Origin of the sequence: Paenibacillus sp. JZ16, from assembly GCF_015326965.1 — a bacterium.
Lineage (GTDB): Bacteria > Bacillota > Bacilli > Paenibacillales > Paenibacillaceae > Paenibacillus_AQ.
In genome coordinates this window covers 5,806,028-5,863,698 of record NZ_CP017659.1, presented here as the reverse complement: position 1 = coordinate 5,863,698, position 57,671 = coordinate 5,806,028, and the positions used below count along the sequence as shown (strand labels likewise).

Below are 57,671 nucleotides of genomic sequence, written 5' to 3'. Positions count from 1 at the left end.
TCTCGTCAAGCGGCGTTTCCGGGTCATGTCGATGGCAATAGAAAATATCCACGTAATCATGGTTAAGCCGCTTCAAGCTGGCATGCGCCTGCTCCATAATATGCTTACGGGACAAGCCGCGATCGTTCGGGCCATCGCCCATGGGCCAAAATGCCTTGGTCGCCAGCACGTAAGACTCGCGCGGATACGCTTTCAGGGTTTCGCCAACCAACACTTCGGCTGCACCTTTTTCATATACATTCGCCGTATCAAAAAAGTTAATGCCCAGATCATAAGCCGTTTTAATTGCGTTTACCGCGTTCTCGCGTTCCACATAACCACCGTATGTAAGCCAGCTTCCCAAGCTGATCTCACTAACCTTGAGACCTGTGCGTCCTAATCTTCTGTATTTCATGGCAATTCCTCCTTCAATCGAATAACTTGGATGCTGCATTTTCTATTCTAAAGTAGTTCCTACTCTCAGGGAAGAAGTGAAATGTTCTTCACTATATTATAGAGAGGATAGTTGATATACTTGAGTATAGTTAATAGAATACTGGAAGGAGCCTACCCATATGGGAAATAAATCGAGCAGTTACATACCGAAAACACCAGAACATATCGAATGTAATATCGAAAAAACACTGTTGGTCTTAGGCGGAAAATGGGCATTTCTCGTCATCCGCGAGCTCTTTGGCGGCACGAAGCGTTTTGGCGAGCTGCAGCGGCAAATCCCGAATGTCAGCCCGCGGGCACTGACCACGACGCTCCGCCATCTGGAAGAGCAGGGCGTTCTTGAACGCGAAGTATTCCCTACCGTTCCGGTTACGGTGGAATACACGCTGACGCCGAAAGGCATGGACCTGCATGTCATCTGCAAGGAAATGAAGCTGTGGGCGGCGCGGTGGACTTGACTTCAAGTTGGCTTGATGTATCTTTGCAACCGTGCTTGGAACCAGCGATCAGCACAAAAATAAAGCAGCGACGGATTCCGTTTAACCGGAACCGCCGCTGCTTTTTTAAGCTTGCTATTTTTTGATTTGTAGATTACATTTAATCGTTATTGTTTTGATTGCCGCGGGATTCTCCGCCCTTGCGGCCAATTTCCTCATAGAATTCCTTATCATGGGACTCTGATGTGGCTTCGCCGCCTTTACGGCCGATTTCCTGATAAAACTCCTTGTCGTGATTCTTGGCCGTTGCTTCGCCGCCTTTGCGTCCCGCTTCTTCTCTGCTCATTTTGTTGCCGTTGTTGTTAGCCATTGTTCATCACTCCTAAGTTGTTTTTTGTTGCTGCTATGTCATGTATTTAACCCATCCGTAAACAATTAAACATTACTTTTCAAATCCTTCATTCACCACATATGGACCTGTGCCAAGCGTAGAATGCTGGTGTTTTGCCGGAGGATTTAATACGGGTGCGTCGCCGTAGGCTGTCGGATTAGCCACATATTCGAAATCGCCGGTACCGTCCGGCAGCGGTCCGTTCGCCCAGCGTCCCGCACTGCTCTCCTCCCCAACCGAGAAATTCATGAATTGGCGTGTAGCTTCTTCTACGCTGCGTTCGCGCGGAAACGAAGCAGGAGCAATTGGACCTTCAATGGCCTCGATCTCTTCAATCGCGGCCAGCCACTGGTTCTGGTGCATGATATCACGGGCTATCATGAAGGACAGCATGTCCCGAACGCCAGGATCCGTCGTCTGCTCATACAAACGGACGACCTGAAGCAGACCTTGCGATTCGGCATTCAGATTTGCACGGAAGTCAGCCAGCAGATTCCCGCTCGCTATGATGTACTTACTGTTCCATGGATATCCGTTGCTGTCCGTCGGGGTTGCCCCGAGTCCCGATACGATTGCATGCTGAGGATTCATGCCTCCGAGTGCGGCGGCAATCATCGGGTCCTTCGCCGCTTCATCGACTTGATCCGCAGGAGCGCCGTCAAGAAGCTGGGCTATCATCGTGCTCAACATCTCGACATGGCCAATCTCCTCGGTCCCGATATCCAGCAGCATATCCCGATACTTCCGGTCTGCCCGGCAGTTAAATCCTTGGAAGAGATACTGCATCATGACGGACATTTCACCATACTGGCCACCCAGCACCTCTTGAAGCTTTCTCGCGTATACCGGATCCGGCTTCTCAGGTTTGGCACGGAACTGAAGTTCTTTCATGTGAATAAACATCCATATCGTCCTCCTCGTATGCGTCATGGTAAGTCCGATTATTTTTTACCCGGTCCGATCGATATTAAACAGCGGTAACTCATAATGTTCCCAGCTTCTATGTACCGTTAACATGATAACAGCCGCGACCCGCGCGGCTGAATCATCAATCTATACTGCTATATCAATTGATCCGGACCCCTTCAAACCGGGTAGCGAATCCGCTGAGAATTGTGCCGTTTTCTCCGGTTGCCCTTGCAAATACCTCCACTCGATCGCGAGCCATTAATGGTATCAGTCCGGCGGCATCAATTTTCCCTGTTCTCGGCTCAAAGTTTTCTTCCTCCGATATTCTCGGGACGCCGTTAACCCGAATCTCCAAATCCATTCGAACAGGCGTAAGCGTGATCGTTGTAAAAGAAACGCTGGCCAATAGGGAGTAGATACCTCTTTGCTTAGGAGTGAAGGTCGATGTTGATGAATTGTATTCATTCTTAAGATCCAGTTCTTCAACTTGATATTGGACTTTGCTGAATACGCCGTCATTGATTTCTTGGTCGATGCCGGAGACTGCTCTAAACGCGGATTTTCTTATTTTGCCGACACGCTTCTTCTTGGATGCGGTATGCTTACTGAGCGTTTTCTTGTAGACAAGCTTTCTGGACCCTGATCGTTTGAATGCCATTTCACTCTCCTCCTGTCGTTCTATCCATATTCTCTACGAAACTAGTTTCATAGTAGTATATCGATTCATAGATTCGGCAGAAACGGTATATACCCAAACGACATAAAAAAGGCACGATCCAGTACTCCGACATGACAGAACGACAGGGCGGCGGTTTGAGGCGCATATCACTTGAAGCGGAGCTTCTCCTCCAGCAATTGCTTGTTGTATAGGATGTCCGGATCATCCGGAGCGTAAGAAAGGGCCCTTTCATTATGTTCATAAGCCTGCTCCAGCTGACCTAGTTTTCCGTAACAATACGTCAGCTGCAAATGGGGAAACCATGTCCAGGCCGCTTGATTAACGCCGTATAATCGACCCTCTGGCATCTCCAGCTTGAGCGCCAATTCGTACCAGTGAACCGCTTTTTCATAATCGTTGAGCTCTTGGAAATAGTACGCGATCCGGCATACATAATCGGCCCGCGGCACGTCATAATTAAACGTCTTTAACAGGGATTGCAGTTCTTGTTCTTTTTGTCCCAGCTCGTGGTAACAATGCGCCATGCGATCACATGCATCCAGTTTTTCCTCAAAATAGCTGACCGGATCATGAATAATCGTTTCATATATTTCAATGGCCTTGTCATAATAGGCGCTCGCAGACAATTCCATTGCATAATGCAGCAACTGGCGCTTGGAGAGGGTGCCTCCCTTCGCAAGATGGGCCTCATAAATACGCAAATTCCGTCCGGAGTCCGTGTGTACGCGTCCATGACTAACGGCAATGTCGGATAACATGATATTTCCCTCAACCTCTAAATGCTCATGCACCGGATCACGCCATTGAAAATGCCTAGAACGCTTCACCAGCCGGTTTCTTTTAACAACCGCCGTGGGCTTCCCCAACGGATCGAAGGCAAGGTAGTAATCCATGCATACGGAGTCCACCGCCGGGTCCAAATTTTGTTTGAGTGCCTTGAACCTTTCCAGATCGGCCGGCTGCAGCCAATCATCCGCATCCAGCCATAAGATATACTCCTTCGTCGCATGAGAGAACGAATAGTTCCTTGCAGCGGAAAAATCGTCGATCCAATCAAAATGAAAGATTCGAGCCCCATATTTGGCTGCAATTCCGAGCGTATGGTCCGATGACCCCGTATCTACGACGACAATTTCGTCAACGACATCCTTAACGGAGTTTAAGCACCGATCCAACACTTGCTCCTCGTTCTTTACAATCAGGCACAAACTAATCGTGATCATGTCCAGCCCCCATAAACTTGTCTCCCAGACATCATATGGAATGCCATCTCGCGAGGTTTGGACAATAAATCATAGACATAGCAAAAAAGACCGCGATTTCGGCGGTCTTGATCGATGGAGAACGGTCTGTATTATGTCTGTTGTGCGTACGCCTCCGCAGCCGCATGCAGATAATAAGCCAGCCCCGTCTGCTGCTCTTCCAGCATCCGGAGATGAAAGTCGTCATTCAGGAAAAACTTCGTTTGACCCGCAAAATCCGCAGCCGTAAAGGCGTGACCCTGCTCATTCATAAACTGCAGATGATCGCGAATCGAATCTCTTACTCGCGCATCATCGTGCTTGATCCCCGTTTTCAATGCGTTTGCCATGCCTGCCATAAAGGCAGCCGCTTCCCTTGCCTGCTCGTTCATGCTTGGAACATCGACGGGCTCACCCTCGAGCAAATCCATATCATACTGCTCTTTCAGGTGTTCATTCTGCTCCGTTAAAGCTGCCTCCCATTCTTCTTCGCTCTCAAAACCTTTGAACAATTCCTGAGGCTCCATGCGCTTGCCCTCCTCCGTACTGGTTATGGATATTCTTAAGGTTTTCAGAATCGCATTCAATCGATCCGCGCGGTCCATCAGCAACTTCTCCTGTTGTAACAGCATCTGCCGCCGTTCAGGAGTTTCCTCCATCAGCACCTTGATTTGTTCCAGCGGAAAATCCATTTCCCTGTAAAACAGAATGTGCTGCAATCGCTCCAGTTCGGCTGCACCGTACAAGCGATAACCCGCTTCGCTGATCTCGGCCGGCAGAAGCAAACCGATTTTATGATAATGATGCAGCGATTTAATGGTCACCCCGGACAGCTCCGAAACCTCTTTTACCGTGTATAACATTATGCTTCCCTCCTTCGACTTCCAGTCTAAGGCCTCCCCTTGGAGGAGAGTCAAACACGTTATTTATCTAAGGTTTGTTGCCACTTGAGAATCGTTTCCTGCGGGAAAATATGATTTTTGCTCATTATTTTGCTAGAATGGTCCATTATGCAGTAGTAAACAGAAAGGATGTATAGGAACTATGAAAAGGAAATGGTTAAAATACACCATGCTCTTAGTATCTGTTGGAATCTTGGGGATTATCTCGTACTATACCTACGCTATCATTCAGTTCTCAAATCAAATTTCGACCGCTTCGAATCCGGCGAAGCCAGTGGAAGCTTCGGGTGCCGCAACGGAAGAAATCATTGAAATACCCAAGTGGGAGGGTAAAGAACGCATCAATATTCTTCTGATTGGAGGAGACTCCCGGGGAGACGATGCCGGCAGATCCGACACCATGCTGGTGGCTTCCATCGATCCTGTGACGAAAAGAGCCCATTTATTCTCGATTTTGCGGGACACCTATGTGGACATCCCCGGCCATGGCAAAGGACGACTGAATTCGGCATTTGCTTACGGCGGAATCGAGCTGACGAGACAAACCATCAGCAATCTGCTGGACCTGCCCATACATAAATATGTTTACACCGATTTTGTCGGCTTCATAGCCCTGGTCGACGCCATTGACGGAGTCGACATCGAGGTGGAGAAAGACATGTATTACACAAGTAAAGCCGACAAGCATATGTACGACATCGATTTAAAACAAGGACTGCAGCATCTCGACGGCAAGATGGCGCTGCAATACGTCCGGTTTCGGCACGATGCGAGGTCCGATTTTGCCCGTACGGAACGGCAGCGGATTCTCATGACGGAAGTCGCCAAGAAGATGCAGACCACGGGCTCATTAATTAAGCTTCCCGGCATCCTGGATTCAATTGCACCCTACATCGAAACCGATCTAAGCCCTAAAGAAATGCTGAAGCTGATGGCTCTGGGTTTTGATGTGAATCTGGATAAAATCGACCAGCAGCAGCTCCCCCCATTCTCGCTGCTGACCAACGAGAAGGTCGGTCGGGCACAGGTGCTCGGCGTAGATAAAAACAAATTGCAGCAGTATGTGAAGCAGTTATTCGAAAATGACGCCGGAATAAAATAGCGATCATCGAAAGAGGGCATAGATAGCCCTCTTTTTTTGCGTTAAATCTCCTATATCGTTCGTGGACGCTCATGCAATAAATCTGATGGAGCGGTGCCCGTGACTCGTTTATAGATTCTATAGAAGTAGGAGAGGTCCTGATATCCGAGAAATACGGCAATCTCCTGTACCGTCAGCTGCGATTCCGTTAACAAATACACTGCCCGTTTGATCCGCTGAGCGTGCACGTACTGGCTGATGGTCTGCCCTGTAACGCTTTTAAAGAGTACCGCTGCGTAATTGGGGGTTTTGCCGATGACATCGCCCAGCTCCTCTTTCGTTATTTTCTCACGGTAATGCCGCTCGATATAAGACTTCATCCGGTCCACGTGCAAGTGCTTCTCCGGCGTGATGACGCCCTTGTCCAGCTCACGGCTGATATAAATCAACACTTCTGTCAATAATGCTTCGATCATCAAGACATAATAAGATGGGCGTTCCTGCCACTGCTGATGGATCACCTTCAACCGTTCGCGGATTAACTCATAAACACCCGGTTTAAACTTCAAGGCTTCTTTCCGATCCAGCACGGATAAGTCCGTCGAGGCGCCTTCCGTCCATTGTACGACGATTTGCGTGTGCGTCACGGTAGGGATGCTTTTGCCATAATACGAAACGCCGGCTGGAATAAGCAGCAATTCCCCTTTCTCCATAATTTGCTTATCGCCATTCACCCAATATACACATTTTCCATATGTCACAAGGCTTAAGCGCCATGCTCTTTGCTCATGATCAGCTTCTTCATACCAATCGACACCGCTAATTTGCCTTATTTCTATCGGAGTGACCATAACTCACCTCAACTGCGATACTATAATCCATCCATTGTACTATAGTTCATATCATGATTCGACAAGACAGGCTACAATGTGATCATTAGGGAAGTTTGAATGAAGTCGAAATGCTGTATAAAAGCAGAAGAGAACAAATACAAAGGAGGAACAAACAGCCATGCTAAAAACTAAAATCATTTGTACGATGGGACCCGCGTGCGATTCCATTGAGCTGTTGAAGAACATGATTCAGGAGGGAATGACCGTTGCCCGTTTGAATATGGCTCATGGTGAGCTGGAGGATCACGTCACCCGGATCCGGAATGTTCGCCGGGCCGCAGCCGAATTAAACACGTATGTTCCGATCATGATGGACATTAAAGGACCTGAAGTACGGATCGGCAAGCTGAAGGAGGCTTCCTGCCTTCTGAAACCAGGTGAGGAGCTGATCCTGACTACCGAAGAAATTCTTGGCGATGCCCAGCGCATCTCGGTCAATTATGCCGAGCTGAATCTAGTGGTTAAACCGGGAGACCGCATCCTGATCGATGACGGCCTCGTGGACCTGAACGTTCTCCGCGTCGACGGACCGGACATTCTTTGCAAAATCATCAGCGGCGGGGTGCTCAAACCACGTAAAGGCGTCAACCTCCCTGGGATCAAAACGACGCTTCCCGGCGTCACCGAGCGTGACGTCATGCATATCGGCTTCGGCCTGGAGAACGACATTGAGATCATTGCCGCTTCTTTCGTGCGTCATGGCGACAACATCCGCGAAATCCGCAGCATCCTGAAAGAACGCGGCGCGGAGCATGTACAGATCATCTCCAAGATTGAAAACGGAGAGGGCATGGAGAACCTGGACGACATCATTGAAGCATCCGACGGAATCATGGTTGCCCGCGGAGACCTTGGCGTCGAAGTACCAATCGAAGAAGTGCCTATGATGCAAAAAGAAATGATCGATAAATGCAACCTGGCAGGCAAACCGGTTATCGTGGCAACGCACATGCTGGAATCGATGCAGGTCAATCCCCGTCCAACCCGCTCCGAGGTGAGCGACGTGGCTAACGCGGTGATCCAGGGCGCTGACGTGGTCATGCTCTCGGGCGAATCCGCTGCCGGCAAATATCCGGTAGAATCCGTGCGCACGATGGCGGCAGTCGCCCGCCGCGCCGAGACGATGATCGATTATAAAGACCAATTCGCTTTCAAATCCAGACAGCAGGTAGCCGATATTACCGAGGTTATTAGCCAGGGTGCGGTTAGCTCCTCCCTCGTGCTGAATGCCAAAGCGATCATTACGGCAACGGAGAGCGGATTTACGGCGCGGATGATTTCGAAATACCGTCCGAAGGCACCGATTATCGCGGTCACGCAGCATGAAGAAGTGCTGGCCAAGATCTGCTTGCTCTCCGGTGTCATTCCGGTAAAAGGCGACAAAGTCACAACGACGGACGAAATGTTCGAATCCGCGACCCGTAATGCCATCAAGACAGGCTACATCGAAAAAGGCGACATTATCGTATTGTCTGCCGGCGTGCCGATCGGTCAATCCGGTAACACGAATCTGATTAAGATTCTGCAAGTGTAACTTGTATTTTCCTAAAAAGACCTCCCGGTGATTTAATCGGCGCCAATCCATCCCTCTGGGCATATAACTAACTTAGAGGAATAAGCGCGAAAGATGATCTGCACTGCCTATGGGAGGTCTTGAAATGGTTGTACCGCATCATTCAATGGAGGGCCAGTGGCAGCAGCCTACTGTCCCTCATTGTAAACAGACCCATAGCTATACAAGTCCGTACCAGATGCTCTTTCACTGGAGCCGCCTGGACTGGAACTTCCCGACTCTCGCGATGAAGCAGCGATTCGAGGAGCGCCAGGATTGGAAGCACTGCATGCCTGCAGGCGTCAAGGTAGACCGGCAGGGACGCTTCTATGTATCGGTTCCGCGCTGGGCTGAAGGGGTTCCCGCTACGCTGAATACCATTGCGATGGTGGACGGCAAGCCCGTACTGGAGGCTTTTCCAAGCTGGGAGTGGAATACGCCGGGGGATGTTCGGGTGCTGCAATCCGTCCTTGGCTACGAGATTGATGAACATCATCGGATGTGGATTCTGGATCAAGGAAAAATCGCATACGATACCTCGCCCGTAGGCTCGCAAAAGCTGCTCATCTGGGATCTGAGCGCGAACCGCCTGCTCGACTCTATTGTCATTCCGGACGATATTGCCCCGCCCCGAACATCGTTCCTGAACGACATCGTGGTGGATAACCGCAACGGTTATGCCTATATTACCGATTCGGGCTCCGGCTGGCCGGACCATCCGCTGTATGGCGGAATCATCGTCTACAATATGAGAACGAAGAAATTTCGGCGCGTCCTCGACAGTCATTACAGCACGCAGGACGTCCCCCGTTTCCGGTTTGAGATCGATACCGAGCCGGTATACCGCAACAAGCCGATTCGGATCGGCGCCGATGGCATAGCTCTGTCCGCGGATCGCGGAACTCTATTCTACTGCCAGGTAACGGGGCGCAATCTGTACGCTGTCGATACGCGGCTTCTGCGAAATTTCGATATTCCCGATTCGATCATCCGGGATTCCGTTCAGACCCTGGGCAGCAAGGGAACGACAACCGACGGCATGCATGCCGACAATCAAGGCCGTGTATTCTACACCATGCTCGAAGGCAAGGGAATCGGTTACTATTCACCGTACACACGCTCGTTCAACAAGCTGCTGTCCGACGACAGAATGCTGTGGGTAGACGGGGTGGCTTTTGATCAGCGCGGCTCGATCATCTTCAACAACAACCGCCTGCACCGCATGTTCGAGGAGCCGCAGAACATCGACTGGGATGATCCTTACAATCTGATTGTATGGAGAGCCTACATCGGGCGGGACGTAAAGTCGTACTTATATGGTGGATGAGGGTTGTGAAAAAAGGGTTAGGCAGATCGGGCATTCATGCCCTCTGCCTAACCCTTTTGTTATACGAATTTTAAACTTCTGCATGAGCAGATTTAGTCATTCAACTATTTTTTAGGCACCCGGCAAATATTAGGATCGGTAAAAATATCATATTCATCACGACTCGTGCTGGAGAACTCCGATATGACCGCACCTTCCTCTCCTGCCTGAAACCAATGCAGTGTGTCTGGCGGAATGGTGTATTGCTGCCCAGGTGTCAGTTCGATTTCCTGAAATACGGAATAGTAATCCTTACTCTTTGGCGGTACTAGCGCTTGGATCGGAGCAGAGGGTTCCCCCTCGACGTAAAGATATACCCTTCCTGCTCTGCAGCGGAACGTTTCCATCTTACCTGGGTCTTCTCCCACTGGAGGATGCTTATGCTCGGGACAGGTTTGGCTTGGGAATAACACAAGCTCTTTCGCGCAGTATCGATCGGTATTAATGTAAGTAATGAGCTCTAAACCCTGCGTCTCAAGATCATTCAATCCGAAGGAAGCCACCTCAATCTCGTTCATCTCGTCTGGCGACAGGATGATTCCGGCGTTATGAAGAATTTCCGCCGTACGTTTCTGCGCGGCCTTCACTTGACTGTGAGTCAGCATTAACATTTCGCCTCCTTTGACGTCAATCATTCACGCGTATTGTGTCTCCATTCCCATGAAACACTGACGCCGCTCCATGCACTTTGGGATGGTATCCCGAACGTGCTATCTTTGATACATGCTGCTGCCAGCCTGAGTCAATTCGGGATGCAACTTCCTCCCATGTCGGGATTCCACTTGTCGCATCCGGTCGTTCGACATTACACGCCCCCGTGCCGACAGCCATAATCAGCGACTCTTCCGGCGTCATTCCCTGCATGAATGCGGACAAAAAGCCTGCAATCGTACAGTCTCCAGCTCCCGTTGTCCCCGCTGTCTCTACTATGAAGCAAGGAACCAGAAGTTCCCTCCCTAACCAATCTGTTAAACGTTCAGGGCGATAACGCCCCATGTTCTCCAGCCGGGCTGATTCAGCCGTACTGCGCATATATAGACCATGCTCGCCAAGCTTAAGCACGACTACTGCGGCCCCCATGCCAAGTAATTCAGCGGAAAGCTCCTGCAGCAGATCGGGACCGATCCGGTCCATGATATGCTCGCTTCCGTATTTTTCGACCATTTCCTCATAGCGCTTTTTGTGAAGCATATATAGGATTTCTTCCACGCTTGGCAAAAATAAATCCACGGAGGGAAGCACATTTCGCAACACTTCCCTCCAATCAACATGTCCGGCCAATGAGTTCGCATCGGGTTTCGCCATATCCAGCGATGTCGTGATACCTGCTGCTTTCGCCCGCTGCATCAAGGCTGCCAGCTCGCAGCCCCCTTGCTCATACATGCGCCTCATCAGGGGGGGATAACCGAAATGGAATAAACCCGCTTCTTCTAATGTACGCTTACTGACATCTTCAGCTCCGAATGTATCGTTGGCGCCTGTACAGTGAAGGAACATTCGATCTACCTTCAGTGGACTCAAAACGATTGTATAGGAGCTCGATTCTCCCTCTGATACGATCATGCCTTCTGCTAACGATTCATGCTCTCTGCGAATCAAGGAGAGGATCACTTCGCCGAAAATATCGGTACCCACCTTGCCCATGAGCCGTACGGGCATACCAAGCCGATGAAGCGCAATACCTGTATTGGCAACCGCTCCACCGGTAGCCAGCATCGCCTCTCCGACGTTTAATAACTTCCCCGGCACCATATGAAATGGTCCGTCCTGAATGGAGGGGATAATATCAAGGCAAATATGACCACCAACAATGACATGATAAGGAAGAGTATGTTTTTCAATCAATTTTACGCCCTCCACGGGATCGGAATGGTGTTACCGGATCGATTCGATTCCAATGCAGCCGTAAACACCCGATGGCTCCCTTCCGCTTCCTCAGGCGTTGCGCATCGGAAAGGTTGGAGCATGCCGTCCGATCCGTTAACCAGTTCATCGCAGAAAGCCGCCCACATCTGGAGGATGGAATCCGAGAACCCAAACTCAAATATCCCTCCTGTGATGGTCGAGTAAGCGGATTTGTAAGGCGCATCCATGACATGCCATGCCTGGCTTCCGCCTGGCTCATACGGAAGCCAGGATACCTGCTTCGGATTTTTCGTCGTGAATTCAGCGGACATCGCCGTCCCTTGGATACGGATAAACCATGTGTTCGCATGACCGGGAGCTATTCGTTTAGTCGAAAGCAGCATAGGAAAGCGTTGAAGCGATGTTTGTACGTCGCAGGCCAGAATCGCATTGTCCCATGTCTCGCAAGGCTCCATCCCCCCCTTACCATCTGGCCGCTCTTCTATCACGTTCCTCAACAACGCTCTTACATTCTGCGGATACCAGCCGAATCTCATGGGCAGGTGCAGTACATGCATTCCAAGATCACCCATACATCCATATTCGCCATTAGCGGAGATTCTTCGCTTCCAATTCATCGGTTTATTAGGATCGAGATCGCTCGAATGCCAAAAGCCTGCTTCAACTTCAATGATCTTTCCAAATTTCTCTTCTTGCACCCACTGGGAGATTTGCAGGGCACCCGGAAAAAAAGGGAATTCCGAAGAACAACGCACGAGGACAGACGGGTTCTCATCTAATGCTGTACGGATCGCGAGATTCGCTTCCCGGTCGATTCCAAACGGTTTCTCTCCAAGGAGATGTTTTCCCGCTCGGATAATATCGGTATATATTTGTGCATGCAAATGATGCGGTACGGCACAATAAACGGCGTCTACCTGCGGGTCTGTTAACAGTTCTTTGTAATCGGTATACGAATGTTTAACGCTGGGGATCTCTTGTTCAAACCAGGCCGTGGCTGCTCGGTTTGCATCACAAACGGCGGTAATGGACGGTATAAAATCGACATCGGTCAGATGGCACCATCTGGCAGCAGCACTGGCAAACTCTTTTCCCATGAGGCCGCATCCGATGACACCGAAACGAATGGTTTTTTTATGCCTCATCCGCCATGTCCTCCCCGTTTAAGATCGCAAGGGCCATCTCTGCGCTGCAGCCTCTGTGCACAATTTCCATTAAGGCCTGCGTCATACGTGCTGGATGGGGATGCTGGATCACGTTCCTCCCATATACAATGCCGGATGCTCCTTGATCCATCAAACTCACGGTACGGTTCACAATCTCTTCATCGGAGGCTCGGCCGCCTCCCCGAACAAGCACGGGTACTCCAGAGGCAGTCTCTATAACCCGATGGTACTCCAGGATGTTATCGCATGGATCCGCTTTGATTACATCGCCCCCAAGCTCAACGGCCTGTCTGACAAGGGGAATGATTTTCTCAATATCACCGTCTACCATGTAGCCTCCTTTCGCTTCATTAGGCAGCATCACAAGCGGCTCCACCATGAGGACCATACCGTAGCGTTCACAATCCGTTTTTAACTTCATGACATTTTTCACACATTGGTAATGCAGCTCTGGTTGATTCGGTAGAAGAAGCAAATTCACACATACAGCTACAGCATCCATTCGAACCGCATGCTCGACGGCATGATCTATTACTTGGCTAAATAAATAATGAGGTAATTCTGGACCATAGATATTTGCTGCATCGGTACGCAGAACCAAGCCAGGTTTGCATTTACCAGGAATATGCTGCAGCAGCTTGGATTGGCCAAGGCTAAGCTGAATACAATCCGGGTTGGCTTTTACGACGGTTTCGACCGCTTGTTTCATGTTTTCTATGGATTGCAAAAAGGAATACTCATTAAAAAAACCGTGATCGATGGCTACGTCAAAACACTTACCCGCCTCACTGAACATTCTTCGTAACCTTGCATCTGCCCTCATGGTCACCCATCTCCAATTCATTTATTTCTTCACAACCTTAAACAGGTCTAGTTCTTTTTCATAAAGTGCTTTAAGTGCTGTCATTTCTGGATGGAGCTTTCGTTTCTCCCATTTCCGTTGCTTGAATAGATTCTCTAGACGCCAGGGAGGTTCTATGAACCAAAATTCAGCGTATTCCGATCAGGTTCAGTACGCGGATGATGCCCCTTAAAAGACAGGACGTATTCCGAATTCCACTCTGGTCGGTTGACGACGATCAATTCTAACCTCATTCTGCCGGTTTCCGAACGAGGGAGTTTGATTCTGGCTGTTGGTCCGCGCCGATTCTCATTAGATGCCAGATCGGCATAATCCCATGCCAACACGAATTGTCGTTCACTCGATCCAACGGTCAACCAGGCTTCGATCCGGCCTGCCGGGACCTGCTCCGCGCTGTCATTCAACATCCATAGTTCAGGCTCAAACCATTCGCCTTCTTTCCAAGTAAACCTTGGAATGCGTGCGCTTGCGAGGACAGGTCTGCATGAAGCTTGCACTGCATAATAAGCCGGCTTCGGCTTGGCCGGATACATGATGATGCTGTTATTGGCTGCAGTCGGCCAAGGCTCGTTATAACACCAATTCAGGGCCATGGAGCATATCGGCTTTTGACGGCGGGCTTCTTCATAGATACATTTGTACCCTTCCGACTGCAGCAGCTGACCGTACTCCACCAGCTGTTCCAGCGTCTCCCAGGGACCGAGATAATGCTCAATCTGGTCGGCCATCAGCCACATATTATCTGACAACGCATGGAATGCGTGATGACTTTCCCAAGCCGTCCCGGGTCGTGGCGGATACAGTTCATCAGCGGGAATAAAGCTCTTTAACTGCTCTACGGACGACGGGGAAGGAACACCAAATTCGGTATATGCGGTGTTCCTGGCCTTAGGCATGGACTGGAGCACATCCTCGCCGTTCCGGTATTGGAACATATAATGTCCATGCCCCATGCCCTCGATCGGCGATGTCATCAAAAAAGGGGTACGGGGATCCAGCATGTAACAGTTCGCATTTAAAAGCCTGAGCGGCAACGATTGATCCGTCATTTTGGACCAAGAATTGAACAGCTCATTGCCGCCGCACCACAGCACCACCGACGCATGCCTCCGAAGACGCTCGATGATCGAGCGCGATTCCTGATCCAGCACCCGGAGATAAGCAGGGGTGTCCGGATATTGGTTGCATGCCAGCGGGAACTCCTGCCAGACCATTAGCCCGATTTCGTCGCATCGCTCGAAAAAGGATTCCTTGTTGACAATCCCTCCTCCCCACACCCGGAGCATGTTCATATGGGCTGCCTTGGCCAAGTCCAGCAGGATTCCGTAATCCTCTGCGCGAATTCGCCCCGGGAAAATGTCCGGGTTTACCCAGTTCGTGCCTTTGCAAAATATCTGCCGGCCGTTGATCTCCATCGTGATCGGCGGATTGCTTCGACTCTTGGGAAACTGGGAGGGCTCCTTCCATGCCCCTTCGTGCATCACCAGCCTTGCGCGTCGGAAGCCGATCCTCTGATGCCTGCTGGATGTCGATGTGCCCGAACTATCCGCCGGCTTGAAACTCACCTCCGAGCGGTACAGGGGCTGTTCACCATGATCATGCGGCCACCATAGCCGAGGCTTCGAAAGCCTCTTCTGTATCGCATGGACCGGGCTTTCACCGTTTACAGCCCATGCTTCTTCAAATACCGTCTCCCCCTCGGGACCGATCAGCCTCCATTGCAGCTCCCCCGCTGCAGGTTGGCTAAGACGCACTTGCAGCTCCAATGCCGCTTCATCCAGCGTTTCTGTTAATTCATAACGCACCTCAGAAGACGCAAGATGTGCTTCCGGCCTGACGACAAGGTACGTATCGTCCCAGATTCCGAGCGGGATCAGGCGAGGATGCCAATCCCACCCGTAGCTCACCGCCGGCTTGCAGGAGTGATCCGCCTGATCCCGGCTTCTAGGCGCTCCAAGACGCTTAGGGACAGGATCGATCACGATCTCCAGCAGACCGCCCTCCCCGCGTAAGCGCTCCGTCAGGTCCAGTTCCACTGGCGTGAACATTCCCTCTTGCTGCAGCAGCTCGGTGCCGTCAAGGCGAATATGAAAGCTGTAATCGATTCCTTTCGATATGAAATAGAGCCGCTCGCCTGGTGAACTTGCCGGGGGGCGCAGCCAAGCCCGATACGTCCAGGTTTTATCCTCCATCCATTCATATTGACGCCAATTCTCACCATAGGTGTGATCCCCCCATCCTTCAGCTCGAGCCCAATCCAATTGGACTGCGCCGGGTACGGTGGCAGGGACCCAGCGATCCGGAGCTTGCCCCGCATGATCACTCCAGCCTACTTCCCATTCCATTGTCTGTCTGGTGACCATATCCAACCTCCATTATCTAATCATTGCACGATCATAGATTCAGATTCAGTGTGTGCCCAGATGCTTTTTCCGTGCTCTCGCCGTTCTTGAATAACAAAATATACTCGGAATCCCACTCTGGCCTGTCAGTCACGACCAATTCGAGTTTCATTCTGCCGGAGGCCATGTCAGGCAGCAACCATCTTGCAGTCGGGCCGATCTGGTTCATACCAGGCGGGATAGAAGGAAAATCCCACTCCTGCAATAACAATTTCTCACCCGCACCGAACGTTACATACACTCCTATTCGTCCAGGCTTGATGTTGTCGGGACTATCGCTCAGCAGCCATAGCTCTGGCTCAAACCATTCCCCTGGCCTCCACACAAACTTTGGTATGCGAGCGCTTGCAAGGACAGGCCTGCATGAAGCTTGCACTGCGTAATATGCCGGCTTCGGCCTGGCCGGATACATGATGATGCTGTTATTGGCTGCGGTCGGCCAAGGCTCGTTATAACACCAGTTCAGGGCCATGGAGCATACCGGCTTTTGACGGCGGGCTTCCTCGTAGATACATTTGTACCCTTCCGACTGCAGCAGCTGACCGCGGTCCACCAATTGCTCCAAGGTCTCGCTTGGCCCGAAGTAATGCTGGATGAGCTCCGGCATCAGCCAAGTATCCCCCTGCCAAGCGCCGAATCCGTGATGAGACTCCCATGTCGTGCCAGGTCTAGGCGGGAACAGCTCTTTGGCTGGGATAAAGCTCTCTAATTGTTCAACAGATGCAGGTGAGGGTATGCCGAACTCGGTGTAAGCCGTATTCCTCGCCTTAGGCATGGACTGCAGGACATCCTCGCCGGATTCATAACGAAACACGTAATTCCCGTGAGCCATGCCCTCGATCGGTGATGTCATCAAAAAAGGGGTATGGGGATCCAGCATGTAACAGTTCGCATTTAAAAGCCTGAGCGGCAACGATTGATCCGTCATTTTGGACCAAGAATTGAACAGCTCATTGCCGCCGCACCACAGCACCACCGACGCATGCCTCCGAAGACGCTCGATGATCGAGCGCGATTCCTGATCCAGCACCCGGAGATAAGCAGGGGTGTCCGGATATTGGTTGCATGCCAGCGGGAACTCCTGCCAGACCATTAGCCCGATTTCGTCGCATCGCTCGAAAAAGGATTCCTTGTTGACAATCCCTCCTCCCCACACCCGGAGCATGTTCATATGGGCTGCCTTGGCCAAGTCCAGCAGGATTCCGTAATCCTCTGCGCGAATTCGCCCCGGGAAAATGTCCGGGTTTACCCAGTTCGTGCCTTTGCAAAATATCTGCCGGCCGTTGATCTCCATCGTGATCGGCGGATTGCTTCGACTCTTGGGAAATTGGGAGGGCTCCTTCCATGCCCCTTCGTGCATCACCAGCCTTGCGCGTCGGAAGCCGATCCTCTGATGCCTGCTGGATGTCGATGAGCCCGAACTATCCACCGGCTTGAAACTCACCTCCGAGCGGTACAGGGGCTGTTCACCATGATCATGCGGCCACCATAGCCGAGGCTTCAAAAGCCTCTTCTGTATCGCATGGACCGGGCTTTCATCGTTTACAACCCATGCTTCCTCAAATACCGTCTCTCCCTCGGGACCGATCAGCCTCCATTGCAGCTCCCCCGCTGCAGGTTGGCTAAGACGCACTTGCAGCTCCAATGCCGCTTCATCCAGCGCTTCTGTTAATTCATAACGCACCTCAGAAGACGCAAGATGCGCTTCCGGCCTGACGACAAGGTACGTATCGTCCCAGATTCCGAGCGGGATCAGGCGTGGATGCCAATCCCACCCGTAGCTCACCGCCGGCTTGCAGGAGTGGTCCGCCTGTGAACGACCTCTGCCGGGAGGTGCGCCAGGACGCTTGGGGACAGGATCGATCACGATTTCAAGCAGACCGTCCTCCCCGCGTAAGTACTCGGTCAGATCCAGTTCTACCGGCGTGAACATCCCCTCTTGCTGCAGCAGCTCGGTGCCGTCCAGGCGAATATGAAAGCTGTAATCGATTCCTTTCGATATGAAATAGAGCCGCTCGCCTGGTGAACTTGCCGGGGGGCGCAGCCAAGCCCGATACGTCCAGGTTTTATCCTCCATCCATTCATATTGACGCCAATTCTCACCATAGGTGTGATCTCCCCATCCTTCAGCCCGGGCCCAATCCAATTGGACTGCGCCGGGTACGGTGGCAGGGACCCAGCGATCCGGAAATTGCCCCGCATGATCACTCCAGCCCACCTCCCAGTTCAACGCCGTGATCTTCTTCATGCTGCACCCACCTCTACTCCAGGATTTGGAGTTAATCATGTGCATACAGGCTGCGATTCAGCCCCCTCTTCCCGAATATGCCCTCAATTAGATATTCAATTGTGCAGTCAATGTCACCGTATGTGTTCACGATCGTATCGATGGAAGTCTCGTATTCTTTATGCACATAGGAATGAAAATGAGACACAAAGATGATCGGCGTACCCAACTTGCTCCACCCGGCCATCATATTTCTGGCAACCTCATCGTGCAGACGAACGACGTTCAGTCCGTAACTAAGCTTGCTTCCAATCGAACATATAACAAGATCATAGGCCTGTTCGCACATCGCACGGTATAGATTGTCGGGTCCCGGGTCAACCCACTGAGTCAGCTGGTCTGTATGTTTTCCGAGTTCATCTTTCATTTTGTCGTAGAGCTCCGCATATCGATCAGCATGGTTCATGATCACTACATGAAGAACTCGGGTCTGTCTGGTGATCGGATACGGTATCAACTGCTTTCGGTCTCTTACGACAGTGATACTCTTAGCTACGACTTCCTTAGCTGCTTCAAGATTACGAATCGGATTGGATGCTTCGACGACTCGGTGCGTTCCATCCATCAGTCCCAACTGAAACTTGAGTGACACAATTCGAAGAGCCCGCTTTTTCAACGTGTCGATCGACAGCATACCGGTCTCAAGACGCTGTTCCATCTCCCTGTAGAATATGTCATCCATTCTTGTGAAGAGCAGGATGTCGCAGCCATTCTCTAATGCCAGAGCACAGGCGTCAAAATAATTTATGTACCCTACAAGTCCCCCCATCTCCACCGCATCGGTAACGATCAGCCCATCAAACCCAAGCTCGCCGCGGAGCAGGTCAACCAGAAGCTTCCTGGATATCGTGGCAGGCGGATAGGTTCCCGTCGCCTCATCGATCTCATCAAAAGCCGGCAAAGATATATGACCTGGCATGATCGCCATCGCGCCATCGTCAATGAGATCCTTGAACACTTTGCCAGGTCCAGCTCTCCATTCTTCCCTCGATAATGGATTCACTGGGGTCGTCAAATGTTGATCATATGTTCCAAATCCATCCCCTGGAAAATGCTTGATCGTTGCCATCATGCCATGGTCCTGAAGACCCCGCATATAAGCCGACACCATTTTTACCGTATGTTCCGGATCCTTACCCGCGCTTCGTATGCCGACGACAGGGCTGTCCGGGTCGTATGCCAGATCCGCGACCGGCGAGAACGTCCAGTTATATCCGAGCTCACCGGCTTCCTTGGCAGCAATGGCTCCAACCTCATAAGCCAGTTCTTCTGAATTGGTTTGGCTGATCGACATCATCGACGGGAATTTCGTTGCACCAAGCACCATATTACCTGCACCGCATTCAAGATCACTGACAATAAACGGGGGGATCTTGCATCTGGATTGGAATCGTTCGATTTGCTGCTCAAGCTCCTCCCGCTCCGTAGGATGGAAAAACATCGCTCCAAAGGTTTCCGTCCGGTCCGGGCCCACTCTCGTATACGTCGGGCAGCATACTTGGTCCAGCAACTCCCGGTTTGTTAAAGAATCCACGACTTCCGCTGCTGCTTGTGAGAGTTTAATTGTAAATTTCATATCGCTTCTATTCCCTCCTTAATCTGCATCATTACTAAGGCACAATCGCAGCGTGCGCCAGCAGCACATCTCTTACTTCCTCCAGGTTCACCTGCCGGACCGATATATCATCCCGAGCAGCAATTGCAGCGGCGGCGCCAGCTGCCTGCCCCATAGCCATGCAGCTGGCTTGAACCCGGTAGGCCGAATGAGCAACCCGGTCACCGGAAGCACATCGCCCAGCTGCAAGCAAATGATCGCTTCCGCGAGGTACCAATGCCCCATAAGGAATGGTTGGTACCACACCTTCGGCCAGAGGCCGAACATCCGTCGTATTGGAATCGTGCTGATGGATATCGATCGGATAGTAGCTGTAGCAAACCGCATCCGGCCATCGATAGCCACTGATATAACGGTCCGCGTCTACCCATTCTTCTCCGGCAATACGCCACGTTTCCCGAATCCCGCATTCATTGGCAAAATACTCAACATACAGCTGTTCGCAGCCGGGAATGCCCCTGAGCAAACTGTAAATGCGCATTAGCGCCTTTCTTGCTTCAATTTCAGCATGGGACTTCGTCAACGAAGTTGAACCATCAATATCGGTAATATGCAGCGAACTGCTTCCCCTGCTTTGGAGCTCCCTGTACAACGGGATTTCTCCTGGCAGATGATCGGTCCTCCTGATATTTCCAGCTTGCAAGGCGGTGGAGTAAGCCTCTTTCAATGCGGTGACATCGACCTGTTCCATCTGATATCCGCCAAGCTTATAGACCAGTGTTCCCGGCTGCAGCACTTCCCCCTTTACCCGCTCATATCCCATCAGTCCTGCCATATTGGCATCGCCGGTTCCATCCACCATCTTCTTGAATCCAATAGCTGAAAGTCCTGATTTTCCTGCTGTCATCAGCCGGCGCTCCTGACCCTGCACATAGACAGCTGCCGGCATTTCATGGTAACGAAGCACGACACCGGCTTCCAGGCACATTTCTTCAAGGATGGTACTATATACAAATCGATTGACCCTTATTTGGTGTTCCCAATGCCTATTCCCCACCGATTTGGTGAAATCCGGCAGGGTCGCTCCTCCTTTGGCCACTGTACGCTCAATGGCTTCCCAACCTATGCCTCCAATGACCTGCTTCCCACATGCGTGAAATAGACCGGGGAAATCGACCGCTGCCACCACCGTTGTGCCGCCAAGGATACTATTCTTCTCAATAAGGGTGGTCTTTGCCCCTGCACGTGCTGCTTGAATCGCAGCCGTAAAACCTGCAGACCCTCCACCGACAACAACAACATCATAGGAATCCGCTAACGGATACTCTTTCATCCACATCCTTACTACACCTCTTTCATCCTGTTATTCCAGCAGACCGCATGATGATTTCATGTTACCGACTCCAATTTGAATTCGACATGATGAAATCGTTGTTTTTATTGAAAATATTCATGACCTCGCAACGTGAATATTGAACTATTTTTAGATTTTGTTGAAAAAGTAATGGTGGTGGGCTTCGCGTCCGCATTTCACCAAAGAACAAAAGAAGAGACTGTCGCCTCCATAGATCATATCTATGAAAGGGACAGCCTCTGATGTAAGACTTTAGAGAAACTTATATTGCGTCATCAGGGAGATGGAACGATATCGATGTGCGCCACGTCGATGTTATTGAAAGCTACGGCACTGTTGTTATGAATTTGAATCGTATGTGTGCCTGCCGACAGCGTTCCCAGGCTTCCTTGATAGTTTGACCAGCTGCTGCCCGGTGTGAACGCGCCATTCGATACATTCTGCCCATTCAATTTCACCTGGAAGGACGGAGCTTCCCCTTCACCGTAAGCTTTAATCGTAAAGTCATATTTGCCTGCGGCGGGGATATTCACCGTCCATCCTGCGGTACCCGTCCGCCAGATTTTCCCCCATCCATCAGGAGTTTGGGCAGCGCTTCCCGGCCAATCGCCTGCTCCCTTGATTTCGTTCATGCCATTAGCCTCGACTCCCAGGTAACGAGAGGGAGCAGCCGGCCCAGCCGGTGTAATGAAACTAAACACATCTGCGGACGGTGTGGAACCGCTGGCATTATTCGCAATAACCTTCCAATAATACGTCGTGTTACTTTGCAGATTGTTGACTTGATGCGTAGTTCCCGTAACCGTTGTATTGACGATCGGATTCGTTAACGCTGCATGGCTCGAAACAATGACCGTGTAATGATCCGAACCGAAAGGTGCATAAGATTTGCCATCGATAACCTGCGTCCAATCCAGAGTAACGCTGGTGCCTTCCACGGATGCGTTGTTCGCCGGTGATTTAAGCGTAAACGGACCCGGTGCTGCACCCTCGATATCCATATGCGCTACATCGATGTTGCTCTGCGCAACCGGGCTGTTGTTGTATATCTGAATGGTATGTGTACCGGCTGTGACCGTTCCGAGACTTCCTTGGTAATCGGCCCAGCTGCTGCCAGGGCTGAATGCCGCATTCGGAACGTTCTGTCCATCCAGCTTCACCTGGAAGGCAGGCCCGCCTCCTTCGCCATAAGCTTTAATCGTGAAATCATAATTTCCTGTGGTCGGAAAATGCACGGACCATTGCGCAGACCCCGTCCGCCAGATTTTGCCCCAGCCTTGCGGAGTTGCTGCTTGGGTGCCGGGGTAGTCGGATGCGGTCTTTCTCTCATTCATGCCGACTGCATACTGGCCAAGATAACGGGATAGGGCCTCTGGTGTTTCTTCTGTTCCCGTTAGTTCCACCATCGTAATCGAATGAGCTGGGAATGTTCTTGTAAAGCTATTGGATACACCCGTGATCGTATTGCCGGGTATTGTTGGCAGCGTACCGTTCGAGGCAACCTGGATACCGTTAATGTTGGCTCCGGATTGAGAGTTGATGGCCGGTGCGTTTAACACCCAAGAGGAAGCCATTGACTCGGGTATGAAATTGGACAGATTAATGGTTGCGCTCAGGTCTTGGGTCTGATTTTTATTGATTACCATGAGATAGAGCTTGTTATTGACGCCTGTGCGTTTACTGCCCCATATGGTTAAATTCTGGTTGTCGCTGGAGCTTGTCGCTACCATCTGATCACCAAAGTAACGATTTAGCATCGGGTACAGGTAATAGGCTGGCCGCACGTTCTTATTGATGTCCATCAAGCCGTATGCTTGATTGCCCTGCAGGAGAAACTGGGTAACAAAATCCATTTGGTGGTAGGCCAGCCTGCCCAGAACATCGCCCAGCCATAGCGCTCCGGCCATCGTGTCACCAATCCCTGCACCTTCCTCACCTCCAGTCACTTGACCAAGTTCAGTGATGCCCAGTAAAGCTCCTGGTGCGTACTGGTCACGATAACTGACGAGATTATCCGTCGGTGTCGTGTCGGTAAATTGATTCGCCCAATTGATGTAGGAATTTGGATAATCCGTCCCTTCGTAGGTCAATAAATTGTCGATCGTAGGAAAAGAGGACGAATTGGGATTGGTCTGACCGCCCCACAGCGGATACCAATGGATCGATATAGCATCCAGCGGCTTGTTAAGGTCAGCCAAAGTAGAGAGAACCGGCTTTGTCCAGCTGGTCATCTGCATAGGCTGCGCATTTGCGGGACCCATGATCGTAATGGTGGGATCCACAGCCTTCATAGCATCCGAATATTCCCGGATTCTGGCTGCATACTCAAGTGGTGTAACTGCATAGGCATCGCGGAAAAACTCTGGCTCATTTCCGATTTCCCAATATTTGATATTATAGCCCTTCTCAATATTCGCGTACCTCACCATATCGGCGGCCATATCTTTGTCATTCACTTTGGCATTAACCGTGATAAGTGGCTCGGCTCCAACTTCCTGCACCAAACTCATAAAGCTGTCCAAGACATCCGCCGCGATCGTTCTCGTGTACGGATTGGGACCCGTATGCCATTCGTATGAGTTCGTGCGATCCCAATAGGCCATATCAGCCTCGACGCCAGCAGGGAATCGTATCATTTTAATGCCTGCTTCTTTAATCAAATTTACATACTGTTCCGATCGAGTGCTCACCGGATGGAACTCATTTCTTGTCCACAGACCAATATTCGTTCCTCGGATCTCATCTTTCATCGGCGCCACTACCGTATCGGCATCAACCATCAGCGTAGCATCAGCAGCGTATGCCTTGGACGTATGCTCCATCAGCGGCAAGCCTCCTCCATAGACCATGCACATTACACACAACCATGCAGCGAGAAATTTGATTCCAGTTCGCTTTAACACCACCATATCCCTCCTAATGAATGCTTAATAGAAATACGGATTTCACCTCCATCAAAAATGGTTTGGACATGTTGAGAATCATAAAATGACTTTTTCATGTTACATCTTTAAAATTCAGGTCAACATGATCTATTCGTTGTTTTTATTGAAGAATCTTAGGGACTTCGGCACATATTGAAATATCTTCAGGTGAAGTTGAAAAAAAGATCATTTTCCCCTCCGATGCCTGTGGGGAAAACGATCCTAAAGAGATTTATTCCAACACCGTTTCCAATAGCAAAACCCAATCGTTGCCTCTTCCGCTGGTAGGTGGCTGGAAGACCTGTATTCGGGAGTTGGGGAACCTTCCAGCTTCTATAAACTGGCCATTTCGCGGATCATACCATGCAGCTCTCACCTGATCACCCGCAATTTTTCCCATTACAACGCTTGCCGCCACCCCATTGGGACTGTATATCATCACGAAATCCCTTCCTCTGGTTGCCGCCATGTAGTTGGCGCCGGAATGGTTGCTTTCGAGAAGGCTTTGATCTGGCACTCGATCGAGGTCGGGGTAAGCTTCCATCAATGACCGCAGATGCTGCATTTGTGCTGCACCCGGTCGCGATAACGCATCACGCCAATGCATAAGGTAATGATCACCAGGCTTTAATGTCATGGACCAAATACTGTGATGTCCGTACGTGTGTCCGAAAGCGCCTGAAAATACCGCATAGTAGGCAGCTGTTCGAACATCGGAAGCATCAAAATAACCGTTTTCCGGTCGAAAGCCGATGGGTATATCCTCATAACAAGGCTCTGCATCTAGCGTCGGTTTTGTAGGTGTCTTATGATAATCCTCCGTCACCATTCTATGGCTACTGGTAAGACGCTCGCCGTGTCCCGACTGAATCATGTTAAAATCAAGCCAGGTTTCATGATGCAGCTGGTGTGAGGACGACTGACATCCTGCCGGGTGATATGTCATTAAGTGTCGACCTTGATCTCCCTCCCTCAGGCCTTGCGCCATGGCACGTATGATCGCAAAATGATCAAACGTTACCAAGGGGCGATCCCCACCCAGCACCCATATAACGTTCGGCCGATCCTTATACCGTTCCCCGACCCAACGCCCATAAATTGCTGCGTTCTGTTCATTGAAGATCTCCGGTCCCGTTCCATGCTTAAGATGAAACTTATCCCCCCAAGTCGGCAGTAAAGCAACATATAAACCCAGTGACGCAGCGCGATCAATCACATAATCCACGTGATGCCAATAATGGTTCGTTCCGTCTGTATCTGGTAACCCCGGGTCATAAAAACCACCCGCGTTCTGTTTAAGCGGCAACTTTCCGTAAGCATTGCCTGTACACAAGCCATTCGACTCGGCCAATATGACAGTTTGGATAACATTAAATTTCAAGTCCGCGCGATGCAATAAATACTCATCCACTTCTTCGCGATTCAGCTTGTGAATCAGTTCCCAAGCGGTATCTCCCAGCCAGAAGAAGGACGCCCCGTCTTCATAAGACAAAAATCGTTGATTCTCGCTAATCCTTAGTGTTTTCATTGTCGTGGATTGCCCCCTAAACGTTCTAATAAAGTTACCCAACAATTCCTGTACGCTCCACACTTTCTACAAAATAGCGCTGCACAAATAAATACAGAATGATCAACGGCATAATAGAGAGCATCAGCCCGGTATCCACCAGCATCGAAGCATAGAATGGATCAATGCTGGTGGCGGTCTCCAAGCTTGCTCCGGGTACGCTGAACAATAGATAGTTATTCACGTTGGCCGGCAGAGCAACAAGCTCATTGGATAATACCTTCACGCCGCTCAAGAAATTCCCCGTAAAGAAGGTGTCATTCCACTGCCATACGAAGGAAAACAGGGAAACGGTTATAATCGAAGGTATCGCACTCGGTATGATAATGTGGGTGAATGTCTTCAACATGCCCGCCCCATCCACGAATGCCGCTTCTTCCAGGTCCTTGGGCATATTCAGGAAAAATTGCCTGAATATATAGATATATAGGCCGGACTTTAACGCATTCCCAGTCAGTGCCGTCAGGATGAACGGCCAGTAAGTATTCAGTAGATTCAGTCCATCTCTCCCCGTTATCCACTGGTATGATCCGAAGAAATCAAAATTTTGAAAAGTTAAATATAGCGGCACCATAATCGTTTGCGGCGGAACCAGAATGGTAGCTATAACTCCTGCAAATAACAGCTTCGCCCACTTGGACTGCCATTTGGCAAATCCATATCCGGCTAGTGCGCAGGATACTAACTGGAGAATCATCATCACCGTCGATAAGGTGAATGTATTTAACAACGTCGGCCAGTAATTCATAATCTCATATACGATTTTGATATTGCTAAAGGTGAAGTTTTCAGGAATCCACACGACCACAGGATTATAAATATCGGCTTTATCCTTGATCATGGTCACAATTTTAACCAGAATCGGGTAAAGCACTACAAAGACCAATCCAATGAGAAGTATCGCCCTGATCACTACCCAAACTGCGGTTTTCAGCTTCGTCCATGTCGCCGGTGTCATATCTTTTTGCCCCCTTTAGTTATTATAAAATACTCTTTTAGAGACGAGCGCCATGCTGACGGCAAGAATGACAGCGACCATCAAGAAGTATATCCAGGACATCGCCGAGCTGATCCCAAAATCAATATTGCTGAATGCGATATTATGAATTAAGGTTGTCACTTTGTTATCAATAAAGGAGTCGATAATGGAATAGACAACAATGATGGGTATCAACGAGCTGACCATGGGAAACGTAATCTTCCAGAATGTCTCATAACCCGTAGCGCCTTCCATCTTCGAAGCTTCATACAATGATGACGGAATGGATTGAAGGCCTGCCAGGAATATAAGGATCTGCACGCCTGATTTGCTGATGATGGAATAGATGCGATCTACCGCGCCAGTCAGATATTCCACGAAAGTGGGGGGAAATCCGCTTTCGAGCATCATGTTCTCCAAATTCAAACTCTGAAGGAGCTGCATACTGCCTGCATTTTTGCTCCCCGCCATTAGCTCAGACATGAAGCTAGCATCCTCAATGCTTGTCATGACCCCGGAAGCAAGGATAACGGGCAGGAAAAAGACGGCACGGGCGGCTGCTCTGCCGCGGAACTTCTGATTCAAGATGGTGGCAAGAAATAAACTGAAAACGATGATTAACGGCACATTGATGATCATGTCAATTGAAGCCTCTGTGAGCAATCGATTAAAGTCTTGATGCACACCGAGGGCAAAGGTATAGTTTTTAAACCCTATGCCGTTTAATTCATAGCCGCTGCTCGTCATGTTCAACTCGCTAAAGCTAAACCGCAATGAGGTGAACAGCGGGGTCGCAAAGAAGAATAAGAACCCCAGAAACCATGGCGTGATAAATAACATCGCCATAATCCTCTTCTTCTTCTCAAAGCTAAGCGGTCCTGTACGTTTCAAGCCCCCTCACCTCCAACATAATAATCCCGGGCTTTAATCGTAATCCCCTCTATGGTCACGTCATACGGGTTGTAGTTCACCATGACTACTTTGCCGCCGTCATATTCGGTTCTGCGTACATCATGCGCAAGGATCTCATGCGATACAATTCTGCTGTCCGATACATCTCTTAACACCTCATTGACTTCCAGGTAAGCTGCGGCAGCCTCCTCAATCCATGTCTTATAATGAACAGAATTGAGGTGGTTATATGAAGTATCTTTCACGAGCGAGTTTTTTTGATAGATCCAAGTAAAATATACATTCGAGCCGTACTCCAGACATTGCAGTACATATTCGCGAAGTTCCACCTCTTGAGCCAAGTTGTAAGGCATTCCTGCGTAATCTACGTATCCATGGAGTACAATCTGATAAAAGGGGACCGATTCATCCGTGATATGAAACCCGCTGTCTGACATCGGTGCTTGGACAATGTGTCGCGCATAGGGGAACAAGTAGGCATTCCCTCCACTCACCATGAGCTCGGCTTCCGGCAGCCGAGTATGAATCTCGCTTGTCTGTTCCGCAAAGATCGTCTCCGTTTGCGTACGATCGATAAATTGCCCTCTGCGAAAGTTCGAATACAGCTTGTCGCCCAGTCCCCCCAGACTTATACCCTTCAATTCATATGGGCTGTAGCTTTGCAGCAATCGGTTCATCATGCCGGGTAAGAGCTGGGGGGCAAGCATATATTGCGGGTCCCCTTCCCGATCGTAATCCCCTGTGGCAGGATCATAAGGATATAACCCGGCAACATTCCGGTTTAAATGTCGGACGGCAGCCTTGGTCGGAGTATAGGTTAGCGAATGAAACGGATAAAGCGCTGTCATTGAAACATGCGGGTATAAGGCCACTCCGTTTTCCTGGCTGAAGTCATTTAATTCTCTTAATCCACGTTTGCCTCCAAGCACCTTCTCGGGAGACACTTGTGTAGGAACGGTATGATTCACCCCGCCATTAAACCATCCGGTATACTGCACTTTGATATTGTCCAATGATCGCTCCTGCAATTGTTTGATCACGGATTGAGCCTGCTCAAATGTCGTTAGGGCTTGCATCGACTCATACGGTATGCCAAGAAAATGATTCCGTTTGGGTATCGCTCCGATCAGTTGCAAATAGAAGGGCAAATCAGCCTCCGGTTCACGCTTGATCAGCATATTCCGTTCCACTAGATATTCCTGATACGCCAGGGCCATTCCCGTATAATTTGCAGCCTCATCTTCAAGGAACACATAACGGATCACATAATCCGCAGCCGTAGGGCGCTCTTGGTAGGTTGGAATTTCGCGAGACGTCTCTCCCGCCTCTATGCGAATCACCTCTCGGGCAAGCACTTCAAATTCCGCGAATACATGATTATAGGAATTCAGCTGTCCGTTCGTCATTGCCTTCACGGAAGCCACCGAAGCACCATGTTCGATAATCGCTAGAAGCGCCTTATGATTCTTTTGGATTCCGAATACGGGCAAACGGATCGTCTCTGTTACGGATTGCTGGTTTTGATCATACACAGCGGGATCTTCTCCATAGATTCTTTGCTCATATGGAAAAGGAACTGGCTCTTTGTTCATATGAATCAGGCTTCCCGAACCATCAGGCACGAACAAGTAGCCTTGGTCTTTGGGCCCGCCGGCACCGAAGTACTCCAGAACCGAAATATGCCGAATCGGCGTGGCTGCTGAATATTCCACTTCATTTACCGGGACTCTTACTAGAAAATCCGCCCCATCAAGCACATATTCAATTGAAACTTTGAATTTTTCACTATCGTCCGCAGCAAGCGCAATTTGATGCTCCTCATGGTCACGAGCCAGATCCTCTTCCGTATAATGGGCCAGCTCAAACGCTTCAATCGTTCTCCGCAATATCGTTCCTTTAAGCGCATCGTCATAGCGCTCATAGACCTCGGAGTTGTCCCTGATAACATAGGCATGGGTCAAGTGGCGCCTGAAGGAATCGCCTGCTTGTTCCATAATCTTCTCATAACGTTCTTTACTGATTTTCTGCGGCAGCCTATCCAGATTCGATACGGGTTCTCCAAATAGGTAGGTTACCTTCAGTCCGCCATTGATCGGTTCAGCCTTGGCTTGACCATGTGCCACGCTGTCTTCAAACGAAGTCATCCGTACTTGCTGTCTCGACAGATTATCGTAAGTCAGGGATAGGGGCGAATCCATGGCGTATGTAGCTCCCGAATCTTCTGCGCGGCCTGGCGGATTTGAATACCACACTGTTCCCGTCAGATTGTTCCGTACGGCAATTCCCGTATCGGATGCATCATAGTACAGCGACAACAAGCCGTTGGAAGTCACGCCCTCCATCCCCTTAAGTTCAACCTGAGGTTTAGAAAAAACCTGCGCAGTTGCTCCTTCTATATTTACTTCTGTATATGCCGGGACATCCGCAATCTCCGGTTGAAGACCCCAAACGAATATGGCAGCACTACCGAGGAGTAACACAGTTAAGCTAAACATTAATATTTTCTTCATCTGCTGCACTCCCTCAGTTCCGAAATTGTATCTCTTGATAGATGGTAAACACGAATGAGTACATTTGCTGGATCAGGCTAAAAAAAAGTAACCCAAGGAATAAGAGAAAAGCCATTCCTACCAATGTAAGAAAGATGGTAACCAGCGTTTTGGTAACGGTGTATTGATGAACCGTCATGGTACCGACGAAGAGCAAGAAGAGAAACCATACAGCCGCAACCCCGTTGAAGAAATAGTAAAACACACTTTCTTCCTGGGTAATTACATTGCTTAAGATTGTATTAGGTATGAGTATCACTGCAATGGGCAGCAAGGCATAGGCAGTGACCATGCAAATTTCCGAAAAGTTCCCTTCGCCGTCCATCAATGTGGTTAAGGACCAGTTCGCGATACACCACAGAAAATAAGGAAGCAGCACATTACGCATTTGTACTAGACTGTTAAATTCATCAGCATTCAGATTATTGAAGATGTAGCCCCCATACTGATGTTGAATGACGACGCTCATAAAAACTAAAAACACAATAGCGCCCGCGATCCTCAAGTTCCCCATATCATCATATTTGAGATCCCAAAAGCCGGAGAAGGGTCTGACCATAACATGGAATGGGAACAGCAGCAGTTCTTTACGCATGATAGGTCTTCCTCCTCTTTCTTTTGATGGTTCTTTGGATGATGATTCCGGCGATAACGGCGATGGACAGGGACAAGATGCTGCCGAGATGCTCTCTTAGAACATCCTTCCGGTGCCGCTTGAATACCTTGGAATAATTGCCTTTGTCCATGCCAAGCTTGGCATACTCCGTTGCTTCTTTATTCAATCCTTTTCTGAGCAGCGCCTTGCTGATCCCGATATATGCAATTTCATAATTCGCATCGTATTCCACAACCCGGTTCCACAGCTCTGCTGACAACTCATCGTCTCCCTTGAAATGTCCCTTCACAGCTTGATTAATCAACCTACCGATCGGTGTCTCATGAAATACCGTTATATGGTTTAACGCACGGTCAAGCACAAGAATCGAATCCCCTAAATAATCGATGGCCGAAGGCGTTTGAAATGTACCGACCTGCTCTCCCATTTTGCCGAAGATATACAGCAAATTCCCGTCCCAGTCGTATGTGAATATTTTCCCGCGCTTCACATCCAAAGCGCTGTACATCCCGCTGTTTCCGACCGCGATATCCGTAAACAGGGAGGGCCCGCTGTGTTCACCGACAGGAAGGAATTTTAGATCGCCCGACGGGACCCAATACCCTTCTCTGCGCAGCACGTCGATCCCGGTGGGATTCAATCTCTTGATCGGTACCGCCGTATTTGCGTCGGAGTTTGTTGTATAGATAAACCCGTTCTCATCCAGATCCAGATTCGTATATTCTGTCGGGATGAACAGCCGCATCCGGTCACGCTGCGCCTGGGTCGCAATCATCTTCCAGAAGTAGTCTGCCATATTGAAGCGGACCCGGTTCGTGCCGGTAAACCCGGTAAATTTGCCATCCCCATCAAATTCCATGATTCCGTCAAATGTCCCCTGCGCCACGACATATACGCGCTTTGCCTTATCTACAGCCACCTTTAGGGGAAGAAACACAAAGTTATCGATCAAAATTTCCGATTCAGGCGATTCTATGATCTGAACCAGCTTTCCTGCGTCGTCCAAATGAACAACCCGATGGTTCTCCGTATCCGCAACATACATGTCCTTGTTCTCCGTTACATAGATCCCGCTCGGCGCTTGAAACGTATCCGTTCTCCCGGAATGGTCGAATTCGGATACCTCCCGAATGTATTCAAATCGTTCATTCAACACCACAATCCGCGAATTTCCAGTATCCGCAATATAGATTTGCCTGTCCTGAGACACGAATATATCTTTAGGCTGATTGAAACTTCCGGTTCCAGCCGCGGTGCCGCTTATGACACGATCCGGTTTATAGGCGACAGGGGCAGGGATCGTTTCTCCCTTGGAGGAATAATTGTACCCCACGTACGGGGCTTGGGCATATGAGACCGCCCCTGTCGATGTCACCATAGATAGGATCAATAACAGCGCGGCGGATAACCTGACCTTGGGGAAATATCCTTTCACGCTCTCACTCCTTCATTCCTGAGCTGGCCATCGTCTCAATAATGTTGCTCTGGGAAATCACAAAGATGGTGATGGGCACAGACATCATCAGCAAAGCGACAAAAGCACCCGGACCCGCCCGCACAATACCGCCAGCCAGTATTTGACTTAAGGCATAATTCATCGTTTTTAACTCTTCGCTGTAAATAAAATTACCGCCGTCGGTTCCCCATAATACCTGAAACAGCAATATGACAAGCGTCAGCCATGCCGGCTTTACTAAGGGCATCACGATCTGCCAAAAAATACGGTACTCGCTGGCACCGTCGATCTTCGCTGCTTCAAGCAGGGCATCAGGAATTTGTTCCATGAATTGTTTCATCAGATACAGTCCGAGGGAAGCTGCGAGCGCCGGCGCGATAATAGCAATGTAGCTGTCTATCCAGCCTAACCAGGACATAATGACATAGTTAGGAACCGCGGTAACATGCTGTGAGAACATTAGAGACAGGACTACAATGGTGAACAGCACCTTGGACCCTGGAAATCTGTGTTTAGCCAGCGGATAAGCCGCTGCGGAAGCCAGTACGACGTGCCCCACTGTTCCTGCTGCTGTGATAAGCACCGTATTAAACACATAACGTGTGAACGGCACCCAGGAATCGGCCATCAGATGAAATAAATCGAAAAAATTATCCAGCGTGGGGTTGCGCACCAAAAATTTCGGCGGGAACAAGAACAACTCATCCAAAGGTTTGAAGGCATTGTTAATCGTGTATACAAGGGGCAGTGCCATAAAAGCCCCGAACATGCCGAGAAAAATAAAAATGGTAACGTCACCGACCAGCGAGCGGCTCAACCTTTTTTTGGAACTAGCTGCCATTGCGCTCATTTAGGACCTACTCCCCCACTTTCCTAAGAAGTTTCTGAACGATTACATTGGTGCCTACCATGATGACAAACAAAACTGTTGCAATCGCTGATGCATAGCCCATTTCAAACCGAATGGAGCCATAGTCCATTAAATGGGTCACAACGGTATGAGCTGCATAGTTAACACTAGGGAAACCAGCTAATGCAATAGACACCTCAGCAATGGCAAAAGAGGATGAAATCTGGATCACCGCGCCGAACAGAAGTTGTGGACGCATGGATGGCAGGGTAATATACCACAGTTCCTGCCAACGATTGCGGATACCGTCCACCGAGCCCGCTTCGAATAATGTCCGGTCGATCGACTGCAGGCCGGCGATGAAAGCGAGGAAACTTACCCCCAAGCTGAGCCACAGCTGAACGAGCATGACAATCCACAGTACATAACGCTCATCCTGCAGCCATTGAATAGGCTCGAGAATAACACCCAGCTTCATTAAAAACCCGTTCACGTAGCCGTAGCCGTCTCCTGAGAACATAATCAGCCAAATAAAGAAAACGTTACCTGAAATAGACGGAGCATAAAAAATCAAGGTCATTAGGGCACGAAGCTTGGTTGGCAATTCATTAATTAACCACGCAAACAGGAAACAGGCGATATAACTTACGGGGCCCGTAATAAACGCGAACAAAAAGGTATTCTTGATCGCAATCAGAAAGACCTCATCATCGAGAAATAAACGCGTATAGTTGCTCCAGCCGACCCACTTGGGGAATTCAAGCAGGTTAAAACTGGTGAAACTTACCGCCAGCGAGAGCGTTACAGGCAGAACCGTAAACAGAAAGAATAGCAGCATATAAGGTCCCATTAATATATAGGAGTGCCGCATCGCCCACATACGATTCAGCAAGGATGGAGCATCCGGCCTACGGCTGATCCGTCCTTTTGGTTCGACTTCCTGATTCGTCGTTGGTTGCATTGGTAGGCCCTCCTGTTCCTTCACTCAATCCGAATTCCAAACGTTTGATTGCGATTTCATTATTAATAACTGACACGTGATCATAAAGCGCTTCGCGTGGGTTCTCCCCAAGATTGACCACTTTACGGAAGGCATTATCCAGATGCCGTCCGGTAAAGTATCCTCCAGGCACTTCAGGAATGGCCCGGACCCATTGCCATTGTTTCTCCAGATTCCTGTAATCCTTAACCGGCCACGGCAGCTCCTCGAGCGCCTCGATATTCGCAGTCGGATACCTGGCAGCGGCCCCCATAAGGCTCTCCATTTCGCGGCCGAACCTGATTTGCGTATCTTTCTCCGTCCACCATTTCATAAACGCCCAGGAAGCTTCCTTATTCTTGGCCTGTTCCAGCATCATAACCGATGTTCCGCTGCTAGCGACCTCCCGGCGGATTTCTCCATGCTCTCCCGGAGTGCCAGGAACTACGGTAAAGTCCCATAGTCCGCGGATTTCAGGACCAGCCACCGTCAGTAAGTTATACATATTATAGGGGGCAATGCCGATCGGCATTTCGCCAAGACGAAAACGATTCATGAAATCATACTGAAGCGGAAACTTATAGCTGGTGTAAAAATCGGTCCATCGACTAAAGGCTTGCATGGAGTTTTCATGATCCAAGGCGCTTCTTTCGCCTTCCCCCTCGTAGTAGTTTCCGTCTGTTTGGAACAAAAGCATGGAGAACGTCTCATTTGGCGTCATCGTGGCCATCTGTTCCTGAATAGGCAGGCCAAAATTCATATTCCGCTTCTGCAGCTCGGGAATCATGGCGTATACATCATCCCATGTATCCGGTATGTTCAAATTAAGTTCGGCCAGAATATCCTTGCGGTAAAATAACATACTGAACAACTGCTGTTCGGGCAGCGCATAGACACCCCCATTAAACTGAAATGGCTCGAGCGCACTTGGTCGGAACCGCTCGCTAACTTCCTTAAAGTCCGGGAATCGGCTGATATCGTAAGCTGCATTGCGCATCGCATAATTCACCGGATCTGCAATGCCGATTTCCATAGCGACATCCGGTCCCTGTCCGGCCAGAGTAGCCGATAGAAGCGATTTGATATCAACCAGCTTTAAATCCACATGGATGCCCGTCTTTGAAGTAAATCGATCATCGATCATTTCCTTCATTACCTGGGCCTGATCACGTCCAGTTCCAATCCAGACTGTAATGCTTTGCTGGCCTTCTTCACCCGCGTTACCGATTGTGTTGTAATCTTCAATAAAGGAGTACCAGAACGAACCCAACTCATGGCCGATCTTGGCGTGTAGCGGGCGATTCGCAGCGGGCAGCTTCGCATCCTTGGATGCAACGATCATATAATCCATCTGCAGCGGCATTTCACGGATCGTCAGCAGCCAGGTTCCCAGAGAGCCGATATTAATCTTGAATTGATCTAACCGCTGCGCAACCGTATGAGGGTTTTGTGCCATCTCATCCAATTGCCTGGACAGTGTGTAGAGGATTGCGGTCTTATCACTTTTTTCCCCTGTTATATCGCGTAACGTCTCTGCAACGGTATATAAAATATCGCGCTGCTTCTTAAAATCCTCGATCATGCCGGGGATTCTTCGCTCGAGCTGATAATCTCGGTAAGGGTCGGGATTCTCCGAAGTAATCATGAGGATTTTCCGGTAGATGGCATTGAGTTCAAGGACACTGGATTCCGTGGTACGAATTAAAGAGGCTACGTCTCCCAGGTTCACTTCCAGCTTGATGGTATGCAGCCCTTTGGTCAGATGAAACAGGTAGGGCTCCTTTTCGTCACCCAGGGTAATGGTTTGATAGTCCGCATCATAATAAAAAGGGATGCTGTTCACTTCCTGAAACGGCACTTCTCCATCTATATAAAGCTTCCGGTTTGAATACATCCCTCTCACCAAGTTTTGCTTAACCTTGAAAGCGATCTGGTATAAACCATCTTTCGGGATGTCTACCTGCCATTCCATCCATTGACCTGGCATTCGCCAGTTTTGACCCCCGATTACATTCATACGGGTCTTGGAGACGCTGTAGGGTTCCGAGGATGGTGAGGTACGATCAGGAAACGGATACAGCGTCGGGGAAGATTTATACAGAGCATGTTCCCCCTGCACTTTAATCAGCACCTCATCTGCGGGGGAATTGCTCTTCATATCCTCATAGGTGCTCTGGACTTCAGCATAAGTCGGTGCTTCTTCCTCTTGGTAAATCTTGATATAATCAATCACCATCGGTTCGCGCAGCGATACCAAGGTTAGCGTGTTTTCTCCTTTTGGAAAATAAAACAAAAACGGCTTCTCGTATAAGCCATTCGGATCTTTGAAGGATGATTCTTGCCAGGTTGGAAATTCGATCTGGCTTGGACGTAATTCGTTATCCCGGTTATCCCGCTCAAACTCCATTTGTTCGTTCATCCAAACACGATCAAAAATGAAAGATTCCGCTCCCTGAAAAGGCAGCTGGCCGTTGATCCGTAGTTCCCGTTCAATTGCAGAGCTCTTCCCCTCCACGGTATAATAACGAATCCCTATGTTATACAAGCCTTCCTCTTCCACATGAAATGTCCATGTTACCTCCCCGGTCTCTTCTGACATTAACGCCTTCCCGTTCATATCCATAAGATTTGAAACGATTGAAGATCCGTCTGGTGCATGGCTGTAATGTTCGCCCTCAATTTGTATGCTCGTATTAGGCCGCGCGTTACGGCGATGTAAATTCATATAGTTTTGATAGCTGTTTTCTGCAAAGGTCTGCAATCCTTCTAACTCGATCCGCTGACCTGGGTGGCTATCGGCTGTACTATCCCTGAGAAACCACCAACCCACCCCGAGGAGGATTACGAGGAATATAAGAAGACCTCGAAATCTAGATAAGTAACCGAGCATAAGTGCATCCACCCTCTTCACCATTTCGTCATGTCGTTCACGCAAGGTTAGCCGGCAACGAAAGGAAGCGGTTGTTGCCGGCTATTCCATTCCTCAATACCACCAAAACAAGTTACAGAGCATCATCCAGAACCGCCTGCAGCACTTGGCGATGTGTTTCTACAATGGTCGCGGGCGCTAATTTTTCGGTGTAAAGCTCGGTAAGCATTTGGTACACATTCCAGTCCGGGAACAGATCATGATTCATCACCGTATACTGAGGCGATTCCATCATCATTTTTGCAGCCTCAATGTCCTTCTCGTCGGCGAAATATTTTTCCAGCCGATCCTGGCCTTTGTACTCCTCCGTTGGGGTGATATCCCAAATCTTAGACATAATATAAAAAATCTCCTCCGGATTTTGGGTGCCCTTCAGAATGGTCCAGTAGTTCGGCGGATTCGAGACTGATTTGTATCCGTCCCCTTAGGGCCTACCGGAAATTGAACAAACCCCAGGTCTTCGCCCAAATCATTGATGAAGCCCTCCCCTTCCCATTGAAAACCTACATACATTAGGATTTTGCCTTGTGTAAACAAGGTTTTTATTGCGGCTTGATCGTTTGTGATCATGGATTTGCCGGCGAGCTCCTGGGCGAATGTCAATGCCTCAACCGTGCGCGGATCGGACAACATTTCTTTCCCCTTATCCACATCCAATAAGTTTGAGCCGTTGGATACCACCGCGTGTGTCGTCACAGCAAGCTCTGTTCCCGCGAGTCCGTAAGTGTCGCCCTTCGTCACTTTGCCTACAATTTCTTGCAAGGCCTCCCAATTCCAATCGTCTTCCGCCACATATTCATGCAAATCCTTAATGCCGGCGTCTTTCAGCATTTGTTTGTTGTAATAAATTCCGGAAAAGTCCGTGTACGTTTTTTCAAAACCATACAGATGTCCCCCAAACGTACCTACATGATCCTTAATCATCGGATCGATGTAATTTGCGGCCGGTCCGCTAAAATCAATGACCTCATCAAGCGGAGTGATAAGTCCTGAACTCACCATCCCCGGAAACAGTGCTCTTCGTTCCAAACGAACGACATCAGCAAAGGGTTCGCCCGATAAGGCCGAACTTGTGGCCTGCTCTTTCATTGACGCATACGGCGTGGTCACGAACTTGATTGTAAAATTGTGTTTCTTCTGAAGCTCTTCGATATTTGCCTTGATCTCCTGATGCGGCGGTGAATCTCCGAATGCAATGTCCCACCAAGCGGTAACTACAATCTCACGTCCGCCCAGATCGAAATCCATCGTCCACTCGTCTGGATTTTCGGCAACCGCTTCTTCTTGGACAGGCTCCTCTTTAGGTTCTACTGCTACATCGGTGCCCGGTTTGTTTTCCTCAACAATCGGAGCATCCTTTTCCACCGTCTTCGTACTTCCTCCACTGCAGGCAGCCAAGGTAAATACAAACATCGCGATCATCAGCAGTAAGATCCCTTGCTTTGCAATCTTCATAAGCGCTTCCCCCCATAATTGAATTGTTCGTTACTTAGAACTGCATTTGCATGAACTCCCTATCCCTCCCTGCCTCGCTTCTTCTTTCCCTTTACCAGGAAAGCGCTCACAATAAACCGGTAGTAAGTCCTTTCGCTAGAAGGTTGACTAGGTCTCCTGCTCATTCCATGTTAAAAACAAAGCCGATAAGGCAGAATGGTGAAATTTACGGTATAGTTGAACTATTTAGGTTTAGAGTGATTTACGGGTTGAATTTTATTGTGATGGAGTTGAAATTCGTGGACAGGATCACAGGTCCGCTGAGGGTTTCAGTGAAACGATCCAAATACGGAGGCATCCCCTAACAGAAAAAAGGCATCCCGCAGATCTAAGATCTTTTAGGACACCCCTTCAATCACATTTGTATCGGCCCGCCCGGGACCTTACAGCTACATCAACCCTTTACCGCGCCGAGCATAATCCCTTTAACAAAAAATCGCTGCAGAAAAGGATAGACAATCACAATCGGCATGGTAACGAGCATCGTAATCGTCATCTGAACCGATTGGGGCGTCATCACTCTTGCTTGTCCGTTACGCGTCAGTTCCTCACTTGTCATTCCCGCTATACTGTTCGTCTGGCTGAGGAAGTTATAAAGCAAGAGTTGCAGCGTTTGGAGCTTTGGATCTGATACCAAAAAGAAGTTATCAAACCACGTATTCCACTGTCCGACGGCTGCAAATACAGTAATTGTGGCGATAATCGGCATGGACAAGGGAAATACAATGTGCGTGAAAATTTTGAAATAACTCGCGCCATCCATTTTCGCCGACTCCTCCAACGAAGGAGGTAATTGCTCCATAAACGTCTTGATAAGAATAATATAAAAACCGACCAATGCGCTTGGTATAATATAGAGGAGAAAGCTATTTTGCAGTCCATATGTTTTCATTGTTAAATACCAGGGGATAAAACCGGCATTAAAGTACATGGTAATTAATATGAACCGATAAATCAGCTTGCGGAATGGCATCTCCCGCTTGGTAATCAAATAAGCGAAGAAGGCGCTGCACAACACCGTGATCATCGTTCCCAGTATGGTCCGAAGCACGGAGATGATCGCTGCATCGGTAATCCCCTTTAATTGAAAGGCGGCTCTGTAGCTTTCCAATGAGAATCCTGCCGGCCAAAGATACACCCCTTTTTGTGCTTCGAAGGAATCGCTAATCGAGTAGATGAAAATATAATAAAACGGATAGACGGTCAAAATTAACAGCAACATGAGGAATAAATAGTTAACCGTATTAAAAATCAGATCCGATGTACTTTGCTTTCTTATACGCATATATAGTCCCTCCCTAGAATGCAGCACTTCTTAGACAATGCTCTCACCTCTGATTCTCTTAGACAATCCGTTGACCAGAAACAGTAGGATGATACTGATAACAGACTTAAACATCCCCACCGCTGTAGAATACGGAAAGTCATTCATCACCAGGCCAACCCTGTACACATATAAATCTAAGACTTCGATTTTATCCGCCACCATCACATTGTTAAACACGAGGTATTGTTCAAATCCTGCGGATAGTAAATTGCTCACCGCCAGCAGCTGCAGAACGATAAAGGTGGGCATGATGCTGGGTATCGTTATGTGGAAGATAATCCTGAATCTACCTGCGCCATCCACCTTCGCGGCATCATACATTTCGCCGTCAATGCTTACGATGGCGGCCAAATAAATAATCGCGCTCCAGCCTAAGGACTTCCAAAGAAGGATCAAGGTTTGGACAAGCCATACATGCTCGGAATTACCTAATACATTTATCTGCGTGTCCATACCCAAACGTAAAAAAATGGTTTGAATCGCTCCCTCGGAGCTAAACATGCTGAACGCGAGCGAATAAATAATGATCCAGCTAATATAGTGTGGCAGTGTAGACGTGGTCTGAAAAATCCGCTTAAACCGTTCGCTCTTAACCTCGGAGATCATCACGGCAAGCAGCACGGGGATTGGTGCGGTCAGAAGCCCCAGCAAACTCAAGGCCAGTGTATTGGTCAACACTCTGACCATGTTGGGATCGGTTAACATTTCCCGAAAATGCTCAAACCCTACAAATGCGGTTTGGCTCAAAGGGATCCCAGGGCGATAATCAAAAAACGCGTACAACCAGCCAAATAGGGGAACATAATGGAAGGCGAATGCTACGATGATAAAAGGAATCGCCATACACAACAAAATGATACCTTCTTTTCGGATCCGCGGTCGCTCCTTCTTAAGAAGCGGTTGTTGTTCTGATTGATAAGCAGTGTCCACTTTCATTTCTCTCCCTTTGATCAAATGTTTTTCTATATAGCCTCTGCAACCATATCTCAACATTACATGGAAGCTTCTGTATTCTGAATGAACGATCTAATGATTGAATTGAATATTCTAACGTTTACGTCTGGTTTCTTGAACAATTTACAGATTCTCTTGAAATCAGATTTATAAAAAGGAACAAGGGGCCCTGTTTCCAGGTTTCCTTGTTCCTTTTCTCAACGATTAGCTAGTTATTAAGCTTTGCCGGTAATGCTCCGACCGCTTCCCGTCTGTCTGCAATATCCTTGGTATAGAATTCTGTGAATTTATCCACGCCAGCATCTTTGAATGCCTTCAACGCTTCTTCTTTAATCCGATTGAATTCATCGTCGGTCTTGGCCAAAATCAATTTTGCTGCATAACGGGCTGCCAGCTCTTTCACCTGGGCCTCAATCTTTAGCATATCTTCGGGAATAGCCGGGAGCCCCACCTTACCCTCTTTGATCCGTTGCTCTGTTGTTAAATCCTTGCTTATCGTGTTCGCGTCCTGCAGCTTGCCTTCCGCAATTAACTTACCCAGGACCTCACCCGGATGCATAGCACCGTAATGGTCACTGAAATCCTTTTCCAGCTCGGTTATTCCTTGCGCTAAAGCCTCTTGTGTTTGGAATAGATCCAGAGGTGAATTTGTGACAGGATCCAACACGGCCCCACCAATCCCCATCAGATTCGTGTCCAAGGCAATTCCTGTATTCTCCCATGCTGTACCGCCTGCATTCCTTAACTCAAAGGTTTCGTCTTTTATTTGCGGTTTACCGTCGATCATCTCCCAGTGAACGCCCTCAACTCCGCTGTATAGCGTTCGTACTCCTTCATAGGAATATAAATAGTTTAAAAACTGCATAGCTTTTTCCGGGTGCTTTGAGCTCTTGGAGATCGCGTAGCTTTTTCCTGTCCAGCCTAATGGATTCACTCCGCCGCTCCATGCCCGCTTACCTGTTGGCAATACGACGTACCCTTTACCATCCTTAGCATATTTGGAGTTAAAGTCACCCATGGCCCATGTAGCTGGTCCAATTACAATTTGTCCGGCCGTAGCCTTGGCGGAATAATCATTGTTCTTCATCGTCAGGGCATCGGGATCCAGCAATCCTCTGCGATTCGCTTTGTTGTAAAAATCAACTGCAACCCAGAACGTGGAATCTTCCTCCATCAATATGTTTCTGTACTGCGTTTCATCAAGTTTTCTTGCCATGATATCACTATTGTTGGTTGTCTGCATGGTATACCACGCGAATGGGACAATATACGGCCAAAGTCCCCAATCCTGCCACATGGAAACACCGTATATCTTCTTCCCGTCTTCCGTCTGCGGGTGCTTCTGGACGATCTGCTCCAATACATCAAGCAGCTCATCCGGCGTATTGAACGCAGGCGCGCCGATCTCCTTATAGTAATCCCAACGAATCGTTGGTCCGATCGTCAGCGGCGGATAGATCGGACTAGGCTCTGACTGAACTTGCGGCGGCAGGAAGAAAAGCTGGTTTTTCCCTTCGCTCCAGTTCTCTTTGCTGTATTCTACAACGGTTGGAATATTCGCCGTAATGTCTTTTCCATGTTCCTTCAGCATATCATCCATTGGGATAATCAGATTACCGTCAATCAGCTGCTTACCATACTTTGCCGGCTCTGTCCTTACGATATCAGGCAGGTCTCCCCCAGCAAGTAAAACGTTGAATTTGCTGTCGTCCGCTTCTACATATTCAATCTTCACTCCAACCTTCTTCGCGATCTCCTCCGCTATAGCACTGTCCGGATAGGTGTTCCACTTCGATCCGGTTTCAATAATAAGCAGCCGGAGCGTCACGACTTCCTCATTGCTATCCGTCCCCACCTTTTCCGGAGAATCTGGTGTATTGCTTGTTTTGGTATTACTCGTACAAGCGGCAAGCAGCATCGATAAGATGATCAGCACCGCCATCGCCGGTCTGACGATCCCCCTTTTACTCATTGTATTCCCTCCTGGTCCTATGAAATAATTCCCTTCCTCCTTGATCTTAATGGTTGTGATTGTGCCGAAACACGCATAATATTAGGATTCTTTTGAATAATCTACAGATGACCGTTTCTTAAACTGAACAATTTTGAGATGAACTTGAACAATGCCATCAAACCTAACTATGTTTTGGAAGCCGGATCTGTATTTCTGTCCCTGTAAGCTGAGGTACCAACCAAACCCCGTATGCCGGCCCATCATTCAACTGGATCCGCTTGTTCACATTGTACAGGCCGATTCCGTTGCCGGACACGATTACCTCAGTATGATCTTCGCCGCTGCGCATTTTCTGGTTCAACTGTTCCAATCTGGCAGGAGGGATGCCCACACCTGAATCCGTAACAGTTATTATCAGATCATGCGCCTCTTCATGGACCTTGACTTGAATATGGATGGGTTGTCCGTCTTCTTGTCTTCCGAACGTAATGGAGTTCTCGATTAACGGCTGTAAAATAAACCGCGGAACCCTATGATCCAGGTAAGCTTCATCTACATCGATAGAGAAGATGACACTGCTGTTAAACCGCCAATTGATAATCTTAATGTAGTTCTCCAGATAGCTAAGCTCGTCCCTAAGAGTACACAGCGGCTCTTTACTCGTGAAGGCTGGACGTAGAATATTCCCCAGCGCTACGACACTGTTCACGATGTTGTCCGCTTTAATCGAAGAAGCCATCCAACGGATCATATTAAGCGTATTGTATAAAAAATGCGGGTTAATTTGATTTTGAAGCGCCTCCATTTCGAGTTCCCGTCTTTTCTCCTGCATCTCATTTGTTTTATGAATCAGATCCACAATGCTCAGCGACATCTCGTTGAATCGCCGAATCACCATACCAAACTCATTGTTTGGAATTTTGGCAAACGTAATTCCAATTTCCCCACGACTCATATCTTTCATCTTGTGCGAAAGAATACGCAGCGGCCGCGTCATCTTTTTGAGCCAGAAATAGGAAATGATGAACATCACAAGCAGACTGGCCAAGATCACGAACACCAGCAGTGTCTGTGCTGAATAAATATCCACCGATAAGGAATTGAGCGGTATTTCCTTCATCATGTACCAATTTGCTTCATTCAGACGATAGTACATAACCTGAACCGGTGAATTCGTACTGCCGTTATCGTAGCTTCCGTAATCTCCGGCGTGGTTAATGAACGGATTGTAAGGGCTGATGGAACCAACATCATCAGGATTGCTGCTGGAGATCACGATCCCCTTCTCGTTCACGATATACATCTTTCCCTCTTCAGCTTGGAGGGCGGTTGAATAAATGGAAGACAAGTATTCCTCATCCACATTTAGAATCAGCACGGCGTTGGTCACAGACTGATATAGCGGCCTGACCCCGCGCGCCATGCTGACGACCATTCCGTCATTAGGCTTCAGTTTGTAGGGATTGTAATGGCTCTTGTCAATTCCGCCCTGGATAATCATCTCGGGAAAAACCTGATGGGAGCGCTCGAAAATATCGGTTTGCATGAACTCTTTCAGCCACGGGTCGCTTGAATGGACAAGGGTTGTATTGTTGGTGCCGCCAATCAATCCCTGGACCCCGCCTACGATATAAATCGAATCAATAAAATCATAATTGCTGATATAGGGAGCAATGCTCTCATGAAGATCATTTTTCATCTCCATAAACTCGAATTCCCCCTTATCCGGCGTGTAATTAAGAAACCTTTGAACAGCGGGATCCAGGAGAAAGAACTTGGACAAAGAATCCACATCATCGATCAGCCCGGCAATGTTATGATCCAACTGCTGAAACTGTTGGAGCAATAAAGTCTCGTTATTCTCCTTGATGATTTTCAGCACAAAGGTGTAGATAAAGTAAGATGCGAAGGACAGCACAATCAGGCTAATAATCATATAGAATAAAATCAGCTGCGTGCCCAGCTTCTGAAATCGTCCTCTAAGTTTCATGTCACGCCTCTTTTTCCGGATAAAAACTGCCTACGATACTCATTTGGATTTAATCCTGTGATTTTTTTGAAGACCTTGCTGAAGTAAGTGTATTCCGGAGAGAACCCCACCTTAACGGCGATGTCGTATGATTTCAAATGGGTCCGTGTCAACAATTCCTTTGCTCGTTCAATTCGGTAACAGTTTAAGTACTCAACGAACGTAATTTGAAGTTCCTTTTTAAAGAGATTGCTTAGATAGCCAAAGCTTAAGTTTACATGGTCAGCCACCTGCTGCAGACTGATGTTTTGATCATAATTCTGTTTGATGAACTGTATGGCCTTCGAGATTTCTCCGCTCATATTCAGATTTGTCCTCGACTGCTCCACTACGTTAGATAAATACTCACTGATCTCCTCTAGCATTTCCGGCAAGGTATCACACTGGTCCAACGTTTCCGTTATATTGAATAACAGCATCTTTTCATTCTGATGATCGTCATATAAATTCGTGTTGATCCATTGGATGAATTGATACAAAATAATTCGTACCGACTTTTTCCCCTCTAATAAAGCGTTTACAAAATTGGTGATGTAGTCACTGTATTCCTTCTCCTTCATCGGGCTAAGCATATTACGCAGCGGCGGATAATCGCGTATTTTCTCCACTTGCGCAAGGACCTTGCTAAGATCAAGGGGATCGCTGTTGGTATGCTTCTGTCCAGGACCTGTAATAAACTTCTTTTCAAGAGCACGCCTGGACTCGAAATACAACTTGCGCAAAGACCCAAACCCGCTCTGCACACCGCTCACCCCAAATGAAACCGAGCCCTTGAAGTACGTATAAATCGCATCCTGAATTGTGCTGAGAATCGTATGAATTTCTTGCATGATTGATTGTTCAGAGAAAAGATCATCAAAGCTGAATAGGAGAAGGTAGTGGGTTTCATCCAGATACGTCGCAGGATCCCTATCGAAGGATTTGGTAATTTCATACAGTATATTCAATAAAGTCATTTTCACTAAATGTCCATGCTCGTCCCGGAATTTATGCTTTAACTCGAAATAACGGTCCAGCTCCATCGTGCATACCACCATTCGTACGGGCGAAAGACGGATCCCGCTTTGTGCTGCAAACTGCTCGAATTCTTCGACGGAGTATATGCCGTAGAGCAAAAAATCCTTGATATATTTTTCCATGATCAGATCCATGTTAGCCGGCAGGAGTTGTTGTTCCTTACCTTGGGAATAAGCCGTAGATCCTTGGGCATCCAGCTCCATGCGTGTCCCGTTCAATACATTTTCGATTTCCTCTTCCGTCATGGTTAATTTGAGAATATAGTTGGATACACCAAGTGACATCGCCCGGCGTACAAGCTCGAACTCCTCCAGGCAAGACAACACCACAATCCGGGTGGCCCTATTTTCTTTACGTATATTCGATATTAACTCCATACCATCCATCTTAGGCATTCTAATATCGGTGATAACCAGATCAGGGAACCCCTCATTCAGGCAGTAATCCCAAGCCATCTGTCCGTCTGAAAGATCTGCTGCGACCTGCATATTGAATTTACTCCATTCCACGGAGTTTCTAAGGCCAATTCGAACGAGCATTTCATCTTCAACGATAATCACCTTATACATAACCGACCCCCCTTATTATAATGACGCCGTGTTTAACATAGCCCAAGTATAGCAAGGGCTTGTTGATCCTTCCACAGTTTTCGTTGAGCCGCTTCCGAAGATGCTGACAGTTTGCACTTCAATCCCAATCGGTATGTGTATACCTATGTTTAGGCTACGTTTCACTATACAACCTTCCAATTTCGGTATACAATGGGTTTGCCGATCGGCGACTCCCCTCCCCTTCTATTTAGTCCAATTCCCTTCCTTCTTTTTAATTCATTCACTATATAAAAATACGGCCATTATTATTTCTGGGAGGTTTCTAATGAATCAACCTTCAGTATCAAATTGGCGAGCGTCCTGGATCTGGGGTGCCGGCTGTGAGAGTCCCCGTAATGAGTGGCGCTGCTTTCGACATTCCTTTGTCCCGGAAGGTACATTGGACCAAGCGCTGCTAAAGCTTACCGCTGATTCGCGTTATGTCTTGTATGTTAACGGGGAGCAGGTTGGACGTGGCCCCGTACGGTCTTGGCCCTTTGAACTCGCCTATGATGAATATGAGATCGGTCATTTGCTGCGGGCAGGTCAGGAAAATGTCATTGCTGTACTTGTCATCCATTACGGAATTTCCACCTTTCAGTATCTTCGAGGAAGGGCGGGATTGCTGGTACAGCTGGATAGACAGCGACTGACATCACCGTCCGAATCGGTTACCATTTCGGATGAGTCTTGGAAAACCGCTGTTCATTCCGGTTACGATTCATCTTCATCACGAATATCTTGTCAGCTGGGCTTTACTGAGATCTTGGACGCAAGAGGATGGGAAGAGGATTGGATCCAGACTGGATATGATGATAGTGGATGGGAGTCGGCAACCGCAATTGGCCCCGCAGGTATGGCTCCCTGGACGAGTCTGGTGGAACGCGATATCCCATACTTAACTGAGGAACCTCTCTATCCCTCCCACGTGGAGAGTCTCCGTGCAGTACGACCGGCGGCTTGGAGCGCTGTACTTGATCTGCGGAGTATTTTATTCCCTGAGAGCTCGGATCATGCGAATGTTATCGAGTTTTGCGGTCTCATCGCTACCCTGATCCGAATGGAACAGGCAGCTCCATTGACCGTTGGCATGGTAGACAGCGGCAGAACGCATGCCCGTCTAAGCGTAAATGGACATTGGTTGTCCGAAGACCGCTATGTCGGTGAAGTTCCGGAACGTTATACCACTTTTGAGCTGGAATCGGGCGAGCATCTTCTGCTTATAGATGTAACAGGCAGCTGTCATGGTCACGGCTTCCATATCGGCTTTGACAGCAGCGCCTCCTTTACTGTGCACGCACCCGCATTGGGGCCTGAGTATGCATCATCCGCCCCCTTTGTCTCCATCGGGCCCTTTGATGTTATTGAGGACATTGATCATCAACCGCGCCGTCTCCTGGAAAGAAATCACCCTGACTATGCAAAGATTTGCAGCGTGGCTTCATTAGCGGATTTGAAAACGTTCGGAAGCTGGATTCACCCGATTAAGAATCAGCTTGTAAATCTCAATGATGTGTTTACCTCTTGCGTCTGGAAGGTCAACGAGCAGGTTTATCCGGTTCCGTCGGCCATGCAGCAGGCAGTGCTGGCTACTCCGCACTCAGCGTCTATCCCTGTATACGCCGGTTTGGACACGGAGATCGTCATCGATTTCGGCCGGGAACTGTCAGGTTATATCGCCATTGAGCTGGATGCCTCCTCAGGCACTATCGTGGATGGTTACGGATTTGAGTACATGAGCGACGGCTGGCGTCAACATACCTACCTTGTGGATAATACATTCCGCTATGTTTGCAAGGAAGGCCGTCAATCTTATGTTTCCGTAGTCCGGCGAGGGCTGCGCTACCTGGCTCTTACTTTGCGTGAAGCGTCCCGTCCTGTAAAGCTGCACGAAATAAAATTGATACAAAGCAACTACCCGGTTGCGAATGTAGGCAGCTTCCGCAGCAGCGACCCGCTGCTGAACGATATTTGGGCTATTAGTCGGGACACGACCCGGCTGTGCATGGAGGACACTTTTGTCGATTGCCCCGCCTTCGAGCAAGTATACTGGGTAGGCGATGCACGTAACGAGGCTTTAGTTAGCTACTACACCTTTGGGGCCAAAGAGATCGTCAGTCGCTGCCTGAAATTGGTGCCCGGTTCCTCCTGCCAGACGCTCCTATATGTGGATCAAGTGCCGAGCGGTTGGAACAGCGTGATTCCGAACTGGACTTTTTTCTGGGTAACGGCTTGTCTCGAATACTACCATTATCACGGGGAAGTACCATTCATCGTGGACATCTGGCCGCATGTCAACCGCACGCTGGAGCAATATCTCAAGCTTCAGAATGACAAGGGACTACTGGAACGCTCGGGCTGGAACCTGCTCGATTGGGCACCGATGGAGCAGCCAAGAGAAGGTGTGGTGACCCCGCAAAATATGTTTATGGTCAAAGCACTGCGCGATGCTGCCGAGATCGGAGATACCGCCGGTGAATCGGCTGTCGCGGATCAGTTGAGGAAAGCTGCCGACAAGCTGCGCGATGCCATTGATCTGCATCTGTGGGATGAGGAACGGGCAGCCTATGTGGACTGTATTCATGCGGACGGGAGATATTCCGCCACGACCAGCATGCAAACACAGATCGTTGCGTATCTATGCGATATTGCGAATGGAGATCGCAAATCTACACTCGAGCGGTATATTACAGATCCTCCGGAACGGTTTGTGCAGGCAGGCAGCCCCTTTATGTTGTTCTTTTACTATGAAGCTTTAACGAAGCTCGGTCGCCCGGATCTACTGGTTGCAGATATGCGTAAAAACTATGGCTATATGATCGAACATGGCGCCACGTCCTGCTGGGAGATGTTCCCATGGAGTGGTTACCATAATAACCCAAGGGTGCTAACCCGTAGCCATTGTCATGCCTGGTCAGCCGCACCTGCTTATTTCCTCGGCCATCAGGTGTTAGGTGTGCAGGGACTTACTCCGGGTTGGGATAAGGTCCGTGTAGCACCTCAGCCCAGTGGATTGGCCTGGGCGCGAGGCACGGTTCCGCTTCCCGACAATGGGCGAATTGATGTCTCGTGGCGATTCGAAGACGAGGGTCTGCTTCACATGCGCCTGGAAGTTCCGGCACATGTAGAGGTGTTGACAGAGGCACCCGCCGGCTATGACATGAAGGTCGAATTGATTAGGCTCCCATAATCGACACAAAGCAACCGTGATGATCCCCTTTAAGTAGACAACGTGCAGTAAGCGCATTAAAGTCTACTTGGAGGGGTTTTTCTTGGGGTGAAATACGGGACATTCTCCGAACTCCCATCGCGATTGTCAATCTGATATGTTGTCGCCACCAGCCTCCAATGCTCCCCGAAGCACCTGTTCTACCTTGATCAGGTGGGCTTCGATCCGTGCGGCTGCCTGCTCTTGGTCCTGCCGCTCAATCGCGTCAAATATGGTCTGGTGCTCGATCAACAGCCGGGAAGCGGTTGATTGCTCTTTATAAAACCATAGTTCTCTGGTCTTCCGGATGGTTTCCGTTAAACGGTCGGATAACGACTCCATCAGCTGAATCAGCAACGTGTTGCCCGACGCAGCCGCTATGGCCATATGAAAAGCAATGTCAGCCCGTTCGCCTTCACGGGTATCCTTGGCGCTAAGCCCATGCTCCATCTGCAAAAGGGCAGCACGCATTCGCTCCAGATCCTGGTCCGTACGCCGTTTTGCAGCCAAGGAGGCGGCGCCGGTCTCCAGCACCTTGCGGACCTCCAGCAGCTCCACCAGGGATTCGGCGCCTTGAAACAGCACATCGGCGCCGCTTTTGGGCTCGCTGGGAAGGACCGGCTTCACATACGTTCCACCTCCTTGGCGCACATCGAGCCATCCCATAGCCTTGAGCGCGCTGACCGCCTCGCGGATCGTGGACCGCCCGACGCCGTAAGCGGCGGCCAATTCAACGACGGAAGGCAATTTTTGGCCCGGGAGGAGATGCCCTTCCCGAATTTGCTGAAGGAGATGCTCTCCTACGATTTCGTGCCCCTTCTGGTTTTCCACTTTGATCGTTCGCACGGCAATTTCGCCCCCTGTTTAAATTTTTAACTATTCATTACTATAATCATGTCATATAATAAAACAAAAGTCATCAGATGACCTGATCAATAGAGGAGGGAATTTCGATATGTTAGATCCGGCTCTCACCGCACAGCTTCGTGCCATCGTTGGTGATGCCCACTTTCGGGACGATAAAGAAGCATTGATTACCCACTCCTATGACGGGACCCCGATGCTGCAGGCGCTGCCGGACGGGGTAGTCTATCCTGAAAGCACGGAACAAGTTTCCGCCATAATGAAGGCGTTGTCATTCTATAAAATACCTCTCGTTTCCAGAGGCTCCGGCTCCAATCTATGCGGCGGAACCGTTCCGGTCCAAGGTGGGGTGGTTATGGTGATGCATAGGATGAATCGCTTGCTTGAGCTGGATTTAGAAAATCTAACGGCTACGGTTCAGCCCGGCATGATTACCGCGGATTTTATCCATCATATCGAGTCCTTAGGCCTGTTCTATCCTCCCGATCCGAGCAGCATGCGAATCTCGACGATCGGTGGAAATATCGCCGAATGCTCCGGCGGGCTTCGTGGTTTGAAATACGGCACGACGAAGGACTACGTGATCGGTTTGGAAGCCGTCCTCGCCAGCGGCGAAATCATCCGTACCGGCGGAAAACTGATGAAGGATGTGGCGGGATATGATTTGACCAAGCTGCTGGTCGGTTCTGAGGGCACGCTTGCGATCATAACGGAGGCAACCTTGAAGCTGATCCCTCCACCGAAGAGCAAAATGACGATGCTCGCCATGTTCCGCGATCTGTACGGGGCGGCACGCACCGTATCCGCCATTATCGAATCCAAAATCATTCCGGCGACGCTGGAATTCATGGATAACCCGACCATACGTGTCGTTGATGATTTTGCCAAGCTGGGCCTTCCTTTGGATATGGAAGCCATTCTGCTGATTGAGCAGGACGGTGATCCTGAAACCGTGACCAGAGATATTGAACAGATTCGTCAGATATGTACACGCGAGCAGGCGGACACAATTCAGGTGGCTGCCACCCGGGAGGAAGCAGAGCGGCTGCTGACGGCGAGAAGAAGCGCCTTTACTGCGCTGGCACGTCTTCGCCCAACCACCATTCTTGAGGATGCGACCGTTCCCCGGTCCAAGATCGCCGACATGGTACGCCGGATCAATGAAATTTCAATCAAATACAACGTCACGATTGCTACCTTCGGCCATGCCGGCGACGGCAATCTGCATCCTACGGCGACGACCGATGCCAGAGATACCGAGGAAATACACAGGGTAGAGCAGGCCTTCGAGGAAATTTTCGCCGCCGCCCTTGAGCTTGGCGGAACGATTACTGGCGAGCACGGGGTAGGCATGGTGAAGGCTCCGTTCCTTGAATGGAAGATCGGCGCCTCCGGCATGGAGCTCATGAAGGGGATTAAGAAGGTGTTCGATCCCGACAATTTGTTAAATCCGGGCAAGGTTTTTGCCAAAGAAACAAGGAGAAGGGTGGTTATAGACCATGGATAAACAAACCAACATAAGCAAGAAACCCCAGATTAACCACGCGAATCCCTTGGCTCGGACCTTGCTGGAGAAACTTGATTACGATCAATTAACCAACTGCATGCGCTGCGGGTTTTGCCTCCCGGCCTGCCCCACGTTCAGGGAAACCGGGGTCGAGCCGGAATCTCCCCGGGGGCGTATCGCATTGATGAAAGCCGTTGCTGACGGACTAATGGAACCCGATGACATGTTTCGCGATCAGATGAACCATTGCCTGGGATGCCGAGCCTGCGAGCCGGTATGTCCGGCCGACGTCAAATACGGCCAACTGATCGAACAGGCCAGGGATGCAATCGAGGATCACTCTGTGCATTCGCCACCCGTTAGGGGGATCCGCAAGCTCTTTTTCAAGGGGGTATTCCCTCACCGCAACCGATTGAAATCGTTGGGCAGAACGCTAAACTTTTACCAAACATCCGGTTTGCGACGCGTGGCAAGAGGAACCGGAATTATGCGGCTCTTTCCCAAGCCACTGCGCGATATGGAGCGGATTCTGCCGGATGCCACCGCACAGGGAGTCATCGAGCAGCTCGGAACCGTCCATCCAGCCAAAGGTGCTCCAATTGCGCGCGTGGCTTTGTTCAGGGGCTGCATTATGGACGTGATGTTTGCCGGCACCAATGTCAACACGGTCAAACTGCTCTCGGAAGCCGGGTTTGAGGTTGTGATCCCCCCGGAACAAACTTGCTGCGGGGCTTTGCATGCCCACAGCGGGGAACTTGAGCTCGCAAGAAATCTGGCAAGGATCAACGTCAAGGTGTTCAAGGAATTGAACGTGGACTATATCGTATCCAATGCTGGCGGCTGCGGGGCCCTGCTCGTGGAGTATGACCATCTGCTCCACGGGGATGAGGATTGGAATGAACAAGCCGCCTGGTTCGCGAGCAGGGTCGTGGATATCAGCAGGCTGCTCGTGGAGCATGGGCGGATCCCTGCATTTGCCGAATCTGCAGCGACAACAGCCGAACCGGTGATCGTCACGTATCAGGATTCGTGCCATTTGCGCAATGTCATGCGCAGCGGATCGGCGCCTAGGCAGCTCATAAACCAAGTAGCTAATGTCACCTTTCAGGAAATGAAGGAAGCGGACCGCTGCTGCGGCTCCGCAGGCATTTACAATGTGACGCAGCCCGAGATGGCGGGCCAGATCCTGGAGCACAAGATGGATAACGTCAATGTGACCGGTGCCAGGTATATTCTAACCAGCAATCCCGGTTGTCTTCTGCAGATGAAGCTTGGGGTGGAACAGCATGGCCGCGGCGAACCGATAGAAGTAAAGCATGTGGTTGATTTTCTGTATGAACGATTGTCCAAACAAGATGCTTGATTCTTATGTACGTCAGTCTCTTGGAAGAACGCTCTTCTGACAGCATGTAACGGCAAGCCTCACCAGCTAAAAGAACCGACACCCGGAATTTGCGGTGTCGGTTTATTCATGACCTATTATTTTGCAGCCCCCTCGAAGCGTGCCCCACCCCCAGTGAAGCTCATTCTCACCACGATTTACTGCTGTCACGATACTCCTGCGGGGTGAAACCGGTTCTTTTCCTAAATAGTCTTGTAAAATAAGGGGCAGATTCCAGACCTATTTCTGAGGCGATCTCATGAATCTTCCGGTCTGTCGTCTTCAGAAGCAGCTTAGCCTTGTTAATCCGGGTTTTGTTGATATAACTCAGCAGCCCCTGTCCGGTCATCTGCTTATATAGCCTGGAGAAGTAAGGCGGACTCAAATAAACAAGCTCAGCCAGCTTGGTAAGGGACAGCTCTTCATGCAAAAACTGATGAATGTAATCATGAACCTTAGCAATCATCTCATGGGTTCTCTCAATCTGCTGCTGCCCATTGTAATCGGCCAGTACGGCCCCCAGCTCGCAAAAATAATCGATCATTTCATTCCATCCGGCATGTTCATCGGGACTTAGCATTTTCTCGGCCTGAATCGTAGAGGAATCAAGCTCTTCCAACAATCTTCGCCTATTTATGTATGACAGGAAGAACGCGGACAGACGGGAAAACAACTCAAGCTCGCACCACCTGCCTTCCTCTTCAGAGAAGAGAGGAACCTCTACAGTGAACAGCTCACGAAAGAATGCTACAAATTCTCCCTTCTCTCCGTTATCCAAATAATTCTCGAGCAAATCGAATTTGTTAAGCCTCGATCGAAGCTGTTCCATTTCTATAAACAAACGGCTTGATCGTCTCCTCTCTTCCCTTTTCGGTTCGGTATTGAGCAATTTCATCACCAATGCCCATTCGAAATGTCCGCTTCAGCTTGTATCCGGTATATCATGATCGTGACACGCTCCTCTCCTACCAGGAAATGTTGATCGTACCGCTGATCTCTTCCAGCAAAACCTTGTTCCCCTGCCGGGTCCAGGGGACTTCCTCATGCGCGGCATAGCTGCACCTTATATCCAAACGTTCTCCTTCAATCGCCCATAAAGGCGGGTATACGGTCACAGCGGCCTCCTTGAGGCCGCCGACGGTAATCGTCCGGACCGGATTCACCTTTCTGGTGGACACTGGGCTGTTCTCGCGGCACCATATTTGTCCAGGCTCCTTCTGGTCGACAAATACCCGACATTCGTCATGGAAGGTCCGGTCCAGTGCATAAGCAGCTTCCGCAACGCCTCCCATGGTCGCTTGGCCGATGATGACCGGAATGCCCTCAGGCATCCGGAGGCGGAAGGTCACCGAGGAATCCTTCTTGCAACCGGTGTATATAAAGGCATTATCATGCCGCTTTACGAACATGAGCGCAGGCGTGGATGATTCCTCGTACTTATCCTGCACAATCGTGTATCCGAAGTGCTGAAGCATGTATCGCAGGACAACGGAACCGTCAAGCAGCGGAGCATCCTGTCTTACGGGCAGATGGGTAATACCCGAATCTTCAAACGGCAGGGAACCTCTCACCCAGCCGACACGGCCGCCACCCCAGGTCGGATGCTGTCTGCTTATCGCATACACCCGCACCTCGCCATCTTGATGAAGATTCACCGCCGAGGTCGTGAATGCATCGTTCGCATTGTTGAGTTGTTCCCGGAATCCCCCATCGCCAATACGAGCCTGATGGCGAAGCCTCCGTGACCGGAACAACGGTTGGGAAACGGACAGTCCATCTTCCAGAAAATCAAAGCCGCCCACTTCAAAATCGCCTTCCAGGGCCTCGCCTAACTTTAAATTTAGGAGGTCCAGCAACGTGGAGTCGTTAACAGCACCGTAAAGCAGTAGCCGGCCGCCCGAGCGGACATAATTCGTAAAGTAATCAGCATTCGCGCCGGTCAGCCAAGAAGCCGACACGAGAAGGATCGTATCCTTCAGCTTCCCAGCCGCGTCTTGGTTCATCCTAAACAAGCTGTCTGTTCCGATCACTGTATTCAGCGGCAATCCCTGATTGATGGCGTTGCGGATAAACCAGTCATGAAAGAAGATGCTCCCGGAATGACTGCTCGATGCCGCTATCCTATCATGCAGCTCACGGAATGGATAAACCCAGGTCAAGAGGCCCGGCTGGTCCGGCGCCTGCGTTATTGCTCTTCGCAGATGCGGGATGATTTCCTGCGCATCCTCTTCGTTCAGCTCACCCTTCTCGGTATCAATCGTCAGAATCTCCACAATCCCGGGTCCCTCAAGCTCCCCCGCATGGTTCACCCTGGCTGCGGCCAGCGGACAGTAGATGTCGTGTGGTTCGCGGTCATATAAATCCCGCCACGGATTTTGCCAGAACCATGGATCATTCGGATAGAAACGGAAAGGATAGGTAACGCCGGGGATTTCGGCGATTCTGGACAGGTACCCCGTCATTTCCAGTCCAAAGTCATAATTGAGGGCTCCCCACGGAGAATTGGGCGGAGGGAGCTCAATGTATCCTTTTTCATACAAGGAAAGCATCGGGATGTAATCTTTTGCCAGATCCATCCCCGTCCCGAAGTTCGTGCCCCGGATTTCGGTACGATAATTCGGGCACTCGCGTTTGAAATCGTCCCAGAAGGACATCACCTTAGTGGACAGCTCGTTGTAATCGGTCAAAGGCATTTGCGAGCCGTTATAATTGGCACCCAAATACGTCCAGGGAAAATAGGAAACCGCAAAACCGTTGGAAAACCAAATATAATCAAAACCCATGGCAGGCAGAAAGCTCGCGCATTGACGCCCGAGAAATTCGCCGAAAGGAGTACCTTCGGGAATCCCGTTCAGATAAGCCGCATACCCGGCACCGTCTGCGTGAAGTTTGGACCAAGTACAAACGACCGTATAATCGGCTTTGAGCGATATATACTGTCCTCCAAGCTCTGCCCGATTAATCTCCGGATGATCCCGATATTTAAAGCCGGAATAAGCAAATTCTGGACCAGCATCAAACGTAGCCCCCACCTCCATGCTCACCCCAAATTGCTCGGCAGCCACTCGTTTGAAGCTGCTCACAATCCTTCCGAGATCGCCGTAAGTCATACGGACAGGGTTATCCCTGTAGGGGCGAGCGATTCTTGGGTCGTCCTCTCCCTGAATGTGGCTAAAACAATGCTCATTGGCGAAACCGATATACTTGGCCCATTCGAATTCCGTCTCCTCGTTCCCGTCCCAGGTTAAAATTTCGCTGCCATCGGCTACCCACAACAGCATCGAAGCCTTGTCGGCCATGCCGATCAGCGGGAGCCATTGACGGATGGCCTCGGCGCATATCACGTCAATCGCCGTCTGTTCCAAGTTCGTAAACGGCTTGAGACTCATTTCGAGTGTGACCCGGTTCAGCCTTCGTTGACGTTCTCTGGATTGACTCATCCTTTATATGCCCCCCTGTACCACTTCAAGCTCAATGCCCAGCACATTGGCCACATTCCTAATCTTGGCATTCAGGTGGCCGACCCCGAGGGCAAAATGGTGGGTCGGTCCTGCCGCACACCAATTCTCCACGAACTCGGCAACACGGCATCCGAAGCTGCAGCGCGTGTTGGTATTGCCGGTTTGGGGAATCTCCCCCTGTACGGATTCGCCCTGGGCCGCAATCATTTTGAATCGCCCGTCCTCCGTCTGTGAAATGCCCAGCAGTGTCACGGGGCCGGTCTTTATGCTGAACTCCACCCCGATGCCCGATCCGCTCTTGCCGTGGAACACATCCAATCCGCGGATAACCGGCTTTCCGTCGCTGATCCGAATATTGTGCGGTCCATCGTGTCCGACCAGCACGATATCGTCCTCGAAGTCGCACGGATGCAGCTCGGCAAAGGACCCGCCGCCGCCGAGTCGGTCCATGATCAGCATGGCCGCGCACGTTTTCAAATCCGCCTCCCCTGCCAGAGGAATGCCCTTGGCGGTAAGCAGCGAATTGCCGAGCACCATATTCGAGCCGATCCGCTCATATTCGTTGTTGTCCAATCCGCGATAATAATAGGCCAATCCGGTCAGCCCGTATTCGGCTACCAGCTTATCGAGCCCGACCGCTACCTTGGCGGACCAATCGAGATCCTCTTGACGGATCGGCCTCGTAATCGGATCGATAAACGGATCGGCCATGGTAAACACGCTGTGGATTTCATCCAGCTTGTCGG

General features: G+C 49.6%; 42 protein-coding genes and 1 pseudogene (2 of these 43 running past the window's edge). 7 read left to right on the top strand and 36 right to left on the bottom strand.

The window, feature by feature from the left end; genetic code table 11:
* Window positions 1–394: the start of an aldo/keto reductase family protein gene (locus BJP58_RS26215; protein ID WP_194541223.1), read on the bottom strand. The gene continues 545 nt to the left of window position 1, outside the view; 394 of the gene's 939 nt are visible here — the first part of the coding sequence; it begins with the start codon at window positions 392–394; its stop codon lies off the left edge, out of view.
* Window positions 395–554: 160 nt separating this feature from the next.
* Between BJP58_RS26215 and BJP58_RS26210 the strand changes: the two genes are divergently transcribed.
* A complete protein-coding gene (locus tag BJP58_RS26210; RefSeq protein ID WP_071221283.1) occupies window positions 555–893 on the top strand; it encodes a winged helix-turn-helix transcriptional regulator in 339 nt (112 codons plus the stop codon).
* A gap of 142 nt (window positions 894–1,035) precedes the next feature.
* Here BJP58_RS26210 and BJP58_RS26205 read toward each other — a convergent pair.
* The 5 genes and pseudogenes from BJP58_RS26205 to BJP58_RS26185 all read right to left on the bottom strand — a co-directional run.
* Window positions 1,036–1,242, bottom strand: a pseudogene (locus BJP58_RS26205) (KGG domain-containing protein); the annotation flags it as partial.
* A 72-nt stretch (window positions 1,243–1,314) separates the two neighbouring features.
* A complete protein-coding gene (locus tag BJP58_RS26200) occupies window positions 1,315–2,166 on the bottom strand; it encodes a manganese catalase (RefSeq protein WP_194541222.1) in 852 nt (283 codons plus the stop codon).
* A gap of 163 nt (window positions 2,167–2,329) precedes the next feature.
* The gene (locus BJP58_RS26195) at window positions 2,330–2,830 is read right to left on the bottom strand and encodes a hypothetical protein (protein WP_194541221.1); all 501 of its coding nucleotides are present in this window, start codon (window positions 2,828–2,830) and stop codon (window positions 2,330–2,332) included.
* 167 nt (window positions 2,831–2,997) lie between these two features.
* Window positions 2,998–4,074, bottom strand: a complete 1,077-nt coding sequence (locus tag BJP58_RS26190) for a glycosyltransferase (protein WP_194541220.1) — start codon at window positions 4,072–4,074, stop codon at window positions 2,998–3,000.
* A 131-nt stretch (window positions 4,075–4,205) separates the two neighbouring features.
* Window positions 4,206–4,955 (bottom strand): MerR family transcriptional regulator, encoded by a 750-nt coding sequence (locus BJP58_RS26185; protein ID WP_194541219.1) that lies wholly within the window; start codon window positions 4,953–4,955, stop codon window positions 4,206–4,208.
* Between the two features lie 181 nt (window positions 4,956–5,136).
* On the opposite strand from BJP58_RS26185, the gene BJP58_RS26180 reads away from it, so the two are divergent.
* On the top strand, window positions 5,137–6,096 hold the full coding sequence (locus BJP58_RS26180; RefSeq protein ID WP_194541218.1) for an LCP family protein: 960 nt from the start codon (window positions 5,137–5,139) through the stop codon (window positions 6,094–6,096).
* 50 nt (window positions 6,097–6,146) lie between these two features.
* Here BJP58_RS26180 and BJP58_RS26175 read toward each other — a convergent pair whose 3' ends face one another.
* On the bottom strand, window positions 6,147–6,926 hold the full coding sequence (locus BJP58_RS26175) for an AraC family transcriptional regulator (RefSeq protein WP_194541217.1): 780 nt from the start codon (window positions 6,924–6,926) through the stop codon (window positions 6,147–6,149).
* A 160-nt stretch (window positions 6,927–7,086) separates the two neighbouring features.
* Here BJP58_RS26175 and pyk point away from each other — a divergent pair, with 160 nt between their 5' ends.
* The gene (gene pyk / locus BJP58_RS26170) at window positions 7,087–8,502 is read left to right on the top strand and encodes a pyruvate kinase (RefSeq protein ID WP_194541216.1); all 1,416 of its coding nucleotides are present in this window, start codon (window positions 7,087–7,089) and stop codon (window positions 8,500–8,502) included.
* A 124-nt stretch (window positions 8,503–8,626) separates the two neighbouring features.
* Window positions 8,627–9,847 (top strand): L-dopachrome tautomerase-related protein, encoded by a 1,221-nt coding sequence (locus BJP58_RS26165; RefSeq protein ID WP_194541215.1) that lies wholly within the window; start codon window positions 8,627–8,629, stop codon window positions 9,845–9,847.
* 104 nt (window positions 9,848–9,951) lie between these two features.
* Here BJP58_RS26165 and BJP58_RS26160 read toward each other — a convergent pair whose 3' ends face one another.
* The 25 genes from BJP58_RS26160 to BJP58_RS26040 all read right to left on the bottom strand — a co-directional run bounded on the left by BJP58_RS26160 (window position 9,952) and on the right by BJP58_RS26040 (window position 46,483).
* Complete coding sequence (locus tag BJP58_RS26160) at window positions 9,952–10,491, bottom strand: D-lyxose/D-mannose family sugar isomerase (protein WP_194541214.1); 540 nt, start codon at window positions 10,489–10,491, stop codon at window positions 9,952–9,954.
* Between the two features lie 22 nt (window positions 10,492–10,513).
* Window positions 10,514–11,731: a carbohydrate kinase family protein gene (locus BJP58_RS26155; RefSeq protein ID WP_199341189.1), complete on the bottom strand. Its 1,218-nt coding sequence runs from the start codon at window positions 11,729–11,731 to the stop codon at window positions 10,514–10,516.
* Between the two features lie 2 nt (window positions 11,732–11,733).
* The gene (locus BJP58_RS26150; protein ID WP_194541213.1) at window positions 11,734–12,897 is read right to left on the bottom strand and encodes a Gfo/Idh/MocA family protein; all 1,164 of its coding nucleotides are present in this window, start codon (window positions 12,895–12,897) and stop codon (window positions 11,734–11,736) included.
* The gene (locus tag BJP58_RS26145) at window positions 12,887–13,762 is read right to left on the bottom strand and encodes a class I fructose-bisphosphate aldolase (RefSeq protein ID WP_233354772.1); all 876 of its coding nucleotides are present in this window, start codon (window positions 13,760–13,762) and stop codon (window positions 12,887–12,889) included. The genes BJP58_RS26150 and BJP58_RS26145 overlap by 11 nt, the downstream gene beginning before the upstream one ends.
* A gap of 131 nt (window positions 13,763–13,893) precedes the next feature.
* A complete protein-coding gene (locus BJP58_RS26140) occupies window positions 13,894–16,143 on the bottom strand; it encodes a glycoside hydrolase family 2 protein (RefSeq protein WP_194541212.1) in 2,250 nt (749 codons plus the stop codon).
* Window positions 16,144–16,174: 31 nt separating this feature from the next.
* Window positions 16,175–18,430, bottom strand: a complete 2,256-nt coding sequence (locus tag BJP58_RS26135; protein WP_194541211.1) for a glycoside hydrolase family 2 protein — start codon at window positions 18,428–18,430, stop codon at window positions 16,175–16,177.
* Between the two features lie 31 nt (window positions 18,431–18,461).
* Window positions 18,462–20,045 carry a glycoside hydrolase family 3 protein gene (locus BJP58_RS26130; protein WP_194541210.1) on the bottom strand — a complete coding sequence of 528 codons (1,584 nt, stop codon included), beginning with the start codon at window positions 20,043–20,045 and terminating at the stop codon, window positions 18,462–18,464.
* Window positions 20,046–20,079: 34 nt separating this feature from the next.
* Entirely contained in the window at window positions 20,080–21,363 is a 1,284-nt protein-coding gene (locus BJP58_RS26125) for an FAD-dependent oxidoreductase (RefSeq protein WP_194541209.1), read from the bottom strand.
* A gap of 290 nt (window positions 21,364–21,653) precedes the next feature.
* Window positions 21,654–24,281 carry a carbohydrate-binding protein gene (locus BJP58_RS26120; RefSeq protein ID WP_194541208.1) on the bottom strand — a complete coding sequence of 876 codons (2,628 nt, stop codon included), beginning with the start codon at window positions 24,279–24,281 and terminating at the stop codon, window positions 21,654–21,656.
* 253 nt (window positions 24,282–24,534) lie between these two features.
* Window positions 24,535–25,830 (bottom strand): glycoside hydrolase family 140 protein, encoded by a 1,296-nt coding sequence (locus BJP58_RS26115; RefSeq protein ID WP_194541207.1) that lies wholly within the window; start codon window positions 25,828–25,830, stop codon window positions 24,535–24,537.
* A 34-nt stretch (window positions 25,831–25,864) separates the two neighbouring features.
* Entirely contained in the window at window positions 25,865–26,827 is a 963-nt protein-coding gene (locus tag BJP58_RS26110; RefSeq protein ID WP_194541206.1) for a carbohydrate ABC transporter permease, read from the bottom strand.
* Between the two features lie 15 nt (window positions 26,828–26,842).
* Entirely contained in the window at window positions 26,843–27,739 is an 897-nt protein-coding gene (locus BJP58_RS26105; protein ID WP_233354771.1) for a carbohydrate ABC transporter permease, read from the bottom strand.
* Window positions 27,736–30,270, bottom strand: coding sequence for a DUF5696 domain-containing protein (locus BJP58_RS26100; protein ID WP_194541205.1), 2,535 nt, complete (start codon window positions 30,268–30,270; stop codon window positions 27,736–27,738). The genes BJP58_RS26105 and BJP58_RS26100 overlap by 4 nt, the downstream gene beginning before the upstream one ends.
* Window positions 30,271–30,283: 13 nt before the next feature.
* The gene (locus BJP58_RS26095) at window positions 30,284–30,904 is read right to left on the bottom strand and encodes a YIP1 family protein (RefSeq protein WP_194541204.1); all 621 of its coding nucleotides are present in this window, start codon (window positions 30,902–30,904) and stop codon (window positions 30,284–30,286) included.
* A complete protein-coding gene (locus BJP58_RS26090; protein WP_194541203.1) occupies window positions 30,897–32,360 on the bottom strand; it encodes an NHL repeat-containing protein in 1,464 nt (487 codons plus the stop codon). Before BJP58_RS26090 ends, BJP58_RS26095 begins: the two co-directional genes overlap by 8 nt.
* 4 nt (window positions 32,361–32,364) lie before the next feature.
* Window positions 32,365–33,231 carry a carbohydrate ABC transporter permease gene (locus BJP58_RS26085; protein ID WP_194541202.1) on the bottom strand — a complete coding sequence of 289 codons (867 nt, stop codon included), beginning with the start codon at window positions 33,229–33,231 and terminating at the stop codon, window positions 32,365–32,367.
* Window positions 33,232–33,238: 7 nt separating this feature from the next.
* The gene (locus tag BJP58_RS26080; RefSeq protein ID WP_233355162.1) at window positions 33,239–34,111 is read right to left on the bottom strand and encodes a carbohydrate ABC transporter permease; all 873 of its coding nucleotides are present in this window, start codon (window positions 34,109–34,111) and stop codon (window positions 33,239–33,241) included.
* 28 nt (window positions 34,112–34,139) lie between these two features.
* Window positions 34,140–36,809: an extracellular solute-binding protein gene (locus tag BJP58_RS26075; RefSeq protein WP_233354770.1), complete on the bottom strand. Its 2,670-nt coding sequence runs from the start codon at window positions 36,807–36,809 to the stop codon at window positions 34,140–34,142.
* Between the two features lie 403 nt (window positions 36,810–37,212).
* Complete coding sequence (locus BJP58_RS26070) at window positions 37,213–37,476, bottom strand: hypothetical protein (protein ID WP_194541200.1); 264 nt, start codon at window positions 37,474–37,476, stop codon at window positions 37,213–37,215.
* A gap of 35 nt (window positions 37,477–37,511) precedes the next feature.
* Window positions 37,512–38,594, bottom strand: coding sequence for an ABC transporter substrate-binding protein (locus BJP58_RS26065; protein ID WP_194541199.1), 1,083 nt, complete (start codon window positions 38,592–38,594; stop codon window positions 37,512–37,514).
* A 433-nt stretch (window positions 38,595–39,027) separates the two neighbouring features.
* Window positions 39,028–39,918: a carbohydrate ABC transporter permease gene (locus tag BJP58_RS26060; protein WP_194541198.1), complete on the bottom strand. Its 891-nt coding sequence runs from the start codon at window positions 39,916–39,918 to the stop codon at window positions 39,028–39,030.
* A 30-nt stretch (window positions 39,919–39,948) separates the two neighbouring features.
* A complete protein-coding gene (locus BJP58_RS26055; RefSeq protein ID WP_194541197.1) occupies window positions 39,949–40,803 on the bottom strand; it encodes an ABC transporter permease in 855 nt (284 codons plus the stop codon).
* Window positions 40,804–41,122: 319 nt separating this feature from the next.
* Complete coding sequence (locus BJP58_RS26050; RefSeq protein ID WP_194541196.1) at window positions 41,123–42,886, bottom strand: extracellular solute-binding protein; 1,764 nt, start codon at window positions 42,884–42,886, stop codon at window positions 41,123–41,125.
* A gap of 163 nt (window positions 42,887–43,049) precedes the next feature.
* Window positions 43,050–44,858, bottom strand: coding sequence for a sensor histidine kinase (locus tag BJP58_RS26045; RefSeq protein WP_194541195.1), 1,809 nt, complete (start codon window positions 44,856–44,858; stop codon window positions 43,050–43,052).
* A complete protein-coding gene (locus BJP58_RS26040) occupies window positions 44,855–46,483 on the bottom strand; it encodes a response regulator (protein WP_194541194.1) in 1,629 nt (542 codons plus the stop codon). Before BJP58_RS26040 ends, BJP58_RS26045 begins: the two co-directional genes overlap by 4 nt.
* A 307-nt stretch (window positions 46,484–46,790) precedes the next feature.
* Here BJP58_RS26040 and BJP58_RS26035 point away from each other — a divergent pair, with 307 nt between their 5' ends.
* Window positions 46,791–49,694: a family 78 glycoside hydrolase catalytic domain gene (locus BJP58_RS26035; RefSeq protein ID WP_194541193.1), complete on the top strand. Its 2,904-nt coding sequence runs from the start codon at window positions 46,791–46,793 to the stop codon at window positions 49,692–49,694.
* Between the two features lie 126 nt (window positions 49,695–49,820).
* Here the strand turns inward: BJP58_RS26035 and BJP58_RS26030 are convergent, their stop codons facing one another.
* Window positions 49,821–50,558, bottom strand: a complete 738-nt coding sequence (locus tag BJP58_RS26030; protein ID WP_194541192.1) for a FadR/GntR family transcriptional regulator — start codon at window positions 50,556–50,558, stop codon at window positions 49,821–49,823.
* Window positions 50,559–50,667: 109 nt separating this feature from the next.
* On the opposite strand from BJP58_RS26030, the gene BJP58_RS26025 reads away from it, so the two are divergent.
* Together BJP58_RS26025 and BJP58_RS26020 are read left to right on the top strand one after the other, a co-directional pair.
* The gene (locus BJP58_RS26025) at window positions 50,668–52,083 is read left to right on the top strand and encodes an FAD-binding oxidoreductase (protein ID WP_194541191.1); all 1,416 of its coding nucleotides are present in this window, start codon (window positions 50,668–50,670) and stop codon (window positions 52,081–52,083) included.
* Window positions 52,076–53,446, top strand: a complete 1,371-nt coding sequence (locus BJP58_RS26020; protein ID WP_194541190.1) for a (Fe-S)-binding protein — start codon at window positions 52,076–52,078, stop codon at window positions 53,444–53,446. Before BJP58_RS26025 ends, BJP58_RS26020 begins: the two co-directional genes overlap by 8 nt.
* Window positions 53,447–53,612: 166 nt before the next feature.
* Here BJP58_RS26020 and BJP58_RS26015 read toward each other — a convergent pair whose 3' ends face one another.
* The 3 genes from BJP58_RS26015 to BJP58_RS26005 form a co-directional block, all read right to left on the bottom strand.
* Complete coding sequence (locus BJP58_RS26015; protein WP_194541189.1) at window positions 53,613–54,293, bottom strand: AraC family transcriptional regulator; 681 nt, start codon at window positions 54,291–54,293, stop codon at window positions 53,613–53,615.
* 136 nt (window positions 54,294–54,429) lie between these two features.
* Complete coding sequence (locus BJP58_RS26010; RefSeq protein ID WP_194541188.1) at window positions 54,430–56,904, bottom strand: hypothetical protein; 2,475 nt, start codon at window positions 56,902–56,904, stop codon at window positions 54,430–54,432.
* A gap of 3 nt (window positions 56,905–56,907) precedes the next feature.
* Window positions 56,908–57,671 carry the 3' portion of an L-fucose/L-arabinose isomerase family protein gene (locus tag BJP58_RS26005; protein WP_194541187.1) on the bottom strand. The gene runs 691 nt beyond the window's last position, so 764 of the gene's 1,455 nt are visible here — the last part of the coding sequence; the start codon falls outside the window, past its right edge — the gene reads right to left on this strand; its stop codon occupies window positions 56,908–56,910.

What these genes read in the sequence shown, in the direction of transcription:
- BJP58_RS26210 (WP_071221283.1), top strand. Translation starts at nt 555, where the DNA reads ATGGGAAATAAATCGAGCAGTTACATACCGAAAACACCAGAACATATC.
- BJP58_RS26200 (WP_194541222.1), bottom strand. Translation starts at nt 2,166, where the DNA reads ATGTTTATTCACATGAAAGAACTTCAGTTCCGTGCCAAACCTGAGAAG.
- BJP58_RS26195 (WP_194541221.1), bottom strand. Translation starts at nt 2,830, where the DNA reads ATGGCATTCAAACGATCAGGGTCCAGAAAGCTTGTCTACAAGAAAACG.
- BJP58_RS26190 (WP_194541220.1), bottom strand. Translation starts at nt 4,074, where the DNA reads ATGATCACGATTAGTTTGTGCCTGATTGTAAAGAACGAGGAGCAAGTG.
- BJP58_RS26185 (WP_194541219.1), bottom strand. Translation starts at nt 4,955, where the DNA reads ATGTTATACACGGTAAAAGAGGTTTCGGAGCTGTCCGGGGTGACCATT.
- BJP58_RS26180 (WP_194541218.1), top strand. Translation starts at nt 5,137, where the DNA reads ATGAAAAGGAAATGGTTAAAATACACCATGCTCTTAGTATCTGTTGGA.
- BJP58_RS26175 (WP_194541217.1), bottom strand. Translation starts at nt 6,926, where the DNA reads ATGGTCACTCCGATAGAAATAAGGCAAATTAGCGGTGTCGATTGGTAT.
- pyk (WP_194541216.1), top strand. Translation starts at nt 7,087, where the DNA reads ATGCTAAAAACTAAAATCATTTGTACGATGGGACCCGCGTGCGATTCC.
- BJP58_RS26165 (WP_194541215.1), top strand. Translation starts at nt 8,627, where the DNA reads ATGGTTGTACCGCATCATTCAATGGAGGGCCAGTGGCAGCAGCCTACT.
- BJP58_RS26160 (WP_194541214.1), bottom strand. Translation starts at nt 10,491, where the DNA reads ATGCTGACTCACAGTCAAGTGAAGGCCGCGCAGAAACGTACGGCGGAA.
- BJP58_RS26150 (WP_194541213.1), bottom strand. Translation starts at nt 12,897, where the DNA reads ATGAGGCATAAAAAAACCATTCGTTTCGGTGTCATCGGATGCGGCCTC.
- BJP58_RS26145 (WP_233354772.1), bottom strand. Translation starts at nt 13,762, where the DNA reads ATGAATTGGAGATGGGTGACCATGAGGGCAGATGCAAGGTTACGAAGA.
- BJP58_RS26140 (WP_194541212.1), bottom strand. Translation starts at nt 16,143, where the DNA reads ATGGTCACCAGACAGACAATGGAATGGGAAGTAGGCTGGAGTGATCAT.
- BJP58_RS26135 (WP_194541211.1), bottom strand. Translation starts at nt 18,430, where the DNA reads ATGAAGAAGATCACGGCGTTGAACTGGGAGGTGGGCTGGAGTGATCAT.
- BJP58_RS26130 (WP_194541210.1), bottom strand. Translation starts at nt 20,045, where the DNA reads ATGAAATTTACAATTAAACTCTCACAAGCAGCAGCGGAAGTCGTGGAT.
- BJP58_RS26125 (WP_194541209.1), bottom strand. Translation starts at nt 21,363, where the DNA reads ATGTGGATGAAAGAGTATCCGTTAGCGGATTCCTATGATGTTGTTGTT.
- BJP58_RS26115 (WP_194541207.1), bottom strand. Translation starts at nt 25,830, where the DNA reads ATGAAAACACTAAGGATTAGCGAGAATCAACGATTTTTGTCTTATGAA.
- BJP58_RS26110 (WP_194541206.1), bottom strand. Translation starts at nt 26,827, where the DNA reads ATGACACCGGCGACATGGACGAAGCTGAAAACCGCAGTTTGGGTAGTG.
- BJP58_RS26100 (WP_194541205.1), bottom strand. Translation starts at nt 30,270, where the DNA reads ATGAAGAAAATATTAATGTTTAGCTTAACTGTGTTACTCCTCGGTAGT.
- BJP58_RS26095 (WP_194541204.1), bottom strand. Translation starts at nt 30,904, where the DNA reads ATGCGTAAAGAACTGCTGCTGTTCCCATTCCATGTTATGGTCAGACCC.
- BJP58_RS26085 (WP_194541202.1), bottom strand. Translation starts at nt 33,231, where the DNA reads ATGAGCGCAATGGCAGCTAGTTCCAAAAAAAGGTTGAGCCGCTCGCTG.
- BJP58_RS26080 (WP_233355162.1), bottom strand. Translation starts at nt 34,111, where the DNA reads ATGTGGGCGATGCGGCACTCCTATATATTAATGGGACCTTATATGCTG.
- BJP58_RS26075 (WP_233354770.1), bottom strand. Translation starts at nt 36,809, where the DNA reads ATGTCAGAAGAGACCGGGGAGGTAACATGGACATTTCATGTGGAAGAG.
- BJP58_RS26070 (WP_194541200.1), bottom strand. Translation starts at nt 37,476, where the DNA reads ATGTCTAAGATTTGGGATATCACCCCAACGGAGGAGTACAAAGGCCAG.
- BJP58_RS26065 (WP_194541199.1), bottom strand. Translation starts at nt 38,594, where the DNA reads ATGAAGATTGCAAAGCAAGGGATCTTACTGCTGATGATCGCGATGTTT.
- BJP58_RS26060 (WP_194541198.1), bottom strand. Translation starts at nt 39,918, where the DNA reads ATGCGTATAAGAAAGCAAAGTACATCGGATCTGATTTTTAATACGGTT.
- BJP58_RS26055 (WP_194541197.1), bottom strand. Translation starts at nt 40,803, where the DNA reads ATGGCGATTCCTTTTATCATCGTAGCATTCGCCTTCCATTATGTTCCC.
- BJP58_RS26050 (WP_194541196.1), bottom strand. Translation starts at nt 42,886, where the DNA reads ATGAGTAAAAGGGGGATCGTCAGACCGGCGATGGCGGTGCTGATCATC.
- BJP58_RS26045 (WP_194541195.1), bottom strand. Translation starts at nt 44,858, where the DNA reads ATGAAACTTAGAGGACGATTTCAGAAGCTGGGCACGCAGCTGATTTTA.
- BJP58_RS26040 (WP_194541194.1), bottom strand. Translation starts at nt 46,483, where the DNA reads ATGTATAAGGTGATTATCGTTGAAGATGAAATGCTCGTTCGAATTGGC.
- BJP58_RS26035 (WP_194541193.1), top strand. Translation starts at nt 46,791, where the DNA reads ATGAATCAACCTTCAGTATCAAATTGGCGAGCGTCCTGGATCTGGGGT.
- BJP58_RS26025 (WP_194541191.1), top strand. Translation starts at nt 50,668, where the DNA reads ATGTTAGATCCGGCTCTCACCGCACAGCTTCGTGCCATCGTTGGTGAT.
- BJP58_RS26020 (WP_194541190.1), top strand. Translation starts at nt 52,076, where the DNA reads ATGGATAAACAAACCAACATAAGCAAGAAACCCCAGATTAACCACGCG.
- BJP58_RS26015 (WP_194541189.1), bottom strand. Translation starts at nt 54,293, where the DNA reads ATGGAACAGCTTCGATCGAGGCTTAACAAATTCGATTTGCTCGAGAAT.
- BJP58_RS26010 (WP_194541188.1), bottom strand. Translation starts at nt 56,904, where the DNA reads ATGAGTCAATCCAGAGAACGTCAACGAAGGCTGAACCGGGTCACACTC.